Consider the following 56,996-nt stretch of genomic DNA (forward strand, 5'->3'; position numbering starts at 1 on the left):
CAGCCCAGAAACGCTGCGGCACGTCCGCGGTTCGACCAGGATCGCGCGAGCAGCAAGGTCGCGAAGCCGTGCCGGTAATTGTGCGGCGTCATCCGCAGTTCGATGGCGTGGCTGCATGATGTCAGCCACCGATAAAACAGCCTGCCGTCCAAGGGTGCTGCGGATTTCTCGGAGACAAAAAGATAAGGGGACATCGCGCATTTCTTCTGCTTACAAAAATCGGCGTTGCCATAATCGAATAGCGGTCGGATCGATTTCAGGTACCAGTCCAGCACAGCGAAACCCTCGTACTTGTCATCGCGGATCGGAATGGATGGCAATTGGACGTACTCGCCCTTCATGTCCTTGCGGGCGACGAGCAATTCGTACCAGCGTTTTTGTCCATTGTTGCGCAGGCGCAGGTTGGGGCTCACACCATGACTCTGCACGGCAAGCACGCTGCCTTTGCGAAGGCCCGCGCCCCGGATTTCCACCGCGGCGATAGCGGCACAGGTCCCGAATCTACGGGCTTTTCTTTTTTGACGTTGCGTCAACTGTTTGTCGGTAGAAAGGATGTTCTGTGCACGCTCTTGATAGAGGACGTGCTGACGCAGGAACGTTTGGACGTTTTTGGGGTTTGCAATCAGGTTCTGACAGAACTCCTGCACCTTGGGCGCCATGGTCTTGCCTGCGGTGCGGCCTTCCTCCAGTTGCGCGTTGTTATCGAGGTTGCCTTGCCATTCTTCGATATCCAATCCGTTGGCCTTGCCGATTTGCACAATGATGCGTGTGTAATCTCGCGCAGTACGGAGGGAGAAGGGCGGCTTGGTTTCTGTCTTGCCGGTCCACAGCTGTAGCACTGGAAGTCGTGTCTCACAGGTGAACAGACGGTCGAGGCAGTTCAACGTGTCCAACTGCACACAGCCCAGATCCTCAGCTGACCGGGCAAGGGCAATCAACGCGCTCTGGTAAGTTTCGGCGGCTTCGTCCCCGAAGTTTTCCTTGCTTGACTGGGACACGTCGTCATAGGTGCTTTCGTCATAGCGGGCATTGTTCACCAATTCAGCGATCATCGCCCGCACGGTTTGCGGGACCAACGTACGGTCTGCCGGAATCAGGTATGAAGGATCGTATCCAGTGGGCAGATGGTCGGCGACCTCGTCGATGACCTTTACCCGCGCCAGAGCACGCAGGGCCTTCGCGGCCTTTTCCCGCTCCATCGGCGGCAGGCCTTTGAGAAAAGCGGGTACAACCTCTGGCGTGAGGTCGGCGGGGTCATGGCCAGCCGCCCGCGCCGTGTCGGAAAACGCCATGATGGCGCCGACGCTTGCGGGGTGCACCGGCCCGGGACCTTTTTTCAGGTCATTGAGCAGGGCGAGAAGCGGCGTCCAGCCGTCGGTACGCGCGCGCAGCGCGGCCTTTGCGTCGATCTCGCCAGTGGTATGGCGGATCCTGCGGCGAACGACCTCACGCCATTTTTGATATGTGTCATGGGTGCTCCAGAACGCGCGCTCATGGCCGGGCAGTGGGGCCGCGCCAAGCTTTTTGACGGGCGGGAAATTTGCATCGAACCAGGCAAGCAGATCGCCGCCGAAGGTCGAGAGCGGCGCGTCGAAGAACTCCGCGACCCTGGCGACACGATTGCGTTCGGTCGGGTCCTGGGTCTCGTCGAAGACCGTCTGCATCGTGTCGATGCGTTTTGCCTTGCCCTGGATCGCAGCGGCAACGGCGTTGGAAAAAGAGATCATGGAGTGTCCTTTCATATTCATGTGTTGAGAAGGAAGTTGGCTGGTTTGTGTGCGCCCGAAGCGATTTTGTGCGTCGGAGGCGGAAAAAATGGTGACTTAACGGTGCCTTATGTGTCCGAGAGTTTCGCCTCGGCGCAGACCGTGTGCGCGCGATCGCCTCTGTGTGCATCAGGGCCGGACTGCGTGCGGTCGGGCGCCGCCTGAGCATGGCCCGTGGACCGCTGGATGGCGCGTTTGAACAGCGGCGCGCCGGCCACAGCCGGACCTGCCGTCGCGGGTCTCGCGGCGGTCAGCGGGGCAGGGGCCTCGGGCGTTTGGGTTGCCGGGGCAGGGCGGCTGTTGAGCTGTTCGGACAGGCGCGCTTTCACATCGGCGATGACAAAGTGAATGCTGCCCCGAACGATGACATGCGCGGGGAGGTTGGACTTGTCGGCGAGCACGGCTGAAATCTTCGCCTCCGACACTCCGAGGTGCCGAGCGAGGCGCGAGGCAGGCACGGCATGGTCAGATGCAATCTCGATCGGATGCCAGTCGTTTCTCGGGCTCGAGAGCATCTGGTGCACCTGCGCGCGCAGCAGCATGTGTCGTTTCGGTCCGAAGACGAACATAGGCGGGTAGGGGTTGGATGTCCGGCGCAGCTCGGCATGCAGCACGTCCACACTGGTCCCGATCATGTTCGCGACGCGACTTGTCCGGATCAGACCGGCACCCAGCGTGTCCTCGTCCTCTTGATCATCCGGGGTCATGCCGAGCAGACCCGCATAGATCCGGATCATTGGATAGCGTTTGCCGAGCGGCATCACGCCGAGGCGCGTCAGGACGGGACCAATTGTGTTGCGCGAGAAGGTCGACCAGCGTGCCAACTCATCTTTGGTAGCCGGGTGGAATTTCTTGAAGGGTGTGAAGTCTGACATTTCGCATCTCCTGTTGAAGCGGAGATGGGTGCAGGCCTGTCAGCTCGGAAAACTTTTCTTGTGGGCGCATCGCAAACCCGGCAATGCAGCCTGCGCCGTCAAGTCTCGGCCCAGGGCAACCTGATAGTCAGGTCGCCGTTTGCGGCGATGAAACAGACATGGGCTCCCGGAAAGCAAAGCCAAGCGGAGCCGCCTGGTTCAACATCCCGGCCGGCCGCCAAGGCCAGACAGAATCCAACACTCCCCGTCGCATCGCGACATTTTCAAAAGGTTCTCTTCTTTCTCTTTTTTCAGATAGGCGTTCATCTATTAATATCAGATAGTTAAACGTTCTCGGTCGCTTTTGTTCGGGTGCAGGTCGCTCTGGTTCGGACCTCGGTCGCTTTCGTTCGGAGCCGGGTCGCCTTGCTTCGGATACCGGTCGCTTTGCCCCGGAGGAGTCGCGCCGCATGGACCGCCGAGACTTTTTTCCAGGCGTCTTTCCTGTGAAAGGGGGGATGGTGTTCAGGCGCGTGCAATTGCGATTGTTCAAATGCGGTTTTGTTTTCCTCGGACCGGTCATCATCTGTTTGCTTCTGGCCGCGAAAACGTGCGGATCAACCGTCCGACCACCCAGCCGACCATCCGGCCAGCCGAAGGGCTATGATCATGGCGTCTAACGCAAACATGGCGATAACCGAAGACGAAATCCGCGCCGCTGCGCAGACTTTGAAGACACAAAATTCAACAGGGGACTGGCCGTCTGCGCGTGCCGTGCGCAGTCATCTGGGCGCTGGCGATCGGACGCGCATCAGCCGTGTCCTGAGTGAGTTGCAAGAGCAGGAGTCCGCCATGCGATCGGCGCGATCACGGGATTTTGCGTTGCCAGAAAGTGTGATGGACGCAGTGTTTGGGGCGGTGTCGCGCGCGGTCGATGACTTGACTGCCGCTTCGCGGGCCGAAACACGCGATCTACGGGATGAACTTGCGCGGCTCTCAGCCCAGCAGCGCAAACTGGAGGCTGATGCGTCGTCTGACATGGAGGAGGTCGAGTCAGAACTCGCAGCAGCGGAGGTGCGCGTTTTGGACGCCGAGCGCAAGGCCGGGCAGGCGCTGGCGGAACGTGACGCGGCCCTGGAAAGGGCCCGGACGGCCGAGATCCGCCTCGAAGCTTACCTGGAATGCATGCATGTTCTTAGGCGAGAACCGCGCCGAACCTCTGACAATGGCGGTGACTGGATTGCCGATGAGGACAGCGCGGACACCGGTTCTGGGCCGGCCACCGTCGCGTGACGCGACGACGGGGTGCGCCACGCCAACGATACTGGCGGAAACGTCAATGAGCCGCACGGCGCGGTCACGCATGCGGCTCACTCCTTTCGGTCTGTCTGTCAGTCGTTAACCGGTCGCGAGTTGGTCCCGACGGCGGCTCAGCGCGGCTTCGGTTTCCAGCGCATGGTTCACCCACGCCGCGTTTGCGATGTAGCGGTCGAGACTGCGCTCGATGTCGGAATATTCTCGGCTAAGCTCGGTCCCGCCCAGCCAGATCAGATCGCCTTCGTCGCTGCGGGCGGGCAGGGGTGCCCCGCCAACGCTGTCGATGTCCCGTAACAGGCGGTCCTGGATCTCGTTTGCATGCTGGAGCGTCGCCGGCGCAAACAGACCGTGCTCGCGGGTTTCGCGGAACAGCCGGTCGAAGCTATTGCGGGTCGAGAAGGTCAGGCGGTCGCGCGCATGGCGCAGCAGCTCCTGCAAGTGCCCAAGCTCGAGGCTGGCTTGCAGGGCGATGTCGTCGAGGTCGTGTCGCAAGGTCATTTCGCTCTCCTGTCGTTGCGAAGGGTAGGGGGCACGCTGCGTCCGAACCGCAGCGTGCCGTTTGCGCTCAGCCAACGGTGGCTTTTGCCCGAGCGTCGCGCAGGCCGTCGAGCAAAGCGCAGATGTCCGCGACCGCGGGGGAGGCCGGATCGATCATCGCGAAGTGCATGGCTTCTACACGCGTGTCATCATGGACGTGGCGCAGACCCAGCAGGTCCTCGAGCGCATCGAGTTCACGGTTCAGGCGGCGCGACAGTTCGGGTGCGGAGAGTGCATCGTCGATGAGACGTCGGAACCGCTTCTGTGCGGCTTGGCCGCCGAGCAGGGCGGTTGCACACTCGAACGCAGCGTAGTTCGACAGGAGGTATTCGACGGTGGGTATGGAAGAGAACATGTCTCTGGGCATGGCGGCAGGCTCCTTGTTTGCCGGGTTGTGGTGCCGGGATGTCTCTGTCCGGCTTCAAATGCCTGGCGCGGTGCCCGTCCGCGTCTTGCAACAAGGATGTTGGCCAGTTGGTTCTGGGCCGAAGCGATTTGTGAAAAAACTTTTGGGTCACGATTGGCGCGACCGCGCCGTCATCAACGTGGTCGCCCCGTAACAAGACAACCAAGTCCTATTTTCGATCCGGAATGCACCCGACCACTGATCCTGGCGCTTGCGTACTTCTATCGGGTGAGGTCCTGGCTCAGCCGCCAATCGCGGATCCGGTCGATATGCAAGGCTGCGTTCTGGCGTCCGATGAGTGTTTGCAGCTCTCGCACGCGACCGAGGGATGCGTCCGAGAAAAGCTCAGCGCAAGTCGGGTTGTCGCCGCGGGCGTAGAGACCCAGGTGGCGCAGAGCCCGCCAGACGAAGTGCGCGGCTTCCAGGATTTGCTTGTCGACGCCGCACAGGGCGGCGTCGATGCCCCTCGGCAACGGAAATTCCGCTTGTTTGAGCCGCTCGCCGATGACCGGCATAGGCCCGAGTCGGCCAGGCGGCAGCAGACCTGATGCAGCGATCTCTGGTATGTCGTTCAGAGCGTCGAACAACGCGACAGCGCGAGACCAGGCGCGGCGTAGGTCTGGACGCAGGCCGCGCTCATGGACCCACGCCCACTCGCGATCAAGGTGCCACGGCTCAAGTCCGTCAGCTACGGCAACCCGGGCAAGTCGGTCTACGGGATTCTGTTCGCGCGCGACGCCGGTCTGAACAACGAGTGCCTCGAGCGTGGTCCAGCCTGCTGTCTTGTTTTGACCCACACGGGTCGCGAGACGGGCAATCGCGGTGCGATAGATCTCCATCTGCGCGGGATATCGCGCCATCGCTTCGTTCAAAAGATGCTGCCAGGGGATACACGTCAATTCCGCATCGAAGACTGCCCGGTTCGGCGCAAGCGTGTAGAGTTTGCGGACCGCCACGAGCAGCGCTTTGACACTGTGGGTCGTGTAGCCGCCGGATTTTGCAAATTCTCGCAGCGCGGCCTCGAGTGCGTCCGGAAGATCAAGATTTTCGCCTTTCCGGGCGTCGGGCAAGGCACCAATGGCCGGGCTTGGTAGAATGTCCGGCATGTGATCGCGCAGGATATCGAGAGCTTCGAGACCAAGGCGGCCGCGTGTGCTTTGACCGCGTTGTCGTGCGGCAGCATGTAGGGCAGGAGCATTCGCTTGGGTGATCTCGCCCGGCGCCAGCGCGGGTTCCTGCGAAAGCGCGATGGTTTTAATGAGTGCAAGCCCCTTGCGATCGACATGTCGCAAGGAAAGGTCGCGTTCGCGTTTCAGTAGCAGGGACCAAGGGCAGGGGGCATGTAGATGCTGCTGGAAGGCCGCGATCATCGCATGGTCGGACGCGCGCTGCTCTTCGTTCAGATCCGGATTTGCCGCATCGAACAGGGCGCGGATATCATCCGGCAGCGCTTCACCGCGCAAGCCTGCTTTGTCCCACGTGTTCGCCAGGCGGTTGCGCAGCTGCCTGATCCGTTGCTGGCCGACACGATGCGCGGCAGCAAATTCCGCGAGAGCCGTTGACAGTGCTTTAGGCAGGGATGGAAGTTTGCGCGGTGCAGGTTTGGGTCGCTTTAGAGATTTTGGGGCGCGTGGTTTGCATGTGATGTCGGGGGCTTCGAAGCCAACGGGTATGCCGGAAGGATTTGCGGCCCGGATCAACGCGACCACGGTGTGCAGATACTTGCTGGCAATGCCCTGGGAGTACTGTTTGGCGAGGTGAGTGTGAAAGGCCCGCGCTTGCGCTTCGGTGATCGCGAGTTGATTGGCAGGCATCCCGAGGTCGACGAGTCCGAAGTCGACGGCCAACTCGTAAGCTCGTCGCGCGCAACGGGCATGGCTCGCGCTCAAGGTGTTGGCGGAGGTGGCCAGATCTTCAGGCAAGTCCAAGTGAAGCATGGAGCCATTGCGATACGTTGGGAACGCACCGATCGGCGTCCAATCAAGGAAGCCCGCGGCGATGACGCGTTCGTCCCGTCTGATCTGGTCGAAAAGGGCGAAGACACGGCGAAACTGAGAGCGCTCAAGGCCTTGCAGGTGGCGATCGACCGCAAGCGCATCCGCGCGTGTAATGTCCCGCGGCAGCTTTTCCGGGAAATGGGCTTCAAGAATTCGGCGATTGATCCCCGGCGCGTTCAGGGATTTGGCCACAGCGTTCAGCAATGGGTAGGGATCGGACCATAAACCCGCGAGCCTGCACTGCCGGAACAGGGCTTTGCGACAGCGCTTGTATAACTCGAGGTCCCCGAAAACGGACAGATGGTGGGCGTCAGGCTGTTCGGGAAATTCCGCGGCGAAATTGGCCTCGCAACGGATGATCTCGGGGTAGTGCATACGCATCGCACCGACAGCTTTGGCCGCCAAGTCGAGGATGGCGAGGGTCGGTCTGGGCGCGGTACACATGACCGTGCCGTTGGCAATTCCGCTTCTGAGGTCTGCGAGCGTTCTGGGAATCAACTGCTTTGACATGGGAAATCGGTTCGCTGGATTGGTTAGTGGTGCATTGCGGCGCGCGTCACCGGCGGTTGCACGCTGCGCAGCCGGGAGCTGACGAGGACATTGGCCGCTTCATGCGAAAGCGAAATTTTCTGGGGCCGCTGAGGTCGAACCTGAAAGGGTAGGGTGCCAACTTGCTTGCATGCAGAACATGCCGCGATACTCTCTGGTTGAAAGCTATTGTTGTCGCGAGGTAATTTTGATGTCGGATTTGATTATTGCTGAGGGCGCGGCCGACCACGCGCCCACTTCTCCTGAACCGATCATCAATGTTGAGCTCGCGGGAAAGGTGACCTTCGCATCCCATCAGAATGATGTGCCGGTGCTGCTGGAATTGACGGTAGAAAACCCCTCTGAAAACGATCTTGAAGATCTCAGGCTGTCCATTTCAGCTGACCCGGCGGTCTTTGGCGCGCGAGAATGGACCATCGATCGTCTCGATGCCGGGGCGAAGCTGCGGATCACCGATCGTCGCCTACCGCTTGCAGGTGGCATGCTCGACAAGCTCACGGATCGTCTGCGCGCGGATGTCCGTCTGACGGTGCATCAAGGCGATGATGTCCTTGCCGAGACAACAGAGACCGTCGAGGCTTTGGCCCGCAACGAATGGGGTGGCTCGCGCTACATGCCGGAGCTGTTGGCGGCGTTTGTAACCCCCAATGACGGCTTTGTTCAGAAAGTCCTGAAAGATGCGTCGCGGATCCTCGTCGAAGGGGGCCGGGACGGATCGATTAATGGCTACCAGACGAAATCCACCCAAAGATCATGGGAGCTGATGTCGGCGATCTGGGCTGCGGTCAGCGCTCAGGGCCTGACCTACGCCGTGCCACCGGCCAGTTTCGAGACGACGGGCCAGAAGATTCGTCTGCCATCCGATATCCGTCATACAGGACTGTCGACCTGTCTCGACACCGCGCTGCTGTTTGCTGCGGCTTTTGAGCAGGCCGGCCTGCATCCGGTTGTGGTGTTCACCGAGGGACACGCTTTTGCCGGAGCCTGGTTGCAGCCTGCATGGTTCCCGACATTGACGGTCGATGATCCGCTGGTCGTGCGCAAAGCCAAAGATCTGCGCGAGCTGGTGCTTTTCGAGACGACGATGGCGACAGCGGGGCACCCGCTGCCCTTCACAAAGGCGATCAACGAGGCCAACCGCCAGATCGCCGAGGAACATGACCCGAAGTTCATTTATGCACTCGACGTCCACCAAGCGCGCAAACGTGGCATCCAGCCATTGTCGTCATTGGCCGAGGCGAGTGGAGATGGCGACGCAACCGAACCAACCTGCGCGCCGCCGCTCGATATCCCGCCGGATGACTTGCCGCCATTTGAGCAGCAGGACGATACGGATCTCTCCGAAAAAACCCCGGAGGAAAGGCTGGCGACTTGGAAGCGCAGCCTTCTGGACCTGTCGCGCCGCAACCGGCTGCTGAACGTCAAGCCCTCATCGACGGCACTGCCAATCTTCTGTCCTGACCCCGGGCGGCTTGAAGACCTGCTTGCCAGCGGAGCAAAGCTGCGTCTGACCCCGCCGCCGGAGAAAGGTGCCAAGGGAAGCGAAAGCGACCGCGCGCAGTTCACTCTGCGGACCGGAGATGACTGGGCGCGCAACCATGCGCTTGAGGCCTTGGAGCGCAAGGAGGTCATCGCGAATACCGATCCAAAGACCTTGGAGAAGGCCGGGATCAATCTGTACCGCAAGGCGCGCGCGGATATAGAAGAGGGTGGTAGCAACACGTTGTTCCTTGCGCTGGGAATGTTGCGCTGGACGCCGACTGGAACCAGCAGCGACAGCCGGGCGCCGATGATCCTTGTGCCGGTGCGGCTGGAACGCGCGAGCGCGCGGTCAAAACCGGTTCTCGTCCGACATGACGACGACACGGTCTTCAACCTGACCCTGCTGCAAATGTTGAAACAGGATTTTGGCATCGACATCGCCGAGCTTGTTGGCGATCTGCCACGCGATGACAGTGGCGTCGACGTGGCGCGCATCTGGGATATCGTACGGCACCGTGTGCGCGACGTGCCCGGGTTCGAGGTGACCGAAGACGTGATCCTCGGTACATTCTCCTTTGCCAAGTATCTGATGTGGAAAGACCTCGCGGACAGAACTGAGCGGCTGAAAGAAGCCCCGCTTGTCCGCCACCTGATCGACACGCCACGCGAGCCGTTCGCCACGCCATCGTCCTTTATCGAGCCACGCGAGATTGATCGCCGCATCTCACCATCGGACGTGTTCGCGCCGCTGAACGCGGACAGTAGCCAGTTGGTCGCGGTACACGCATCCGGTCATGAGGGTGATTTCGTTCTCGAAGGCCCGCCGGGCACCGGCAAGTCCGAAACCATCGGCAACATCATCGCGCACAACCTTGCACTGGGTAAGCGTGTCTTGTTCGTGTCCGAGAAGATGGCTGCGCTGGATGTTGTGTATCGGCGGCTGAAAGAGGTCGGCCTCGGCGATTTCTGTCTCGAATTGCATTCCAACAAGGCCAGCAAAAAGGCGGTTCTGGATCAGCTCGATTCCGCATGGTCCAGCCACGACACTCTGGATCAGGCCGAGTGGACCCGCGAGGCAAATCGACTGGCGGAGTTACGGGATCGGCTGAACGGGTTGGTGGACGCGCTTCATGCACCTGGTCCGGCGGGGATCAGCGCGCGAGATGCCATGGGCCGGACGTTGCGCCATGGCGATCTGCATCGCGTGGAGCTTGATTGGCCCAAGCGACAGGGGCCTGTTGGACACGCGCCGACCCCTGAAACCTTCGACGAGCTTTGCACCGCGGCGCGTAGGCTGGGTCAACGGTTCAGTGAAACCGAAAGCGACGATTTTGAAACCTTTGCCGGGATCAGCACCGAGGAATGGAATTTCGCGTGGCAGGGGCAGGTTGTGGACGCAGCGCGGCGGCTTGGGCAGGCGGCGCAATCCCTGTTGTCGGCGCGCAGCGCGCTGGCGCAACGTCTCGATCTTCCAACTGTCGCAGATCAGCGCACGGAGGCAGAAGCTCTGGCGGACCTCACGAAGTGCTTCCCGCACTGCCTCGCGACGGACCTCAGTTTTGCGATGACCTCCGATGGGCGGTCTGCCCTGGAGAGCCTGTCATCGCTTTTGCCCTTGCTGGAAAAGTGGCAGGCGGTTCGCACGGATTTGTCACAGGGATACCGTGACGACGCCATCGCAGCAGCTCCGATCAGGGCTTGGCTTTCTGAGCGCACTGAGGCGCAGGGGCGCAGTTTCCTGACCCGCGGCGGTGCCTTGAAAAAGCTGCGCGCGACCATCATCGGCCAGATCGGCACCGGCTCCGATACCCCCGAAAACGACCTCGAAAAGCTGGCGGACATGGCGGACCTGCAACAGCAGATGAGCAAGATTGCGGATACCTTGCCGGAAGGAACGCCGTGGAAGGGGCTGGCGACTTCGGCGCAGTCCCTGCGCGCAGCCGTGACGGGCGGAGAAGCTCTGCGCGCGGCTATGCTGCGCCTGGGTGATGCAGGGCATGACATCGTTGGCTTGCGCGCGACGTTGCGTTTGCGGTTGTGCGACGGGCGAGATCTTCTGGAACAAGGTGGCGCGACCGACAGGGCAGGGGCTGAACTACGGGATGCGTTGGAGGCCTTTGCCGCCGTCGAAGCTGAGTGGCAGGGGCTGACAGTCCCGGCAGGTCAATTGCCAGAGCGGCAATCTTTGGATCGGCTCATCGAGACTTCTGGCGCGGTGGCCGACCGTGAGCGACGGTTGAATGCATGGTGCGGTTGGGTCTCGGCCCGCCGCGAGGCCGAAGAGAAAGGACTCGGCGCCCTCGCTGCCGCGCTTGAAAACGGTTCTCTGGATCACGAGCAAACGGTCGAGGCGTTTCGCACGGCCTATTGTCGTTGGGCTGCGCCGGAACTGATAGACGCCAACCCGCTCCTGCGGCGTTTCTCGGCCACGACCCACAGCGCGGACATCGCGGATTTCCGCAAACTCGATGCAGCCTTTGCTGGTTTGACAGCGGCCTATGTGCGCGCGCGGCTTTCCGGTGAAATCCCAGACCGCCAGACAACCGCCGATCCGGGGCTTGGCGTATTGGCGCGACAACTTCAGCGTGGGGCGCGTGCGGCCCCGGTCAGGCAATTGGTCAAGGATATGGGGACGTCGCTGACACGCCTCACGCCTTGCTTGATGATGAGCCCCCTGTCCGTGGCCCAGTTCTTGCCCGCAGACTCCGAGCTGTTCGACCTTGTCGTGTTCGACGAAGCCAGTCAGATCACCGTTCCCGACGCCATCGGCGCAATTGCCCGTGGTCGGCGCAGTATCATCGTCGGTGACCCCAAGCAGATGCCGCCGACCAACTTCTTCTCGCGGGATGCGGGGGATGATGATGGCGACGGCATGATCATGGCTGATCTCGAGAGTATCCTCGATGAGGCTTTGGCGGCTCGCGTGCCCCTGCACAGGCTGACGGGCCATTACCGCAGTCGACATGAAAGCCTGATCGCATTCTCGAACCATGCCTACTACGAGGGTCAACTGGTCACGTATCCGTCGGCAGATACACGCGAAACTGCAGTGCGGCTGGAGCGGATAGCCGGCGTCTATGCGCGCGGCAAAGGGCGAAACAACCCGCAAGAGGCGCAGGCCGTCGTTGCAGAAGTTGTTGCACACCTAAAAGACCCGGCGCGCCGGCATCTCTCCATCGGTGTTGTGACGCTGAACACGGAGCAGCAACGCCTCGTCGAGAATTTGCTGGACGAAGCCCGCCGCGCCGATCCCGCTCTCGAAAAGTTCTTCGGCCCGAATGTACAGGAACCGGTTTTCGTAAAGAACCTGGAAACGGTGCAGGGTGACCAGCGTGACGTCATCCTGATCTCCATTTGCTATGGGCCGACCGAACCTGGGGCGCAGACCATCTCGATGAACTTCGGTCCCCTGAACCAAAAGGGGGGTGAGCGGCGACTGAATGTGGCCATCACCCGTGCGACCAGCGAAGTGGTGATCTTCTGCAGCTTCGATCCGGCAATGATCGACCTGACGCGCACCAATTCGGACGCGGTGCGCGATCTGAAGCACTACCTCGAGTTTGCGGCTCAGGGGCCCATAGCACTTGGCCGTGCCGTTCAATCCCACGGTTTCAGTGACTACGATTCCGATTTCGAGATGGCCGTTGCCGAGCGCCTGCGCGCAAAGGGCTGGACAATTCGCACGCAGATTGGTGTCTCGAAGTTCCGCATCGACTTGGGCGTCGTGCATCCTGACAAACCCGGTGAATTCCTTGCGGGGATCGAATGCGATGGGGCCGCCTATCATTCGTCGGCTTCGGCTCGTGACCGTGACCGGGTGCGCCATATCATTCTCGAACGTCTGGGGTGGCGGCTTTTGCGGGTCTGGTCGACAGACTGGTTCATCGATCCGGGTTCACGTTTGGACCAGCTTCACCAGGACCTCGAGGCTCTGCTTGAAACGGTTCGAGAGGAAGACCGGCTTGCCGCGGAAGCCGCCGAAGCAAAGGAAGAGTCTGACATTGAGGACGCAGAACCCGCGCCGGAGAACGCCCCATCACCTGACCCCGATGACGCCGCTGAGGACGGCTTGCAGGCCGAGACGGAACAACCGACGGCTGAGCCGCCGTCTTCTGAACCGGCGCTGTCGCTCACCGAAAGGGAAACGCCTCTCGCAGCGCGCATGCTGGATACGGGTGAGACAGATGCGCCGGAGCTCGATCTGGGAATTGTTGCTCAGCCTGAAATCGACCTGAATCCAGAGTCGTTCCATGCGCCGAGTTACAAACCTATTCTGCAAAAGTTGGCGCGGTCTTACGTAGAGCAGGAAGCACCGATCACCTTCAAACGCTTGAGCGATCTGATCGCCCGGGATCATGGCTTCCAACGCACCGGAGGCAAGATTTCTTCGACGATCTGGCATGCGGTCGAGCGCGTCGCACCCCGGACCCGGTCGGCAGATGAGCACTGGATATTCTGGCCAGATGATGCTGACCCTGCCGAAGTGCTGCCCTTCCGAGGACTCGAAATCAATGGCCGCCCACGTAAGTGGAAAGAGGTTCCGCTTCCTGAAAAGCTGGGCCTTATCCGAAAGACACTGGACAAGGATCCTGCGGACCTTGCCGAGGAAGTCGCTGGCCTGCTCGGGTATGGGCGGGTCACAAAGTCATTCCGCGCTGACATTGCAAAACTGGCAGAGCAGCTGGGGCAGGGCGGCCCTGATCTGGAAGATGACCGCGAGGGGCAGGAATAGGGCGGAAGGGGCTTTTAGGACGACTGCGCAAGGTCAACGTCGCCGTCGTCGATCCAAGCCTATTGGATGGGTGAAAGGTAAGGAAATGACGAGGATCGATTTCATGACACGCACAGCTCCTTGGGTTCTCGCGGCTTCTGTTCTTGTCGCGTTTCCGGCGGCGGGCCAGGAAGCAGATTTTTCTGCTGACATTGCAGACGTCACGCAGCGCATCGAGGATGCAGAGAAGACGGTGTCGCAGTTCGAGGGTGGCGTCATCAAAGCGCTCGCGCAGTACCGTCTGGAAGTGTTGAAGATGAACCGCGTCTTGCTCGAAAACAGGCAGCTGAGTGCTGATGCCGGGATCAGCCCCGACTTGGTCATTCCGACTGTCGAACCCGACCTGGCGAGGGCTGCCGAAATCCTGACGGACATACAGACACAAACCGAGGTTGTGGCGGCTGCTGAGGCGGAAGCCAAGAACAGCGGCGGCCTTGTACAGGCCATGGCGCTGACCCGCGTTGAAACTGAAAAGCTGACGCTCGCGCAGCTCAAATTGGCTTGGTATCAGGCGCAATATGGCATTTCTACACCGCAGTTGGCCGCCGCGGCGCCGCCACCGGTTTCGGACGAAATTGTGGAAGATGATCTTCCGCCTGCTGAATCGAATGCTCCGGCTTGGGCAGATCCTGATTACCCGGATATCGACTACACTTCTGGGGTATTTAGTGGCCTCGCAAAGGAGGGGTTCGTCATGGCTGGTTGGTACGGAATTCTTGAAACCCGTGCCGAAATAGATGACTCCCCCAAGGTCCTTGCCATCAATTTTTCCGATTACGACCCCGAAGCATTTCAGGACAAGCGGCGCCTGCTTCTTCAGTGCAATGAGGGGACGCCGTCTATCGTCTATGATGTCGACAGCTTCATGTCCTACAACTATCGAAGCGACGTGGTCCGCGTGACCTATCGGATTGATGGTGCCGACGCTGTGAATGCGTCCTGGAGCAAGCTGACATCCAACCAAGGCACGGGCATCTTCGGCGCAACCAGCGTCGACCTGATGCTGAAACTCATGAAGAGTGAGAAGCTGTTCCTCCGGACGTTTGACAACAACGGCAAGACTTACGACGGGTCTTTCGACATGCGGGGATCGGCAAAAGCGGTCGAGGCGGTGGCCGCCGCATGTGGATTCTCCACGTTGGACTTGTCCAAGGACGATCTGAAAGCCATCCAATCGCTTCTGAACAATGCCGGGTTCGATGCCGGTGCTCCGGACGGCGCCTGGGGCAATGGCAGCAAACGAGCCATGCGTGCTTTCCAAGAATCTAAAGGCCTGAGGATCACCGGCGCGCCGGACGCTGCATCGCTGCGGGCGCTTGGCATAGAATTCTGAGGCGGATTATCGTTGCAGTGTCCCAGAGTCCTCTTCCGTCGCAGCGTGGTCGGTAAACAATTTCACTCAGATTGGACCGCCCAGCCATGAAAAATGGCGGCCGACTCGAACAGGTCGAACAGGCGAAGTGCTTCGGTGGTGTCATCCGCGAGCCGTCGGAGATAGTCGCGGCCTGCTGAGGTCGCTGTAGCACTCGATCTGATGTGAATTTTGGAATCGCCGCCCCGCGTGTAGGCTACGCTGAGCTGAACAAGGGAACTCGAACGCGGTAGCCGGATCTCCGAAATCACATCACACACAGCAACAAAGTTTTCCGGGCTGGTGGCCGGCATTGCAGGGAAGAAAAGGCCATATTTCAGAGAATTGCCGAATTGCTCGTGGGATACATCGGCCTCTGTGAGAAGATGCTGAAAGGTGACAAGCACTTTCAGCCGGAAATGGTTAGAAAGAGGCTGCAATCTTCGTGTCCTTCGGTTTGCGTGCGACAACGGGCGGTTGGTTTTGCCCGCGCCTGTGAAGGAGTTCGGGTTGTCTTTCACAGGCCGGAAAAATTTTGGGTAAGTGATGACAGTCAGACCGCCAGCATTGTTCACACTCAGCTCGGTGACCAAAGCATCAAGTGCGGCCACTGAGGTGACCGCAGGTCTTGCTTAATGTTAATTTTTTCGCCATCATATGAGGCGTTAAAAATTAACATGAGAGACAGAATGGCCTCTATCGCTACAGTGATCCTGAAAGAGCAGGACCATATCGAAACACGCCTTTGCCAACTGACCCTGGAGCGGCAACGCCTCATATCGGCGGGGGCATCCGGCATGTCTGGTCGTGGTATGGCCGGTGCCATGCATGGCAAGACCTCTGCCGGGCAGTACACCTTCCATGAATGCCTCGCTGGACTGCGTGCCGAGTACATCGGCGTAAACGGCTGGGAACTCTATTACGACGGAGGATTGGAAGGAATCGTCAACAATGACCTGAACGTCATTGTTCTCGTCAAGACAGCAGATCGATGCTGTTCGGACTCCCGTCGGCCCAAGACAGGCGATTTCGGCGCAAAATCTGAAAAAGTATGCGAGGGTGCAAGCCTGTTCGATCATGCCGGGGTGGATCTTCCTGCGGTCGTCACGCTGCCGTCGCCGAAAAGCTCCAATCTGAGGACCAACCGATTCTCGGTGTTCTACCTTCTGCTCGACCCTGAAGGCCGCATGGAATTGAGCATGCCCGTGATCGAGGACAGCAAAATCAGGGGATTCATCGAAAGGATCTACCTTGTTCAAGACAGCGATCTTGACCCGATCTCGGTATTGCCAGAAGACGCGCCGAATGATGATGATCTTATCATCGACGTAAAGCGCAAGAATGGGAAGTGATGCACAACGGAAAGAGGCTGGCCGCGGCGCGTAAGCGGCGCAAGATGACCGCCAAGGGTCTTGCCGGACTATGTGGGCTCAGCCCGGTTACCATCACGCGGCTGGAAACGGAGCAAAATGACGCGGATCCCGCCACGATCGAAAAGATCGCCGGGGTCCTCGACTATCCGATCGCCTACTTCACCTTGCCCGATCCGCCCGCCTTGTCTACGGAACAGGTCAGTTTCCGAAGCCTAACCAACATGTCGGCGAAAGTGCGTGATGCCGCCTTTGCCGCTGGTGGTGCGGGTGTAGAGATGTTCCGTTGGGCAGAGGAGGTGTTTAACCTGCCAGGGCTCGACCTGCCGAATTTGCGTGCGGACGCGGAGTATTCGCCGGAAAGCGCCGCCGAGGCGCTGCGTGCCCACTGGCAGCTTGGAGATCGCCCGATCCCGGCGGTCCTGAAGCTTTTCGAAGCCAAGGGTGTTCGCATCCTCGGACTATCTGAGGATACGAAGAACGTTGATGCGTTCTCCTTCTGGATGGATGACGTCCCGTACATGTTCCTGAACTCCTTCAAGTCAGCAGAGCGCAATCTCTTTGACGCCTGCCACGAGCTCGGGCATCTTGCCATGCATCGTCATGGAACAATGGGCGGTGGCAGGGAAGCCGAGAACGAGGCAAACGCCTTTGCCTCGGCCTTTCTCATGCCAAGGTCCGACGTCATAGCGCATGTCCCGCGGTTCATCGACGTGAAGGTCATCCTGCGGTTAAAGCGGCGCTGGAAAGTCTCCGCCATGGCGCTGGCCTATCGTCTGCGCCAACTTGGTTTGCTGACGGAATGGCAGCACCGCACGATCTGCATCCAGCTGGGCAAGCTGGGCTATCGAAGTGGCGAGCCCGAGGGCATCGAGAGGGAAACCTCGGTTGTCTGGTCGCAGATCCTGGCGGACCTCTGGTCCAAGCGCGATACCAAGGAAACCATTGCCAAAGCGATTGAATTACCACTTGATGAGGTTGATGGCCTTCTCAAAGGCCTGCTTGCGCCAAATAAACATACCGACGCCCAACTCGCCGCCGCGGAAACTAAGCCTGCGTTGAGGCTGGTTAAATAGAGACGCTAAATGACCGGAGGCTCACGAAACAATGACCGCGGCGCATCCTGCGGCTTATTGCTACCGTGATTCCGCAGGCCACAACATAACCGGATCCTTTCGATTTCGGTCCATTCCGAACATTCACTTTTGGTTGCAAGGAATGCCTGATTATGGACCCCAATCGTCTTTCTGGGGCTGCACTGTGAACGACTTGCCCTCAAATTAGTGCCTGCAGTTGCCGATCCGTATCATCTTTAGAATTCATCAAAGCGTCACCAACTCCGCAAGCTTTGCCGCCACATTTGTCATGGTATCTTCAGCAGTGCTTAAGCCGCTTCGTGAACCAAGCAAGGGACTCACTTCGCGTAGCTCTTCGTAAGTCGTCTCATGGACAATTGGGACAAGAAGATCGCGCGCCAGTAATGCCGAAAGTTCTTTATCGGCAATTCCTTCGGCCTGAAGGCGGCGCAAGAGTGCTGGGGTGACCAAAACGATGCCAACGCGCGATTTCACAAGCCCTTTGTCGATTTCACGAAGAAGGTTCGAACCAAGCAATACATCTTTCTCACTGAACCAAACCGAAACGCCAGCTGCTTCCAGGAAATCGTGTAGCTCTTTCGCCGCGCCTCCTCGGTCGTCCCATGCATGACAGAGAAAAACGTCACGAATGTCGGGGATAGATGCTCGCCTCTCGACGTTTTCTCGCACTGGAGTGAGTGTTCGTACTTCGACTGGAGTGTAAATCACCGTCGAGCCAGACTTTGACCAACGCGGTTTTGTGCTTCCGCCAGATTTGGAGCCGCTACCGCTGCGCGAACTGCTGCTACCTCCCAACGAGGAATAGGATGGGCCGCGATACGGTGAATACGAAAAAGAGGACCTGTAACCACGAGCACCACCTCGACAAGCAGGGCAATTTGCGGCCCCACTTGCCGTGCGATGACCATTCACGGGTGCTGTACATTGTGCCATCGAATTTGCTCCTTTGTTCGGGGGCGCTGGAAAGGCGGAATATATCGCGACGCGGTTCAGCCTTTCGGAGGATAGGGATCGTTGCCGTAGCTCCAGGCTTCGCGGAACTGTCCGTTCCGCCCCTGAATACGGAGCTCGGAGCCTTGGTTGCGGGCGATATCACGCCCATGGTCGATAGCTTCGCGCTGAGTTTCGAAGCTACGTGTAAGACGTTCGTTGCCTTCACCTCGGACGCCCCATTTGCCGCCATTGCGGACGACATATTGGTTCTTAGACATTGCTGTCTCCATTTAACACAGCCCCACCATTGGCGACCGATAACGTATCATATGATCTGACGACGAGAGTTGTCAAGTTGGCCGCTACGTGATAATATCATTGCATCTTACGGCGCGTCCCCTTATGGGCTGCGCCGCTTTGATTCAGGGAGAGAAACATGACATTTGCAGTCCGTCTGAACGAACTCCGGGTAAAAAAGAAAAAATCGCTGCAGGAAGTTGCAGACGCCCTCGGAGTTTCCAAGACTCATATCTGGGAGCTTGAAAAAGGCCGAACGGACAACCCATCGCTTGAGTTGTTGACCAAGATTGCGGACTACTTCAAGGTGTCGATCCGGCATCTGGTTGGCGAAGATTTCGAGAGCGACCAGAACGATGAAATGGCACGTATGTTCAGGCAGGTCGGGGATTTAGAAGAAAATGACCGGGCGATCATTGACGATATGATCCAGTCGCTTCGAAACCGCCGAAAGGGGGCAGATGGTAAAAATTGACCGCATGGAAATTGATGATGCTGGGAGCGATCCGAAGAGGCTCGCGAAGGCAATTCTGGATCAACTTCCAGACGATACGGTAATGGTGCCGGTCAGAGATATCGCGAAAGCCATAGATATCTATGAGATCCGGGAGGAACAGTTGAGCGGTCTTGAGGGAGCGCTCATTGTTCCCAAAGAAAAATCTGAAGGGGCGATCTTGATCAACAAAGATCGCCACGAAAGCCGAAAACGCTACACGATTGCCCATGAGCTTGGGCACTACGTACATCCGTTCCATCGAGCCAACAGCCCAGATGGCTTCCGCTGTAAGAAGAACGATCTGGCAATCACGAAGGCTAAGCCAAACGATCCACACTCGCGGATGGAACAGCAGGCCAACGAATTCGCTGCTGAACTGCTCATGCCAGCTCGAGTTGTCGCGTCCTTCGTTCGAGACACTGGCGAGGCTGATCTGACCCACATTCTGGAACTGGCTCGACGCCACGACGTGAGCAGGGAGGCAGCAGCGAGACGCTATATTCCCCGGATTGGTGATCCTGCTGCCATAGTTTTTTCGAAGGGAGGCGTTATTCGGTATGCGCGGAGCAATGAGTTCTTTCCCAAATTATCCGTTTGCAGAGGTGGCCAGGTTCCGCACCAAAGTGTCTCCGCTCTTTCAAGCGCCGAAATTGGAGAGATAACGGGTTGTGTTGAGGTTGCAGCGCATACGTGGTTGCAAAAAACAGCCGGAGTAACCTTGTTCGAGCAAACGCTGGCACAGCAAAACGGTTTCCGAATGACATTGCTCACGGCTGAGATCGAAGAGGTCGAGGATGGATGGGGGGCTCCATCGTTCTGACATAGTGCCGCAACCTATCCAAATGCGTCATTGCAATCATTGGTGCCGTCTGCAGCGAACTTCCGGAGTCCGCCCTCTTTGCCGAAAGGTCAAAAGCCTCAAACGCTTGGAATTTGAGGCGGGGCAGGGACGTGCGGCTCGGCATCTGTGAATAGGTTGGGAAAAAGCCGCTCTCGGTAGTCCAGGGGGAAACCCACGCGCACGGGGCTTTTTGCGGTCGCGGATTTCAAGAAGCCTGCTTCGGTCAGCACCTTGAGGTCGTCTCGTGCGCTGCGCTCGGATACGCCCAGAACCATGCGTGCCTCGCCGCGCGGCATCTCGCCGTGGGTCAGGCAATGCACCAGCAGGCGTGGCAGACGGTCGCGATCGGGATACAGATCACGGAGTAGGGCGGTGTAGCGGCGCGACAGCGCGTCCAGATCGAACATCGCTTCGGTGAAGCGCAACTGGTCCAGCATCACGGTCAGGAACCACGCCGAAAAGCTGGTCAGCGCCTTGAGCGAGAGATTTCCGCGCCCGTCGCGCTCGCCCATCCGGGCGCGGTCGGCACCATCCATCTGCTCCTTGTATTCCGGCGGGTCCTTCAGTCCGCGCGCAAGGCCCCGACTGATCGACCAAAGCCCATGTCCGCCGATCCCCGCCGCCTGACACATGGCATGCGACATCAACCGACTGACCCGTCCGTTGCCATCAAGAAACGGGTGGATGTAGTTCAGCCGGTGATGCGCCGCCGGGATCGACAGGATCCGGCCCGTCGCGCCCCGGGTCAGGCCATGATACCGACTGGCGAAATGATCAAGGAAGGCGGGCAGGCGGTGCGCCGAGGGCGGTTGGTGACGCCCGACCGAGACCTCTTGTCCTTCGGCGCGCAGGGCACCGGGTATGATTTCCAACCGTACGCCATCGTGCTCCGCAAAGCGGTACTCCTCTGGCATCGCCTCATAAAACCTGCGGTGGATTTCGCGGATGAACGCCACGGAGGTCGGCTCTGGCAGTGTCCCGGCCGAGTTTTGCTCGTCGATCCATGCTTGCACCCGCACATGCGCTGCGGCTTCTTCGGCGAGCGGGCGGTTCTCGACCTCCGCCATGCGTCCTGCCAACGCCGCTTCGATGTCGCGGGGGCGGGTGTTATGACCTTCGATCAGGTTGGAATAGTAGGCGTTCATGATGCGGGTCATGGCGCGCAGTTCGGCGGCGCTGTCAGGGTGCAGCCTGCGTGCCATGCCTTCGGCGGCGGACCGAATGTCGAGCACGAGGTCCGTCAGGGCGACGGGGATCTGTTCCTCGATCCCGCAAGGTTCGATGCGTGCCGGTGTTTCAAGTATCATTCTGCCGATTCCTCACACACTGATTATTTATATCAGATAACCAGTTATGGGAACTTAATAGCACGATTTGCCGATCTGCTCTGCCGATCCTGCGCATTTCCAAAGGGGCGCGGGCCTTGTGCCACAGATTGTTGCGCATTCTCACAGTTCCGGCCCGGCACACGGCGCGACCGGCTTGGGATTGGTGGCACCCGCGCGGGCCCGGTACACTGGATTTCAGAATCAGGTGCCAACAAGAGCACCGCCATTGAGGACCATCCCATGCATCCGCTGATTTACTCCTGCAAGCTGACCCAGACCCCTTCGAACCTGGCCCGGTTCCGGTTGCGCCCCGGTGACACCCTTTCAGTCTCGCTGGCCGATGACCACGTCGCTATGCTCGCCCGTCCAAGAGATTGGGCAAGCCGCTTGATTGGCTCTGGTCCACGTCCGATCGGACGCATCACGCCCGAGCACGAAGCGCGACTCCGGCCGTTCGTCGAAGAGGGCCACCACATGCGTATTCGCGTGGTCGACATCGAGGGCTTCATAGACAGACCTAAAGGTGTTTCCGTGTCGGTATGGGTGGACGGAATGACCTACAAATAGAGGCGCAAGCGGATGGCGCTTGTGATGAAAAAATAAATTAAATCAATGAATTGCCAAAACGCCGGTAATTCGGATTATGTAACAAAAATCTTAGAATAAGATAGTGCTGATCACACAGTGGATCGTCTGCACAATGGCGATTTAGGCAAAAAATATGCCTAAAAAAGAATGTGTTGGGTGTTTGATTCAGGTCAAAGTTGTTCTTCTGATTAATATTTAGACACTTTTGGAACTCGACACTGGCGGGGCTCCGATGATGTCACTTGAAGGCAGACGAAACTTCCTGCGCGGGCGCTTCCGGCAGAGCGATGGGTTGGCGATGTACCCACCCGGCGCACAGGATGCGTTTGCCGAGCTTTGCACAAACTGCGGCGACTGTGCCACCGCTTGCCCGGAGGGCATCATCGTCAAAACCGGTAGCGCACATCCCATTGTCGATTTCACACGTGGGGCCTGTACGTTCTGTGGCGAATGCAGTGCAGCCTGCCCCAGCGGTGCGCTTTTGGCCGAGAACATCACCCTTTGGCCCTGGCGTGCGACGATCCAGACGAATTGTCTGTCATTTCAGGGCATCACCTGCCGGGCCTGCGAAGACGCCTGCGAACCCCGCGCCATCCGCTTTCGCCTGATGACGGCCGGTCGCGCTATTCCCGAGATCGACACTGGTCAGTGCTCGGGTTGCGGCGAATGCGCATTCACTTGTCCGGCGCAGGCCGTGCGCTTTGAGCATGTCGATCATGCCGAGAAGGAGATTGTCCAATGAACATCTGTGGATGCCTGATCCATGTCGCGCAGGCACAGTTGCCCGCCGCACGCGCGCGCATGGAAAACACCGATGGCGTCGAAATCCACGCGGCGACCGACGACGGTCGCCTTGTTGTCGTGGTCGAAGACACCGATGAGGCGCGAGCCTCGGAGATCATCATGGGCCTGCACCAGATCCCGGGCGTGATCTCGTTGTCCCTCAATTACCACCATTTCGAAGACCTGTCGCAGGCGGCGCTCGCCGCTGCCCCCGCCCTTCAGCCGGAGATCTGACATGACCGTATCTGAATCCCGCCGCGCCTTTCTAAAGGCCACCGCAGCCGCGTCGACTGCCGCCGCCGCAGGTTTGACCCTGCCCGACGACGCTGTCGCCCAAGCTGCCGGCAATGCCGGCATCCGCTGGGACAAGGCGCCCTGCCGTTTCTGCGGCACCGGCTGTTCCGTGCTTGTGGGCACCAAGGAGGGGCGCGTCGTCGCCACGCAGGGCGACCCAGAAGCGCCGGTGAACCGCGGCCTGAACTGCATCAAGGGCTATTTCCTGTCCAAGATCATGTACGGCCAGGATCGCCTGACCATGCCGCTGCTGCGCAAGACCAACGGCGTCTACGACAAGAATGGCCAATTCGAACCGGTCTCGTGGGACGAGGCCTTCGACATCATGGCCGAGAAGTGGAAAGAGGCGCTGGCCAAGAAAGGCCCGACCTCGGTCGGCATGTTCGGCTCAGGCCAATGGACCGTTTGGGAGGGCTATGCGGCGGCCAAGTTCATGAAGGCGGGCCTGCGGTCCAACAACATCGACCCGAACGCGCGGCACTGCATGGCGTCTGCGGTGGTTGGTTTCATGCGCGCCTTTGGCATCGACGAACCGATGGGCTGCTATGATGACTTCGAGCACGCGGACACATTTGTCCTGTGGGGATCGAACATGGCCGAGATGCACCCGATCCTGTGGTCTCGCCTGACGGATACCCGCCTGACCAAGCCAGGCTCCGAAGTGCACGTTCTGTCGACCTACGAACACCGCAGCTTTGAACTGGCCGACAATGGCATGGTGTTCCGGCCGCAGTCCGACCTCGCGATCCTGAACTACATCGCGAATTACATCATCCAGAACGACGCGGTGAACTGGGAGTTCGTCGACAAGCACGTCAACTTCAAGCGCACCGATACCGATATCGGTTATGGCCTGCGCGACGAACATGAGTTGCAACAGGCCGCCGCGAACCCGAACTCGGGCAAGCTGGCGGACATGACCTTCAAGGAATACGCGGCCTCGGTGGCGGAATACACCATCGAGAAGGCATCCGAGATTTCCGGCGTGCCCGCCGCGCAGCTCGAACGGCTGGCGCAGCAATATGCCGACCCGAACCGCAAGGTCATGTCGCTTTGGACGATGGGCTTCAACCAGCACACCCGCGGGTCGTGGGTGAACGGGCTGATGTACAACGTGCACCTGCTGGTGGGAAAAATCTCCGAGCCGGGCAACTCGCCGTTCTCGCTGACCGGCCAGCCCTCGGCCTGTGGTACTGCGCGCGAGGTCGGCACCTTTGCCCACCGTCTGCCCGCCGACATGGTGGTGATGAACGACAAGCATCGGGAGATCTGCGAGACCGCGTGGAACATCCCTGCCGGAACCATTCCGCCAAAGCCCGGCTTCCACGCCGTGCTTCAGAACCGGATGCTGAAGGATGGCGTGCTGAACGCCTACTGGGTGCAGTGCAACAACAACATGCAAGCCGCGCCCAACATGAACGAGGAAGGCTTCCCGGGGTACCGCAATCCCGAAAACTTCATCGCCGTGTCGGACCCCTACCCGACCGTCACCGCGTTGGCCGCCGACCTGATTCTGCCCACCGCGATGTGGGTCGAAAAGGAAGGCGCCTATGGCAACGCCGAACGCCGCACCCAGTTCTGGCGCCAGCAGGTGGACGCGCCGGGCGAAGCGCGGTCTGACCTGTGGCAGGTCATGGAATTCGCCAAGCGGTTCACCGTCGAGGAAGTCTGGGGCGAGGAACTGCTGTCGCAAAAACCTGAATTGCGCGGCAAGACCCTGTACGAGGTCCTGTTCGAGAATGGCAAGGTGAACGCCTACCCGCTGTCGGAAACCGCCGAAGGCTTCGAGAACCAGGAAAGCAAGCATTTCGGCTTCTATGTTCAAAAGGGCCTGTTCGAGGAATACGCGGATTTTGGGCGTCACCACGGGCACGACCTTGCGCCGTTCGACATGTATCATCAGGCGCGCGGCCTACGCTGGCCGGTGGTCGACGGGAAAGAGACGCTTTATCGCTTCCGCGAGGGCTATGACCCCTACGTCGAAGCGGGCAGCGAGGTGCAGTTCTACGGTCGGCCCGACGGTCGCGCGAACATCATCTTTGCGCCCTTCGAAGAGGCCGCAGAGGTGCCGGACGAGGAATTCGACCTCTGGCTTTGCACCGGGCGCGTGCTGGAACATTGGCATTCCGGTTCGATGACGCGTCGCGTGCCGGAATTGCACCGCGCTTTCCCGAATGCCGTGGTCTTCATGCATCCCGACGATGCGCGGGACCGCAATCTGCGGCGTGGGCAAGAGATCATGATCTCGACCCGCCGTGGCGAAATGCTGAGCCGCGTCGAAACCCGCGGCCGCAACAAGCCGCCACGCGGTCTGGTGTTCGTCCCGTGGTTCGATGAGGGACAGTTGATCAACAAGCTGACGCTGGATGCGACCTGCCCGCTGTCCAAGGAAACCGACTTCAAGAAATGCGCCTGCAAGGTCGAGCGCGCGTAACCTGTTGAAAGTCTGAAGAATGCCCGCCACCGCCCCCATGTCACCCGCCCGACGCCGGTTCCTGACGGATACCGCGCGCATGGCTGGTGGCTGTGCGGTGGCGGGCCTTGGCCTTGCGTATCTGACGACCGATGCGCGGGCGCTACCCGCCGAGGCGCTGCGCCCGCCCGGCGCCCTGCCAGAGGATGATTTCCTGGGAGCCTGCATCCGCTGCGGGCTGTGCGTGCGCGATTGCCCCTATGACACGTTGAAGCTGGCCGAGCTGGGCTACGACGGCCCCGCCACCGGCACACCGTTCTTCACCGCGCGCGAGGTGGCCTGCGAGATGTGCGAGGACATTCCCTGTGTCGCCGCCTGTCCCACCGGGGCGCTTGATCCTTCGTTGACAGATATCGACAAGGCAAAGATGGGCACCGCCGTGCTGGTCGATCAGGAAAACTGCCTGAACTTCCTGGGCCTGCGCTGCGATGTCTGCTACCGCGTCTGCCCGGTCATCGATGAGGCCATCACACTTGAGCTTTCACACAACGATCGCTCGGGGCATCACGCCATCTTTGCGCCGACCGTCCACGCCGACCGCTGCACCGGCTGCGGTATCTGCGAGAAATCCTGTGTTCTCCCCGAGGCCGCGATCAAGGTTTTGCCCATCCGGCTGGCCCGGGCCACGAGCGCAGACCATTACCGCAAGGGCTGGGAAGAGCAGGAACAGAACGGCGCGCCTCTGGTCGACGGTTTGATAGACCTGCCCGATCGTCTTCCAGGTCCCGGCACGGACAACCTCGCCGCACCCGGCGGGTTCGAGCCGGTTTTCCAGCTTCCCGGAACGGAGGCGGGCCAATGAGCGCAAAGACACGGCTCCCCACCGGACAGGAAGCAATTGCCGTCAAAGGCTGGTTAGGTGCGCATAAATGGCTGCTGGCGCGCCGCGCATCGCAGGTGTTCTTTCTGGCGATCTTCCTTGTCGGGCCGTGGCTCGGCTGGCGTATCGTGGACGGTACGCTGGCGGGATCACGCACACTGAAAGTGCTGCCGCTGACCGATCCGTTCATCGCCCTGCAAGGCATCCTTGCAGGCCATTGGCCGGAACTGACGGCGCTGGTCGGCGCGCTGATCGTCCTGGTGGCCTATGCGCTGATCGGCGGTCGGATGTATTGTTCTTGGGTCTGTCCGATCAACCCGGTCACCGACGCAGCGCACTGGCTGCATGCAAAATTCGATATCCCGAAGGGCTGGCAACCCAAGCGGCACACCCGCCTGTGGCTGCTTGGCACCGTACTGGTCGTCTCGGGGCTGACCGGCACCGTCGCTTGGGAAATCCTCAATCCGATCACGATGGTCCATCGCGGTCTCGTCTTTGGCATGGGGGCCGCGTGGGGGATCGTCGTTGCGGTTTTCCTGTTCGACCTGTTCGTGTCCCGGCGCGGCTGGTGTGGCCACTTGTGTCCGGTTGGCGCCTTCTATGGCCTGCTGGGCCAAGGGTCTCTGCTACGCGTCAGCGCCTCGAAACGCGCGGCGTGCGACGATTGCATGGATTGCTTCGCCGTCTGCCCCGAGATGCAGGTCATCACCCCCGCCTTGCGCGGAAAGGGCGACGAAACGCCCCTGATCCTGAGCCCGGATTGTACCAATTGCGGGCGCTGCATCGACGTCTGTTCCGTCGATGTCTTTACCTTCACCCACCGGTTCGACCGCCGCATCGATGATGTGACGCAACCGGCCAAGCCTCATGTCGCGGAAAAAGCCGCCTAACCGAAAACACGGAGAGCATAGATGAAACTTCTTGCCATATTGGGGGTCTCCGCCTTCGCGTCCACCGTCGCCCTTGTGGGGCTGTCAGTGGCTCAACAGGCGGCCAACGTACAAACCCTGCGCAACACCAACATCGACGGCTTGAACATCGTCGACGACGTCTATCAGCAGCAAGAGGGTCGCGAGGCACGCAACTATCGCCAACAGCCCCCGATCGTGCCGCACTCTCTGGACCAGTATCAGATCGATCTGCGCACCAACCAGTGTCTGACATGCCACGATTGGTCCAACGCAGGCGACCGCGGTGCGCCGACCCTGTCCATGAGCCACTACCTCGATCGGGATGGCACGCAGTTGGACACCGTCGCGGGCACCCGTTGGTTCTGCAATCAGTGCCACGTCCCGCAGGCGGATGCGCCAGCTCTGGTGGGCAACACCTTTCAGCCCTCAAGTTCGCGATAAGGGAGACGACCCATGTCCGAACCGACAGAAAAGCGCCGCCTGATCCGTCGCATCTGGGATGCCATCTGGACCCCGACCGCCGTTCTTTCGACCGGCTTTCTGCTCATTGCAGGCTTTCTTGCCGGCATCCTGTTCTGGGGGGGCTTCCACTGGACGCTGGAAATGACCAATACCGAAGAGTTCTGCACCTCGTGCCACACGATGGAAACGAACCTTGGCGAGTATCGTGAAACCGTCCACTACAACAACCACTCCGGCGTGCGGGCGATCTGCTCGGATTGTCACGTTCCTCATGAATGGCAGTACAAGATGAAGGCCAAGATCATGGCCGTAAAAGATGTCTATCATGAGGTGCTCGGCACGATTTCAACGCCCGAGAAATACGAGGAACGGCGTCTCGAAATGGCGGCCGCCGTCTGGAAGAAGATGAAGGCCTCTGACTCGCGCGAGTGCCGCAACTGCCATGCCTTCGAGTACATGGACTTCACCATTCAAGAGACCCGCGCGGCGGATAACCACCAGAAGGCCATCGATACCGGCATGACCTGCATCGACTGCCACCAAGGCATCGCGCATGATCTCCCGCCGGGTTATCTCGAAGAATACAATCACGTCGTGGAAACCCTCGCCGAGGCAACGCGCGAGATCGATGACGATGTCGCGGCGATCAGGTCCTATCTTGGTTCGGGCACCGAGTGACGGTAGGGAAGGAGACTCAACATGCTTAGCTTTCTCGACCTTCTCGGCACGATCGGCGCCAGCATCCTTGGCCTGCCCGGCATTCTGGGCGTGGCCTTGGGCATGATGACGCGCAACCTGATCGTCGCCGCCGTTCTGGGCGGTGGGGTCGGCGTCGTCTCGCCGCTCTTGCTGGGCGGGTCGCATTCGACCCATGTTCCGATCACCCCTTTGGAATACGGGGTCGCACTGGTCGTCGGGGTTCTGGCCGGTTTGATCGGCTGCACAATCCGGCGTAGGGGCGCAACCGTCTGACAAAGGCATGAAACCCGGTCGATCAGGCCGGGTTTCAGTTTCAATGCGTATCAGCAGGTCTTGAGGTCCAAGTCAGGCCGGAACGGGCGCGTTCAGCCATTGGTGCAAAACGTCCTCCCGCAGGTCCAGCCGCGTGGCCAAACCTCCGGCAAACTGCAGGAACCCATCGTGGTTCAGCCGGTTGACGGCGGTCAGCACGGGAATGCCACGCGTCATTGCCAGCGCAATGGCGTCGCATAGTCCGCGCCCCTGGCATTCCTGCGCGCCGAACTTGTTGATGATCAGCGCATCCGCCCCCGACCTCAGCGCCCGACAGACCTCGGTCGAAGCAGCTTCCAGCGACGCGGGATCAAGCCGGCAGCCACGTGATCCGCTGCCAAGTTTCTGGGCAATGGCGATACGCGGTCCAGACGGCAGGACCGCAAGGTCCATATCGCACGGATGGTCGGACCCTTCGGGGGCGCGGCATTGCACAAGCCCCGCCACGACCCGGCCTTCGGATTGCAACCGCGCGACAAGAGCCGACAGCATGGTATCCGCGCCGCCGCGCGTGTCTGGCAGCACATAGCCAAGTCGCGTTTGGGCAATCTGTGACATCGGTCAAATCCCTTGGTTGAACGGCAAGAAGTCCACCATATCGCCGGGAGACAAGGCTTCCGCGTCGGCGGGGATCAGGACGCATCCATCGGCTAACACCATCGGCGTCATCCGCCCCGAATGCACAGGACCGCCAATCGTGACCGAACAGCCCGTTGCATCGAGCACCGCTGGCCGGACCTCGGAGCGGCCCGGTTGGTGTCTGACCGGGTTGAGCACGTGCACCCGATGCAAGCGTTGAGCGTTCGGCGCGCCGCAGAGCGCATCGCGCAATGGCAATCCCAGCAGCACGAAGGTCACGTAGGCCGACATCGGATTGCCAGGCAAGCCCAGCCAGCGCGCAGCGCCGATCTGTCCAACGACCACGGGTTTGCCGGGTTTGATGGTAACCGATGGAATGTCGATACGCGCGTCCAACAAGGCCGCTGCGGCCCGCATGTGATCCTCTGCCCCAACCGAGACGCCACCGGTGGTCACCACCAGATCAGCCGCGGCGCTGGCCTGCGCAAGCGCTTCGAGATGTGCGTCGAGCGTATCGGGCACGTGCCTGTGCATGACCAGGTCCGTGTCGGGCCGAGACAATAGCGCTGCCAGCATCGGCCCGTTCACATCCGGGATCTGTGCATCGGACAAGGTCGCGCCCGCTGGTCGCACCTCATCTCCCGAATTCAAAAGGGCGACCCGGACGCGGCGGCGCACCGTGACGCGCCCCACCCCACCCGACGCGGCCGCGGCAATGGCTCTGGGCGTCATTCGGCAGCCGACGGGCAGAATTTCAGCCCCGTGGGCCATTTCTTCGCCCCGCCTGCGGACATGCGCACCTTTCGCCGGGCGTTGATTGATCCGGACGCGATCGCCGACCAGCACGACATGTTCCTGCATCACAACGGTGTCCGTCCCGTTGGGCAAGGGAGCGCCGGTGAAGATGCGCACGGCGTTTCCAAAGGCGACCGGAGCGCCCGACGCGCCCGCAGCGACACGGCCTGCCAAAGGAAGCTCCCATGGCCCCGCGCCTTCCAGCGCCGAACTGGACAGCGCAAACCCGTCCATCGCGGAATTGTCAAAGCGCGGGACAGGAAAAGCCGAACACACTGTCCGCGCCAGAACCCGACCGGTGGCCTGCGACAGCGTAATCTCCTCGACCTCGGGCACCGGCGCGGCCAATCGTGCGGAAAGCGCCATCGCCTCGTTCAGGCCCAGGCTTCCCGACGCAGTGCAGCCGCAGCTGCAATCCCGTTCGGCTGTCATGTCTTTCATCCGGTCCTCCGGGCTGTCTGTGGCGGCCAATCTCGAATAGATGCTTTTCCAGAGCAGGTTTAACAGGTCCCGCAGCGCGCGACTTAATCTGGATCAAACCGCATATAGGAATTGCCGGGACAGGTCATCGAGAAGAACCGGAGACGGCCTTTTGCCCGACCTTGGGACGCAGAAGCCACGGCCCCAGCCGCCACGCCAAAATTGCAAAGGCAGCGGTCCAGGCCACGGCTGCGAGGTCGATGCCATCCAAAGCGCCAATCGTGACCTGCCCTGCCGTGACCCGGAACACCATCGCAGTCAGCACAAGCGCAAACGCGCTGGCCAAGGCGCGCCCGGCGATCAAGGCACGACCCGTGTGCCCCATCGTTGCCCGCATCATGACGGCCACGGTCATCGCAGTCACGGCGCCGATGCCCAACACATGTGCTCCGACATTCTGCGCCATCAGGTCCAGCGCCGAGGCCGACACCGCCGCCAATCCCATCGGCACCATCAGGTAGGCAAGATGCAGCATCAAAAGCAGCGGTGAACGCCATGTGTCATGGCCACGCCAGCGTGCGAGCCGAAACAGATGCAGGACGGCGGCCAGACCTGCAAGAACCGCAGAGCCCATGCCGACAGGTGCGGCAACCCAACCGACCAGGGTGGCGGCACCGATGACAAGACAAACCACATCGAACCGGTTGAACGCTGTTGGCAGGGATTTCGCGCCGCGCTGCACCAACCAGTTCCGGCTGAAGCTGGGGACAATGCGGCCGCCGATCAACATGATGAGGAAGATCAGAAGTGCCATGCCGAACCGCCGTCCATGGTCGGCGGTGCCTGCGCTCATCGCTTCGACGTGAAACAGGACATTTGCCAGCCAAAGAAGGGACACAGGCACCAGCACCTTGAGATTTCGCCAGTTTTTGCCAGCCACGACCTCGCGTGCGATCATCGCGGCCACGGCCAACAGGAAAACCTGATCCACAAGCAACACGAGTGCCGGCCCAAGCCCAATCAGCCCGGCCACCGACAAACGCCCCGCAAGCCAGAACGCCAGCAGGACAGCCAGCGGCCAGCCTCGCGTGGGTAGCCGTCCGGTCCAGTTCGGGACCGCCGTAAAAAGAAAGCCCGCGACCACGGCTGCACCGTAGCCGAAAATCATCTCATGGGCATGCCAGTCGGTCGGCGCGAATGGACCGTCAAGAACGACGCCGCCGCGCCAGACCGACCACCAAAGCGGCAAGACCAACAGTGCAAACACGGTCGCGGCCAGGAAGAAAGGCCTGAACCCGTAGGAAAACACGGCTGGTCCGACAAAAGGTGCGCGCGAAGACATGGGGCAACTCCTTCAATAAGATCGGGCGACCCTCACGTGTCGCCCGAACAAGTCTGATGACGCGGGACGATGCGTCACTCGACCTGAGCCAGAATATCCGCCATGCGGGCCTTGGCCTTGCCCTTTTGCTTGACTGCGGCGGCCGCATCGAGGTTCACGGCATCACCAACCTGGATCACCGCGACCATGCCCATGGAATAATGCGGTGTGCATTTGATGCCATAGACGCCTTCGGCATCCACGGTCAGTTCGAACGCTTCGTTGAACTTGGTCTTGAAGCTGTCGACCCCGTCGGGAAGCATGCCGTCGATGCTTTCGACATTGTGGCCCTTGTCGGTGGGCACGAACTGGATCACGTCGCCCGGCGCGGCCTTCACGAAGGCGGGTTCAAAGACCATCACGCCTGCCTCGCCCTTGTTCAGCATGTGGATTTCATGCGTTTCGGCGCTGGCCACACTGGCAATCATGGCAAAGGCGGCGGTCATCATCATGGATTTGAACATCGGAGCATCCTTTCTGCGTTTCCGTCTGTTTCGTCTGCCCTTGATTTGCCGTACAACGTCGACCCGAACGTTGCCCTTGCACAAACTCCGGATGCGAAACCGTGCCGAAACTCGATGAAAGCCTGCTGACCGGCCTGCCGCCGTTTTCCCTGCTGGACCGGGCGCAGATTCGCGAGATCCTCGATCAGGCGGTGTCGCGCCGCTATGACGAGGGCACGGCGATCTTCCGCGAAGGGCATGACGCCGACCGGTTCTACCTGTTGCTGGATGGCTATCTGCGCGTGATCCGCTCGACACCGGGGGGCGAGCAGATCATCGTGCTGCACATTTCCCCGGGGCAGTTGTTCGGCATCGCCCCGGCGTTGCAGCGCGACACATATCCGGCGACAGCCATCGCCGCGGCCGAGTCCATCGCGCTGTCATGGCCAGTCCGGGTTTGGGACGACTTCATCACGCGCTACCCCGGCTTTGCCACCGAGAGCTACAAGACACTTGGTCAGCGCCTTGGCCAGATTCAGGAAACCCTGACGGAGATGGCAACCCAAGCCGTGGAAAAGCGCGTCGCCTGCGCCCTGCTGCGGATGGTTCACCAAAGCGGGCGCAAGTCGGACAAGGGGATCGAGATCGCCTTTCCGGTCACGCGACAGAATATCTCGGACATGACGGGCACGACGTTGCACACGGTCAGCCGACTGCTGTCGGCGTGGCAAAAGGACGGCATCGTCGAATCGACCCGCAAACATATCGTGGTCACCGATCCGCATGCATTGGTGGTGCTGAGCGAAGCGTGACGCCTACGGCTTGATGCGGGCCTGCAATTCATCGCGAAACGCGTCTTCGTCCAGATCATATTCCAGACAGGCATCCGTAATGGCGTGAAACGGCGCGATCAGGCAGCCGGGGCACAGCATGCGCTTGTCCATGAAGGCTCCGGCCATGTCCGGCCAGGCGGCGAACAATTCGGCCAAGGGCAGGTCAGGGTCGTCGAAATCAGGCTGTGACATGGGCGGTCCTTTCATAGCCACATGTTGCCCGCACCTTTCGTCCGCTTCTTTGCGTTTGCACAACAAGCGGCCCGTCAGCCCCCGGTAGACAGCGGTTATCCGAAACAATTCGACAGGACCGCGACATGTCTGAATTCCTAACCAAATCGCGGGCAAGGAACGTGTTCTACGGGGGATCCATATTCTTCGTCGTCGTGTTCGTGGCCCTCACGGCGCAAAGCCACCGGCACATCGTGGACAAGGCCACCGCCGGGATGCCCCTGACCGATGAGGTCGTGCTGGGCAAACATGTGTGGGAGCGCAACTCCTGCATCAACTGCCACACGCTGCATGGCGAAGGCGCCTATTTCGCCCCCGAGGTCGGCAACGTGATGACCCGCTGGGGCGTCTTGGACGACCCCGAGATGGCCTACGAGATGCTCGACAGCTGGATGCAGGCGCAGCCCTCGGGGATCGAGGGTCGCCGCCAGATGCCGCATTTCGAGATCACCGAAGAGGAGATGCGCGGCCTCGCCGAATTCCTCCGCTGGGCCGATCAGACCGACACCCAGAACTGGCCGCCGAACGACGCGGGCTGAGGGAGACAGAACCATGAAATACCAATCGCAAAAAGTGGCCTACGCCTATTTCCTCGCGGCGATGGCGCTGTTCGGCATTCAGGTGCTGGGAGGGCTGCTGCTGGGCTGGATCTATGTCTCGCCCAACACCCTGTCCGAAGTCCTGCCGTTCAACATCGTGCGCATGATCCACACCAACGCGCTGATCGTCTGGTTGCTCCTGGGCTTCTTTGGCGCGGCTTACTACCTCGTCCCCGAAGAGTCCGAGCGCGAGATCTTTTCGGTCAAGCTCGCCTATATCCAGCTGGCGATCCTTGTGGTCGGAACGCTGGGGGCGGTGGGGTCCTACCTCGTCGGCATCCATGGCGGGCGCGAGTTCTTGGAACAACCCTTGTGGGTCAAGTTCGGCATCCTCGTCGCGGCGGTGATCTTCCTCGTGAACGTCTCGCTGACCTTTCTGGCCGGGCGCAAGACGGCGATCACCAACATCCTGATGATGGGTCTATGGCTGCTGTGCCTGCTGTGGGTCTTTGCCTTCATCAACCCCGACAACCTGAGCCTCGACAAGATGTACTGGTGGATGGTCGTGCACCTGTGGGTCGAAGCCACATGGGAGCTGGTCATGGCCGCGATCCTTGGCTTCCTGATGTTGAAGCTGACCGGCGTCGACCGCGAGGTGATCGAGAAATGGCTCTATGTCATCGTCGCCACTGCTCTGTTTTCCGGCATCCTCGGCACCGGGCACCACTTCTACTGGATCGGCACGCCGGGTTACTGGCAGTGGATCGGCTCGATCTTCTCGACATTCGAAGTCGTGCCGTTCTTTGCGATGATGTCCTTTGCCTTCGTCATGGTCTGGAAGGGCCGTAAGAACCATCCGAACAAAGCCGCGCTGCTGTGGTCGCTGGGGTCCTCCACCGTTGCCTTTTTCGGTGCGGGTGTCTGGGGCTTTTTGCACACGCTGCACGGGGTGAACTTCTACACCCACGGCACGCAGATCACCGCCGCTCACGGCCACCTTGCCTTCTACGGCGCCTACGTGGCCCTGAACCTCGCGATGTTCACCTATGCGATGCCGATCCTGCGAGGCCGTGATCCCTATAACCAGGTGCTGAACATGGCGGCGTTCTGGCTGATGACCGGCGGCATGGCCTTCATGACCTTCACGCTGACCTTTGCTGGGACGATCCAGACGCATATGCAGCGCATCGTCGGCGACTACTTCATGGACGTGCAGGACCAGCTGGGGCTGTTCTACCTGATGCGCTTCGGTTCTGGCATCGCGGTGGTGCTTGGTGCCCTGCTGTTCATCTACTCGATGCTCGTGGTGCGCCGCGAGGTTGTGAAACCCGGCCCCGTGGCCGTTCCGGGAGAATAAGCCATGAAAGACCTGAGCACACCCGACCTGCCCTTTTACCACGCACAATCCGACGAATGCGCGGTGTTCCAGACGGCCTATGAGAACTGCCTGCCCCTTCTTCTGAAGGGGCCGACAGGCTGCGGCAAGACCCGCTTTGTCGAACACATGGCCGCGCGCCTTGGCCTGCCGTTGCACACCGTCGCCTGCCATGACGACCTGAGTGCATCGGACCTGATCGGGCGCTACCTGTTGAAGGGTGGCGAAACCGTCTGGGTCGACGGGCCGCTGACCCGCGCCGTGCGCGAGGGGGGCATCTGTTATCTCGACGAGGTAGTCGAGGCCCGCAAGGACGTGACCGTCGTCCTGCACCCGTTGACCGATGACCGGCGCCGTCTGGTCATCGACCGCACGGGCGAGGAATTACAGGCGCCAAAACCCTTCATGCTGGTGGCCAGCTATAACCCCGGATATCAGAACGTGTTGAAAAAGCTGAAGCCGTCGACGCGCCAGCGCTTCGTCTCCATCGGCTTCGATTTCCCGACACCCGAGGTCGAAACCCCGGTTGTCATGCGTGAAAGCGGGCTGGATGAGGGGCGCGCCAGCGCCTTGGTGCGGCTGGCGGGCAAGATCCGCGCGCTATCCGGCATGGATCTGGAAGAAGGCGTGTCCACCCGCCTGCTGATCTATGCCGCGACGATGATCGCGCGCGGCATGGCGGTGGACCGCGCCATCGAAGCCGCCATCATCGAACCGCTTTCCGACGAGCCGGACGTGCAGCAGGCGCTGCGCGATCTGGCGGCCGTGATCTACGGGTGACGCCATGATCCATGTCCTCGACCTGATGGAGCCCGAAGAGACCGTCGGCAACCTCTGGCACGACATGGCGTCGCGCTGGGGGGCCGCAGACACGGACGCAAAGCGCGCGGTGACGTTCGAGGCCATGCGGCCCTCGGTACTGGCGCTGTTTCGGGCGCTTGGCGGCGCGGCGGGGGTGGAAATCACCCCGGCCCCGCTGGCCACATCGGATCACCGCCCCGACCGGCTGCGGCGCATCGGCACCTCGCGCGAAAAGCTGCACGTGGCGGATTTCGACGGCGACCGCCTGCGCCTGCCGCCGGTGATCGACGCCTTTGCCACGCGCGATCTGAACCGGGCGTGCTATCTGTGGCTGACGGCGCTGGCCGCCTGTGTCGACCTGCCCGCACCGCTCGCTGATCCGCTCGCCGCCGACCGGGCCGAGATCGACGCGCTGGCGCAGGCGTCTGACCGGGCCTATGTCGCCTGTCCGGGCCTCCGGCTGCCGCATGCCCATTTCTGCACCCATATCACCCTGAACCGCCACCGCACCGGCCTGCCACGCTGCGAAGCGGGGATCGAGCGGATGCTGCTGGACCAGCTCTGTGGCCACGCGCCCCAGTGTGAGTGCCTGGACTGCCCTGCCCCGCGCGGCTATCGCAGCTTTGCGCCGCTGCCGATCTGGCCGCGCCTGCTGCACCGCACCCGCACCGACCAGCCCGCCGCCGCCAGTGACGAGGCCTCCGCCCCCGCGATGGCCCTGCCCACCCGCAAGGAGGCGCGCCGCGAAGACCGCGATCAGGCCAACCGCAACGACAGCTTCATCGTCCACCGGTTTGAATCGATCATGTCCTGGGCCGAAAGCCTGAACATCAACCGCATGGTCGATGACGACGATCAGGATAACGCCGCCAAGGCTGCCGAGGATCAGGACCACCTGACCCTGTCGCAGAACATCAAACGCGCCGCCACCCGCCTGCGCCTGTCGCTTGACCTGTCGCCGCAGGATGCCGATCACGAACGGCTTGCGGGCAAGTTCACCTATCCCGAATGGAACCGCCGCACCGGCGCCTACATGCCGGATCATACCCGCGTGCTGGATGCAGAGGCGGTGCCCCGCGCCGACTACGCCCCCGATCCGCGGCTTGTTGCCCGCGTGCGGCGTCAATTCGCGCCCCTGCATCCCCGTCGCGTGATCCTGCCCCGGCAGCTGGACGGTGATGATCTGGACCTTGACGCCGTTGTGACGTCGCAGACCGACATGGCCTGCGGACACGAAGGATCTGACCGGGTCTGGCAATCCGGCCGCCCGATGGCGCGTGACCTCAGCGTAGCGATCCTGATGGATTGCTCACGCTCGACCGAGGCCGCGCTTGGGCAGACCTCGGTGATCGAAACCGCGCGCGAAGCGCTGGCCGCGCTGGCCTGCGGCATCGACACTGCGGGCGACCGGCTGGGCATCTGGGGGTTCTCGTCGTTGAAACGGGACCGCGTGTTCCTGCACCGGGCCAAGACCTTTGCCGAACCCATGTCCCACGCCGTCACCACCCGCATCGGCGGTTTTCGCCCCGGCCATTACACCCGGTTGGGGGCCGCGATCCGGCATGTCTCGGCGCAGCTGGCCGACGAGGGCGCAACCCGGCGTCTTTTGCTGGTGCTGACCGATGGCAAGCCCAACGACCTCGACCACTACGAAGGCCCGCATGGCATCGAGGACAGCCGCATGGCCGTGCGCGAGGCCCGTGCCCTTGGGCAGGCCGTGCATGGCGTGATCGTCGATCAGGACGGGCAAGACTGGTTCGCCCGCATCTTTGGCCGTGCCGGATTCACCCTTCTGCCCGATCCCCAGCGCCTGCCGCGCGCCCTGCCTGACATCTACCAGACCCTGACCATGGAGAGCTGACATGAAACGCTTTTTCACCCTTGCCGCCCTGATTCCTGCCCCCGCATTGGCCGGGTTCGACAGGCCCATCCCACAGCCGCAAACCGACGTTGCCGAGTTCTGGTTCTTCGTCGGCTCCGTCGCCCTGATCGCGGCGCTGGTCGCCGTGCAGATGCTGGTCAGCCGGCGATGAGACCGCCGTGGAAACTGCTGGCCGGGCTCTATCCGTTCGGCGCAGGCGCGATGGGGGTGAATCTGTTCTTTGCCTCGCTGATCGGGTCTTGGCTGGGCTGGCCGGTGCTGACGCCCTGGCAGTCTGCCGCCGGGGGGCTGGTGATCGGCCTACCCGCGACCTATGCCTTTGCCTGTCACATCACGCGGTTGATGAAGGAGGTCGATGAGGCATGACCGGCTGGACGGAATACACCCTTGCTCTGGCACTGTTCGCCGCCAGCCATTTCGTACCCCGCCTTTGGGGGCTGCGCGAGCGGCTGATCGGCGCGGTCGGACGGCGGGTCTATTTCTCGGTCTACGGGTTGATCTCACTGGCGCTGCTGGTCTGGGTGATCTCGGCCGCCGGGCGCGCGCCCTATGTCGAGCTTTGGCCGCAATGGCCGTGGACGCGCTGGGTGCCGAACGTGGCGATGCCCTTGGCGCTGGTGCTGTTCGTCTGCGGGATCGGGATGGCGCAGCCCTTTACCTTGGGTGGACGCAAAAGCTTTGACCCCGCGCGGCCCGGCTTTGCCGCCATATCCCGCCATCCGCTGTTCCTGGCACTGGCGCTCTGGGCCGGGGCGCATCTGGTCCCGAATGGTGATCTGGCCCATGTCATCCTGTTCGGCAGCTTCACCGCCATGGCGCTGGCCGCAATTCCCGTCTTCGATGCTAAGGCACGGCGCGCATCCGACCTGCTCAGCCATACGGCGCTGTTTTCTCTGCGCCCGCTCGCCGATCCGCATTGGCGCCGCGCCAACCTGCGCAGCCTGCTGATCCGCACCGCCATCGGCCTAACCCTGTGGATGGGCACCCTGCATCTGCACGCGCTGGTGATCGGCGTCTCGCCCTTTCCGGTTTGAAGTTTGATCCCGCGCAAAGTCGCGCCCCGCGAAAAGGCGCATATCGGGCGCATGAAACACATTGACCGCCTCAGATCCCTTGGCCTGTTCGACCAACGGGTGCCCCGCTACACCTCTTACCCCACCGCGCCGGTCTTTTCGCCTGAGGTCGGCGCGACCGAGCAAACCCGCGCGCTGGCCGCGCTGGACCCGGGCCAGCCGGTCTCGGTCTACCTGCACATCCCGTTTTGCGAACGCCTGTGCTGGTTCTGCGCCTGCCGCACGCAGGGGACAAAGACGCTCTCGCCGGTGGAAAGCTACCTTGGCACGCTGGAACAGGAACTGGCGCTGCTGAAGGATATCCTGCCCAAGGGTCTGCGCATGGGGCGGATGCATTGGGGCGGCGGCACGCCGACGATCCTGCCGCCCGAGATGATCCACCGTCTGGCACAGGCCGTCCGCGACGTCATCCCGCCCACCGAGGATTGCGAATTCTCGGTCGAGATCGACCCGACCATGGTCGACCGCGCCAAGATCGCGGCGCTGGCTGCCGAGGGCATGAACCGTGCCAGCATCGGTATTCAGGACTTCGACCCGCTGGTGCAGCAATCCATCGGACGCCTGCAACCCTTTGACATCACGCGGGCCTGCGTCGACGACCTGCGCGCGGCGGGTATCCGGTCGCTGAACGCCGACCTCGTCTATGGCCTGCCCCATCAGACCGCCGAACGGCTGGACGATACCGTGTCAAAGGTGCTGGACCTGAATCCCGACCGTGTCGCGCTGTTCGGCTATGCCCATGTGCCCTGGGTGTCGAAGCGCCAAAAGCTGATCCCCGAGGACGCGCTGCCCGCCGAAGAGGCCCGGCACGCGCTGGCCAACCTTGCCGCCGCACGGTTTACCGGTGCGGGCATGACAGCCATCGGCATCGACCATTTCGCCCGTCCCGGCGACGGTCTGGCCCGGGCCGCCGAAACAGGCCACCTGCGGCGTAACTTCCAAGGCTATGTCGACGACACCTGCCCGACGCTGATCGGGTTGGGGGCCTCGTCGATCTCTCGCCTGCCCGATGGCTACGTGCAGAACGCACCCGCCACCGCCGCCTATATCCAGAGGATCGAGGCCGGACAGCTGGCCGGCGCACGGGGCCACGTGATGACCGGCGACGACCTGCTCCGGGCCCGCGCGATCGAAATGCTGATGTGTGACTTCCGGCTGGACCGCAGCGCGCTGCGCGCCGCCTTTGGCGCGCAGGCCGCGACGCTGGATGCGCAGATTGCGCTGGTGGGTGAGCGGTTCGGCGATCTTGTCGCCGTGACGGATGAGTCGCTGACCATCGCACCCGAGGGCCGCGCGCTGACGCGGATCATCGCCAGCGCTTTTGACGCACATGTGCCCGAGGGCATCCGATACAGTCAGGCCTCGTAGCCGGGTTATGCGGGGGTCAACTCCCCCGCACTAACCGGAACCCAAGGTGATCCGGCGGCAGCCCCACGGCACAGCCGCCGACACTGGCATCGCGGACAAAGTCGATCACCGCGGCACGATGCACGCCCCCGGCAATGCGCACACCGCAATAGGCCGCGGTCTCGGCCACCGTGCCATCTGCCGCAAGGGTCCCGTTCTGCATACAGCCATCCGTCCATTCCCACACGTTGCCGGACACGTCCGCCAACCCGTTGGAATTCAAACCGAACGCCCCGGCCCGGTAGAGGGCGGGATCGGCCTTACGGCGCAGGGTGATGCCGTTTTCATAGCTGGCCAGCATCTGCGCACCGGGATCGGCGGCGTCGTAGTCGGGTCCGCTGTCGCCATGGCGCTCGGCTGCGGCCAGTTGCCATTCCGCTTCGGTTGGCAGGCGCCACGGCTCTCCTGTCTGGTCCGCATACCATGCGGCAAAGGCGCTGGCGTCGTTCCAGTTCACCCCGGTCTGAGGCGCGTCCGACTGCACAATCCGAGCCGGTTCACAGGCTCCGTCGGCCACGCAGGCCGCGTATTGCCCGCCCGTCACCTGATATTTCATGATCTCGAAACCCGGCACGGTCATCGAGGCCCGCCGAGGCGTACGCGTCTTGCCGTTTTGCGAAAAATTCCCGAACGGGCGAAAGGCGATCTCTCCGCTGGCGATGCGCACCATGTCGGGCGGGTCAAAAGGCGGCGCGTCGGGGCGCGGTTCCAGCATGGCCATCACGCCCGCCACTCCAAGCAGCGGCAAGAGCAATAAGAGTTTCATCGGTCTCTCCTCGAAAACGCAAGGGGCGCCCGCATCGTGCGACCGCCCCTGCCCTTTCCTTTTGTGCCCAACTCAGAAGGCGGCCAGATCGGTCGGCGCAAGGACCTGTTCCATCAGGTCGTTGTTCCAATCGCCCTCGACCTTCACATGCGCGGTCGCCCCAAGGTTCACCGCCTCGATCAGGTTGTGGTTCACATAGGCGTAGACCCCCGGTTGCAGGAAGGTATACAGCGCCGCCCCGGCCGAGCCGCCGCGGATGAACCATGTCTCCATGTCGCGGTCGGGCACGTTGTTGAACTTGCCGTGCTCCCATACGAGGTCACCATGCCCGCCGATCAGGTGAGGGCGTGTATCGCGGTTGGCTTGGCTGTGGACGAACAACACCCGCTCGCCGACATTGGCGGTCATGGCGTTGTCGCCGGTCAGCGCACCGACCTTGCCGTTGAACACCACATGCGACGGGATCAGCCCGTTCATGACTTCGAGCGTGTCGGGATAGCTTTCGCCCGCATCGGCGTAGCGCTTGTAGTTACCGCTTTCATCCTTCGGAATGTAGAATTCGTTCTCGCCGATATAGTAGACGCGATCATATCCGACCGGGTTGCCCTCGTGGTCCTTCAGCCCCTCGCGCGGCAGCACCATGATCGTGCCCACCATGCCAGAGGCCACGTGCCACGGGATCATGGGGCCGCCGGGCGCGCAGTGATAGACGAAGGTGCCCGGACGTGTCGCCTTGAACCGCAGGATGGTCTTTTCGCCCGGGTTCACATGGGTCAGTGCACCCCCGCCCAACGCCCCTGTCGCGGCGTGGAAATCGATGTTGTGCTGCATCAGGTTGTCTTCGGGGTTGATCAGGGTCAGCTCGACATAGTCGCCCTCATGCACGACCATCATCGGCCCGGGGATCGACCCGTCAAAGGTCATGCCTTGCAGGTAGGCCCCGTCATCGACCTCGATCTCCTTTTCGACGATGGTCATCTCGAATTCGACGATGCGCGGCGCGCCCGGCGCGACCTGTTCGTGGTCGTGCACGAAGGGCGGCGCGACCAGTTCGCGCTTGATGCGGGTGAGACTCGACAGGTCCGTAGGGGCCGCAAGGGGGGCCGCCACCGTCTCGGCACTGACAGCCTTGGCAAGGATCGGAAGCGACGCAACACCGGCTGCGCCCATCAGTGCGGCTCTTCTCGTAAGCATGTTCTCATTCCTTCTCGGTATGTCTGCGCGTTGAATCAAGGTTACCCAGAGGCCCGGCGCGGAACGTTGCGAAAAGGCAAACTCCGTCCAACTTGGCACGCGTTTGACCCGTACAAGCAGGGGCTTGCCGACCCGGTGACATACAAAAAGCAACGCCCCCGCAAATTTCGCGGGGGCGTCAGCTGAGGAATTGAGGTCTTTTCAGGCGCGCACGAGGTCGACCCCGACCTTTTCGAGCAGGTTAAGCCGATCATCGGGCAGGACGACGGCAGCCGTCGACGCGGCATCCGCCACGGCAGCGCTGTCGTGCAAGGCACTGATCGGACCGGACCGGAGCACGGCCCCGCCATTCGGCGCGAAAATGTGGCCAACCGCGAGAGAGGCCGAGATCAAGGTCCCGGCAGCGTCCGACGTCGCGACAGCCCGGTCCGTCACGATCAAGCTGCGCCCCGAAGGCAACCGAACCGGCCAGCCGTGCCCATGCAAATGCCCCATTGCGCGGATCTCGCCCGCGTTCACCATCACATCGCGTAAGCCTTGTCGGCGCATGAGCCGCGACAGGCGGTCCGTGGCATATCCTTGCGCAATTCCGTTCAGCGTCAGGGCCATCCCAGCCCGCCCGAGGCGCACGGAACTTTCATCCATCGACACACGGTGAAATCCGACCAGACCTTGTGCCGCAGCGATTTCGTCAGGCCACGCCGCCCGGCCAACCGCGGCCGCCTTGGCATGGACGTCGAACAGCGGCTGCACGGTCGGATCGAATGCGCCCTCGGTTGCACGATACATCTCGCGTGCCAGCGATAGCAGGGCCAGCATGTCGGGATCAGGCGCGCGCAACATGCCGTCGCGATTCAGGCGCAACAGGGCGCTGTCAGAGCGATAGAGCGAGAACAGCCCTTCGATACGGGACATCTCGGCCTCGATCGCGCGAAAGATGGGTTTGGCCTCATCCTCGGACAGACCAGACAGGACGACCTGCGCCCCGGCGCCAAGCGCGGTTCCGCGCCAGACGGCCACCGGCGTTCCAGCTGTCAATCGGGTCGCGGCACAGGCCGCGCCAGCCAGTGTCAGAAATCGTCTGCGGGTCAGCGTCATTGGCCTGCTCCCGCATGCGCCTGATGGCCGGACATCTGCGCCATGTCCGGCCTGACATAGGCTTCGGGCACCGCGTCCCACGCGACGACCCGTCCGCCATGGTCCGCCACAAATGCCGCCGCCGCATCGGTGGAGCCAAAGGGAATGGCCTCGGGCACCCCCATCCCGCCAAGCCGGTCGCTTTCGATCACGAAGGCCGCGCTGCCAGACGCCAGCCAGTTGTCGAGACCGGGCAAAGCCCAGCTTTCGGCACGAGACATGTCGGACACGAAGACACCCATGACTTCAGCATCGCGTTCCGGGTCGTGCATATAAGCCACCGCGTCAGAGACCTGACTGAACCAAAGCGGCGCAGACTGGCCCTTCAGGTGGACCTGCGCCTTGGGGCCGGGATGGTCGGCGACGAACATCTGGCAATAATGGCCAAGCGCCTCATCGGTCATCTCAACCGGGGCAATGGTGGCGATGTCCTCCTTGCAGGCGGCAAGGCCAAGGACGAGGATGGCAAGGGCAACAGGTTTCATGGCACGATCCTTTTCGTACGGCGAATGCCAAGTGCCAGCACCGCCGAAAGCCATAGTCCCAGCACAGCAAGAGCTACTGTCGGCGGGAACGGCAGGGTTGAGGCAAGCCCGTCGATTCCGGCCACCGGCGCGGTCTCGATCAGAGCGAGATTAAACAGGCGAAACGCGTCCGCTGGATTGGCGACCACCAGCCAGGGGAAAACCTGTGACGCGAAGATGCCATCGCTTGCGGCCATCACACTGCCGAGCAACGCAAGATCATAGATCACCACCAGGACCAGCCAGAGCCCCACAGCCGAAGCTGCTGCAGTCGCCGTGCGCCCGGCCATGGCAGACAGCATCAGGCCAAAGCCGACAAAGACCGACCCCAGGACAAAGGCCGTGGCCATCAGGCGCATCCATGCGGCAATGCCTTCCGACCCGGTGCCAAAGGACAGCGCAAGAAACGCGCCCGCAGCACCGAAGGCCAGCAGGATCGCCACCCCGACAGCCAGCGACTGGGCCGCGAACTTTCCGACAAAGATCTCCCACCGACGGACGGGGCTGGCCAGTGTCAGGGCCAAGGCACCGCGCTCAATTTCGCCGGCGAAGGAATCGTAAGACATCAGTAAAGCGATCAACGGGATCAGGTAGACCGACAGCGTCGCGAGGCTCGCCGCCGTCAGGGTCAGGGCATCGGCGTCCAGCGCGGCCCCCTGCCCTGCCCCGAAAACACCCAGCACCACGGCAAACAGGCCCAGAATGCCGGTTGCCAATCCGACCCACAGGTTGCGCCGGGCCAGCCTGAATTCCTGGGCAAAGATCGTGCCGATACGCGTGTTCATGCCTGATCCCCCTCGTGATCCGAGAAATGGCGGTAGATGTCGTTCAGCCCGGGGGCAAAGACGTCGATCTCGTGCAAAACATCCCGGTGGTGGCCGAGTTGAAGCAACAGCCCAAGTTTGGCGTCGGGCGCGCAGTCGATATCGAGCCGGCATCCGTTCACCCGGCGACCGCCCAGATCGGCCTGAAGTCGGTCCGCATGCCCCTGCTTTGCGGTCACGCGAATGGTCGTCCGCAGCGCGGCGGCCGCGGCAAGCTCTGCCAATGTCCCGGAGGCGCGCAGGCGCCCCCGCGACAGGATCGCAACACGGTCGGTCTGCCCCTGCACTTCTTCCAACCCGTGCGAAGACAGCAAGACGGCACAGCCGCGCGCTGCGGCCTCGGCGATGACGGTGTAGAAATCGTGGCGCGATACAGGGTCGAGCCCGCTTGTCGGCTCGTCCAGCAGCAGCAGGCGGGGCGCGCCGATAAGGGCCTGTGCAAGGCCAAGCCGCTGCCGCATGCCTTTGGAATAGGTACGGACCCGGCGCTCGGCGGCGTCGGCCAGTCCGACCCTGTCCAGCAGCCCGTTGATCTCGGACCGGGACGCCCCGCGCAGACCCGAGAAATAGGCCAAGACTTCGCGTCCGGTCAGGCTTTGCGGAAAGGACACGACTTCGGGCAGATAGGACATGGCAATCCGGGCCGCGTCCGAGCCGGGCCGGTGTCCTGCCACGGTGATGGTTCCTTCACCCGGCGCAAGAAACCCGAGGATCGCCTTGAACAGCGTGGATTTCCCCGCGCCGTTATGGCCCAGAAGGGCCAGACGTTCGCCCGGCGACACGGCCAGCGTCACGCCGTCCAGTGCCTTGAGCGGGCCAAAGGACAGGCTGACATTGCGGATGTCGAGAATGGATTGTGTCATGAGGGATCTCCCTGCGGCAGGCCTGCACCCTCGGGCGAGACCAGCGGATGACTGTCGATCACGCCCCCGGGCAGCAGGCCCGGAAACCGCGATTGCGACCAGCGGATGAGCTGTACGGCCGGAGTGCCCATCAGGAGCCGCGCCGCCGGTTGCGACCAGACCAACTGGTCGATGCTGTCATTGGGGCGATACGGGCTGTCGACCAATCCGTCGCCGTTGACATCAAAGCCCGCCTGATCGGACCAGTAGTTGCCGCGCGCGCCGTCTGACCATTCCAGCCAGCGGGTTCCGACATATTTCACCTGTGTCCGGTTGCCGACGAAAGCATTGCCCGTCAACACGTTACCCTGACTTCCGGCAGTGAAGTGCACGCCGATTCCACAGTCGGCAAATCGGTTTCCGTCAAACAGGTTGTGGTTGGAGTTGTAGACGAACAGGCACTTCTCGCCGCCATTGCGGACTTCGTTCTGCCGCAGCTCGGCCTTGTTGGCGAAATTCATGAAAAAGCCGTGGTTGGCGTCGCCTTCGGATAGATTGCGTTCCACGATCAGCCGGGTCGAATACATGAAGGCAAAGCCCATGTCGTTGCCGTGGCTGATATTGTCCGTCACCTCGATCCGATTGGCATACATCGAATGAAAGGCAAATCGCAGGTCGCTGAAGCGGTTGCCCCGATACACAGCCTCGTTCGAGGTTGTGATGAACACACCATCGCGGCCCTTGGAAATCTGGTTATGCTCGACCAGCAGGCGCGGCGCGTTCCAGACGTAAATGCCCGGACCCCGTTCAGGCACCCGAAGGTCGTTGCGGCCTTCGATCCGGTTGCCCCGGATCGTGACACCCGTTGCACCATGCACGTCGATGCCGATCAGGTTGCCGATCAGGGTCACGCCCTCGACCCGCGCGCCCTGCGCCCCCTTCAGCAGGCGAATGCCGCTGTCGAACTCGCTGAGCCGCGCGCCCGCGCCGGTGATCGTGACGCCGGAAATCGTCACGTTCGGGGCCGTCACCGTGATGACCGATCCCTCGCCCGGACCAGCGATCCGGGCGAGAGGCCCCGTGAGTGTGAGTGGCTTGTCGATCTGCACCGGCCCGGCATAGGTGCCTTCCCCAAGCACCAGGTCATCGCCGGGCCGGGCGGTCGCGATGGCCCGTGCCAGCGCCCCCTGCCCTGGCCGCACCTCGACCCTTTCCGCCAGACAGGCGAGCGGGGTGAGGATCAACACAAGGACCGGGATCAGGAAACGCATGCGCGGCCCTCCTCTTACGCGACCGGCTTGACCAGCATCCGGCCGCGCATCTCCATGTGGAGCGCGTGGCAGAACCATTGGCAGTAGAACCAATGCACACCGGGCCGATCGGCGGTGAAGGTGACAGACGCCGTTGCCTGCGGCCCGACCTCGAAGGCTATGCCATGATTGCCCAGCGTGAAGCCGTGGGTCAGGTCGTCGACCTCGTCCATGTTCGAGACATAGATCGTCACCTCGTCGCCCTGGTTGACCTCGAACTTGTCAAGGCTGAAGGCCGGCGCGACCGAGTGCATGTAGACCCGGACCTTGTTGCCGTCGCGGATCACGTCGGCGCCCCAGTCCAGATCGACACCGTCCTTTCCGGCCTGAACCCGTGCCTCTTCCCACAGCGGATCGGCCCGGTCATAGACCGACGCCGGGTTGACCTTATCGGCGCGCACCAGAATGCAGTCATGCGGCTCGGCAAAGGTCGGGCCGTCGTGCACCAGCTCCATCCCACCGCCGGAAATGTCGATCAGCTGATCGTTCTCGGGTTTCAGCGGGCCGACATTCAGGAAGCGGTCCTTCGAGAACTTGTTGAGCGAGATCAGGAATTGCCCATCCGCCTCCAGCGTCTCGCCCATGGTGGTGTGGTTGTGGCCGGGCTGGTAATGTACGTCGATCTTTTTCAGGATCGGGTCGACATCGGCGCCGTCATAGGCGCGCACCGCGTCTTCGATGTTCCACATCACCATCTGGCTGTCGAGGAACAGCGTCGTATACGCGTTGCCCTTGCCGTCGAAGGCGGTGTGAAGCGGGCCAAGACCCAGTTGCGGCTCGGCCACCACGGCAGAGCGCGGCTCTGCCCCGTCAAATACCGCCTGAAGCCTGGTCACGTCGATCACGGTGACGGTGGGCGACAGCTTGCCGTTGATGCACAGGTGCACCTTGTCGGGGGCCATGTTGCAGCCATGCGGGCTGTTGGAAACGGGAATATACGCGGTGTATTTCGACCCGTGTCGACCATCCAACACCTTGACGCCGTTATATTCCTTGCAATCCCCGGCCTGGACACCCGCCTCGATGGCGGCGATGTTGAAGGCGACGACCCAGTCCTGTTCGTTCTCGGTCATCTCGGCCAGCGTCACGCCCTCTTCGGAGTTGTACGAGGTCGAGAACGCCCATTTGCCCTCGTAATCCGCGTCGCAGTTGTCGAGGTTGCCGTCGACGATCACCTGCCAGGCGATCTCCATCGTGTCGCCGTCGATGGCGGTGAAGATCGAATGGTATTGCGTCGGATCGTCGAGGATCGCCCCGTCATTCGGCAGCGGGATGCGGTGTTCGCCATTGGCAAAGACATAGCCCGTGCGCGGGTATTTCTGCGGACGCAGACCGTGGATGTCCGAGGTGTTCGGAATCTCGATGATCTTGTCGGTCTTCATGATGTCGCAACGGATGCGCGCGACGCGGGTGTTCGCCTTGTCGTTGGCGAACAGGTAGCGCCCGTCATAGGTGCCCTCGGTAAAGGACATGTGCGGGTGGTGCAGGTCGCCGTTGTCATAGGTGACGCGGCCCCGCTTGGCGAGGAAGTCCTTGGTTTCCGGCAGCAGGCCGTCGGTCAGGATCTTGAGGCTTTCGTTGGTCGAGCCCCAGCCGGTTGCCGAACAGCGGTTGAAAACCGGGATGCGCATCAGCTCGCGCATGGACGGAACACCGATGATGCGCACCTCGCCCGACTGACCCGAGGACCAGAAGCCGTAATAGCTGTCCAACTGGCCGGGGGCGATTTCGAGCGCGCCGGTCGCCGCATGCGCGCTGCGCGCCGAGGCCAGCAGGCCAAGCCCGCCCGTGCCCGCAACGGTGGCCAGCGCCGCTGCGCCTGCCGTGCCCTTGAACAAGCCGCGGCGGGAAACGCCTTTGGTTTCGTCTGCCATGGTCTTCTCTCCTTCATTTCGTGTGTGAAAGCTGGTTGGGATGGCCGAGGTTCGGCCGTTCGGCATGGGCGGCCAGGGCCGCTGTCGATGCCGCATCCTTGGCGCGTCGCTTGTCCGTCTTGATGACGACCGGGCAGCGCGCGTGGTCCTGGTAAAGCACCTGGCAATTCAGGCACGAGATGCACTCGTTCGGGTTGATCTCGCCGGTCGGGTGGATCGCATCGACCGGGCAATCGGTGGCGCAAAGCTGGCAGGGGTTGCCGCACTCCTTGTAGCGCTTGAGCCAGCGGAACATGTGCATCCGCGCCGGGATCGCCAGCCCGCCGCCCAAGGGGCAGACATAGCGGCAGTAGAAGCGTTCGATGAACAGACCCGGCAGCAGAAAGGCCACCGCGATCAGCACATAGGGCAGCGGGCGCGCGAATTTCAGGATGATCGCCGTCTTGAAGGGCTCGACCTCGGCAAAGCGTTCCGCCAGTTCCAGCGAATAGAGCGACATCCCGAAGAGCCCGAGGAAGATGATGTATTTCACCGCCCAGAGCCGCTCGTGCAGCCCCCACGGCAGTGTCACCTGCGGCACCCGGAATCGCCGTGCGACCTTGTTCGACAGTTCCTGCAAGGCACCGAACGGGCAAAGCCAGCCGCAATAGGCCCCACGCGCCCAGAACAGCAGTGCGGCGGCGACGGAAAACCACAGGATGAAGATCAGCGGATCCATCAGGAAGGTGTTCCAGTCGAAATCGCTGAACAGCGCGTTCACCACTGCGAGGATGTTGACGACCGACAGCTGCGCGTTGGCGATCCAGCCGACGAAGACCAGCGTGAACACCAGGTAGGCATTGCGCAGGATGGCAAAATGGCGTGCATTCCGCGTGGCAAAACCTTGAAAGAAGAAGATCCCCGACAGCAGCGCGAGCGCGGTGGCCAGCACGATGACCTGAAGGCGCTTGGTCTGCCAGATGCGTTGCCACAGGGCATCGCGGGCATCGGCGTCGGTCACGTCGGGTTGCGTCTCGGCGGCCGGCGCCGGGGCAATCGTCCGGGTATACGCTTCGGGCAGTTCGTATCCGAGATCGTAGGTCAGAAAGACCTTCTCGATCGGGCCAACCGCCCGGCTGACGAGGAACTGCAACCGGAACGGCGCGGCAGGATCGAACCCTGCGTCGGCCGGAACGACAAAGAGGTCCATCTCGGTCAGATCGGGCGCACCATTGGCGGTGACCTGTACGATCCGGCTTTGGTTGCGGTCGTGGAACCGCACTGACATGTCGCCCTGGATCAGCTGAAAGCGGTCGAAAATCCCGCCGCGCACATAGCCCGATCCCTTGAAGGACCAGCGCCCGGCCCCAAACACGGCGATGGCTTCGTCGCCCGGTTCCAGCCGCGCCGAAAGGTTCTGCCACCCGGCATCGCCCAGCAGAGACCGCCCGATCGCGGGCTGACTGACCACCGCCGTCCAGATATCGACATAGGGATCTGTTTCTGGCCCCGGCTCGGCATTCTTCGCAGTCCGGGGGTCGCCAAGCGCCGCGAAATCCGAATTGATCGTGGCCACGTCCAGCGTCAGTCGACGCAAGGCGCCATTGCCCGCCAACGTTTGCCAATCCGCGACCTGACCGGCGTCGCGATCAATCTCGCGCATAGGCCCGCGCGCCTCGAGTGCGGCAAAACCATCCAGACCAAGGGCCCGCGCCGCCTTGACCCCGGCGCGCAGGATCGAGTCGTCGATCACCATGATGGTGACCGTGGCACCCGAAACGATCTCCAGCTCTTCAGGGTCACGCGGACCGGAAACGCCGCGCAGGTTGAACCCGGTATAGTGTTGGATCACGGCGCGTATCTCAGCCTCGGGGATGCCGACCAGAACGATCGGCTCCGAGTGTTTCAGCAATTGCGCCCCGGTCAGGACAGCATCCGCGGAAATTCCGACGGCGACATGGATCGGTTTGCCGGAATACCCCGTGGTCGGGACGAAGTCGGACGTCAGAAAAATCCAGCCGACCGTGTCATCGCCCTTCAGCGCGGGCACAAGACCGTCATCACGCAGTGGCCCGAGGCTGGATGCACCGGGCACAAGGGTGCCGATCTCCAGATTGCCCAGAAACTTGCCGATCAGCGGATCGGCTACCGCCGAAAACGCACCGCCCCACAGCAAAGCCAGCGCAAACAGCATCCGGATCATCAAGTGTCGCATCGGGTCTCGCATCGCCTCGCATCAGGGTCGTCCTGTCAGGCAAGACGTAGCGACGATCGGCTGACCGAAGTTTGCGTTTCCGCAATGTCGTGGACGATTGCGCAGGCCGGAAATGCGAAACGGGGCCTGATCGGCCCCGCTCACTCATTTGCTTTTTCGTGTCGGCCAGTCAGGCGTCTGAGGTTTCATCCCCATGCTTGCCTTCGCGGATACCGCTCCGGAAGGCCGTCAGACCTTGCCCGACCTCACCCATGATCGACGAGATCTTCCCCCGTCCGAAGAGCACCACAACAACCAGAAGGATAAGGGCCAGCCCCGGCAAACCGATAGTATTCAACATGATGATATCCTTTTGAGCAGCTCGATCGCGCAAGGCACCGAACATTGAACCATGCCCCGTAGACGGAGCCAGTCCGATCATTGCAAAAGGAGTCCCGTGCGGTCGTTGCGATGCAACAACATTTTGGGCGTTGCTCAACCCAGTCTAATCGCGGACGGCGCACAATGGTCGAATATGTTACCTCTGCACGCGAGAAAATAGATATGGTGCGAGCGGCATTGCTGTTCCCACCGATGCCGAGTATTGGGCGCGCATGCAGTATTGTCGATGGAGGTCGCAAGCTGGCCGACGTTGAGCAAACACTCCCTTGATGCCGAGAAGCCCGAAATTCTGCGGTTAGATGACTACATGTACTTGTTTTTTTTGGAAAATTCTCCCTATTGCCACTTGGCAACCAGCTAAGTCGATCTCGCGACAATGAACTCTTCAACGGCCTGTCTCAACGCATCGTCGGAAAGGTCGCGGGCAAATTCCAGGGTCACACGCTTTCCTTTGCGCCTGACCTGAACCCCCTGCCCTGCTTTGCCTACAACTTCATCCGCGGCACGGCGTGCCTTTGGCGGGGTCGCCGCACTCTTCAGACGAGACATGACCTTCGCTGCAGGAATCGATTGGCCCTCTTTGCGTTCAGCAGAAATACGTTGGGCTTCAGCAAGGATTGCCTCAGCCCCAGCCGAGGCTTTCATAAGTGGTTTCAACTGACGAGCATGCACTTCCCGGATGTCTCTGACGGACGGAAAAGCAGCGATGATTATGGGATCGAGACGTCCCAGATTGAGGTAACGCGACAACCATTCCTCGCGAACCTGCAGCCGCTCGGCCATGACTTTTTGCAGACCGCCATAGTAGTGGTTGAGGGCGGCGGCATAGTCGCGTGCCCGCTCGTAATCCGAAATGTCCTCTCGGTCGCGGTTCTCGATGTCCGCGAGGCGGAATGCCTCTTCGTCAGTTAGCTCCCGTTCCTCGATCAGGTACAGGAAGCGGGGATAGTTATTTGCCCTAAGCCAGCTAACCGCGAAATGGCGCCGAGCTCCGCAGATCACCTCGAACTCAGGCCCCTGCCCTTCGTGCGCGGGACGCAAGCGACGTACGATCGCAGGAAACTCTTGTTGGCCCTGGCTCAAGAGCCCGTCGATAAGGTCCCGCGTGTTGTCCTCGTTGAGCTCCGCATAGGCACGATTGTGCCGATCCCACATTGTGCAAGTTGCCGGATCCACCAAACGCAAGGTCTTTTCTTGCCTTTGTCCCGAAGCTTGCTCAGCCAGCGTAGTCGAGCGTTTGAGAAACCGCGCGCCAGCTCTGTCCTTCTGCGGAGCAGTTTCATCGAAATCCTTCAGGACGTCGTCAAAAATAGCATCGTGTCGCTTGCTCATAGAATGCCCTCCTTCCTGAGTGCCGGATGATGGCTGGGCCAGGTCTTGCGGATCAGGGTTTCGATTTCGCGCCCAACCGCATCAAGATAAACACGACATCGTTTGTGTGTGTCCGTGCGCGTTGCTGCCCCTGTGATCTCGTAAACAGACATCAGGTTTGCCGTAGCGTTATCGATCTCCGCACTGTCTTTCAAAGTTGCTTGCAGCAAGTCGTGGGGAAAAACGGCCTCCATGACGCGGCGGATCGCAACATGTGCACTTTTTTGGTCGTTCATCTTGGTCGCAAGTATCTTGACGAAGTTGTAACCGCGTTCGCCGCCATGCTCCGCCAACTCGTTCAGAGTTGCGCCCATCATCTTGAGGAAATGCGCGGTCGAACCGAAGTCGATGTTGTTCGGTGGTGCCGGCACGATCAGCGCATTGGCGGCACGCAAAACTGACAGAGAGATCATTCCCAACGCTGGTGGCGGATCCAGCAGGACAACGTCAAACTGGTCAGCGATGGTGGCAATGCCCGTGCGCAGGCGGTCAAGAACAAAGCTTTGCTCGCGCATCATCCGAGCAGCAAACTCATACTCGGCATCGTAAAGCCCGAGGTTTGCGGGGATCAGCGCAATGCCTGGCCAATAAGTCGCGCGAAGGGCATAATGCAACGATGATGGCCCACCATGACGAAAGAACGGGTAAAGCGTGTCCTCATCCTCATCGACATCTACATCGGGGTTCAAACCGAAGATTGAGGTTGTCGACCCTTGGCTGTCGCAGTCAATAACACAAACACGATAGCCTTTTAGCGCAAGGTATTGTGCCAGGTGTACGACCACTGTCGATTTTCCAACGCCACCCTTGAAATTCTGCACGGCGAGGACTGTTGCAGGGTCGTCAGGTGCTCTGTGAGGTAGTGTACCGAAAACCTCGCGCATCCTGTTGATGTCAGAGAGGCTGTATCCTGTACGGCGTCCGGTCTTGGGATCTTTTTCTGGCTCCGGCAGGCGTCCGTCAGTTTCGGCGTCGCGGATCGCCTTTTCAGTTCGTCCGACCATTTCCCCTGCTGTGCGGACGTTAAAATTCAGTTCCAACGTTTTTTGTGTGCCGGGAGCAAACACACGTTCACGCAGTCGGTTGATGACAGTGTCAGCTCGCCGGGACAGGCTGTCGATCTCAGATAATGTTATAGGGTAAGGTTCGGACATGTCTGCCATCGTGACCACTCGGTATTTTTCTTTGCAGAATGCCCTCCCAAGGATTTCGTCACAAGTGCGAATTTTGGCAATGATACCCCAAAAAACCGAACTTTTTGTGGTTCATACTGGACGACCGTAAGTGATCGTGCTGGGTAGCGTTTTTCCGAACCTTTTCTCTGACTTTTAGCCTGCTCTGCCCGTTTTGTTGCTCTTGTTTGGATCAGGAATGACTTTGCTTGCGGAGTGTCAGGGTGGCTTCTCGACCCGTTTGGGTTTGTTCTGGATTCTTAGATTCTTATGTTCAAACGATATAACGCATTGACCAAAAACTAAAAAAGCGGCTGAACCTTACATCTTGGGGTGGTTACGCTTACAGATAGGGAGGACTAACCTTACAGATGGGGATGCTTGGCGATACGAGTCGGGTGCCCTTAAACTTACTTTTTGGGTGAGCTGAAAATAGCGAATCAGCGCTTCAAAAATTTCCTTTATATTAAGGGGTATGCGATTCGCAGAGCCTCCGTGTCTGGCCTGAAAAGCTTACGTTTTGGGTGGGGTGATAATCATCGAGATCCTTGTCACCTTACGTCTATTGCGTTACAAATGTAAGAAAATCAGGTAGGCGGCGAAAGCCGCGACGAGGCAGCATGAAACCGAAGTCACCGCCAAAAGCAGCTTACAGGACAGTCGATGCGCGACCAAGCCGCGAGACGATGATCAAGCCAGGCGAACTTGTCGATCTGATAGAGGTGACTCCTCTGACTCTGGCCGACAGGCGTATCTACAACCAGTTGCTCGAGAACGCTTGGGAAGCGATCGAAAAACCTGTCCTTCATGTCATTGCCAAGTCTGACCTGCGGGGGTCACACAACTCCAACGATCGCATAGGCGAGTCGATTGAGCGGTTGATGGCAGCCATCGTTAAGGTTGAAACCGTCTGGGATGGCAAGCCGGCTGTCGAGCGTGTGCAATTGCTCGGCGGAAACATTGAAGCAGCCCGTGCAGACGGCCTCTTCGAATACGAGATTCCGCCACGTTTGCGGAAGGTCATTTCGAATTCCACTGTTTTTGCCCGTCTCCAACGGGAGATCATGTTTGCGCTTAGTTCCAAGTATGCGCTTACTCTCTACGAGATGGTGCAGAAACGCGGCAATTTGCGTTGGCGGTCGTCAGAAAAATTCACGCTCGAAGCCATGCGCGGAGTTCTCGGGGTGCCGAAAGGCAAGCTGACGTCGTGGTCAAATCTGCGCTTACGCGCGATCGATCCGGCGGTTAGTGAAGTCAGTGCTTTGTCAGACTACATGGTTGAAGTTCATCCGATCAAAACTGGACGCAGCGTAACGCATGTGGAATTGCGATGGTGGCGGAAGGATGGCGAAGCAACAGGGCAGGTGGAGCGCGCGCTACAATACGCTTCAACCGGCAGACGAGCTCGTGCTGAAGGTTTGGTCGAGACGCCGGTCAACGCGAAGCCACGTCCTGCTTGGCTCGACCGGACTGGCGAACCGCTGAAACAGGAGACCTATGAAACAGCACGCCTGAGACATCCAGGGTTCGACATCTATTTCGTAGAGGGCGAGTGGCGCACTTGGATGCAAGGGAAGGATGCGCCGCGAGACCCGGATCGGGCGTTCCTCGCATTCTTCAAGACGTACGCTGAAGCAAACCCGATTTAACGCCATGAAAATAAGAGGAAGTTTAGGAAATTGCCAGTTGGCAATTTCCTTTGACCTGCGAGCCAACTACGCGCAGCTGACCAGGAATCCTCGCTGAAGTGCTTTGGGAAGCTGGGACGCAGAGCGGGAGTTCAAAGGTCGAAAGCATCGAAAATATCCTCGACCTCCTTGCTTGCTGCCGAAAGAGCTGCTGCTTTGGCTTGTTTACTCGTGTAGCTCTCACGGGCCTGCTTCGATGTGTGGTCATTGAGCACTGTACCGGCCAGTGTCGCATTCTCGCTGATTGCAAAGACGATGTCGTAGACAATCGTGCGGCAAATGTTTGCCCCGGTTTCGAACTCGGACGACCAGACCTGCGAGACATAATTCGCCGAAACCTCACCGCCATCCGGATGCTGAAACAACGCCCATTGATCTGCCTCGGCCGTGGCGCGAAACGTATCGAGATACTTGGGGTCATCGTCCTGAAGCAAGCGTGCATCGACGAAACGCTGGACGCTCGGATGGACGGACCCCGGATAGGTCTCCCGTCCAGCGAGGTGCCGGGTCTTGCGCAGCTTGTAGTCCCTGAAACGGTATCGTCCGTCGGACCAGACAATGTCGCGACCGAAGCGCAACTCATGCCATTCGCGACGAAGAGGTGTCATCGGCGGAAGCGCGAGCGCCAAGGCCCGATTGCGCTGAATGATCCGCTTGGCTGGGTTTGCATGAGTGCGCACCTCGCTCGCGATTTCCTCGGCACGCGGCAAAATCCGGGTCGCATCCAACTTCGCCAAGGCGGCGAACTTCTGAGACAGGACTGTGTCGGCTCTTTCGCGAAGCTTGACCAAGAGCTTGTCGATCTCGGCTGGCAGTTCGGCGGGATAAGCCTGAGACATGGTCAAAAAGTCGCGCAGATCGGAAAACGTCGCAGTGATCGTGGCGGGGGCCAGCGGCTTGCCGCGTTGCGAGATGCGCGTCGTCTCGTAGGTATAGAAAGCCTGCAGCGCTGGGATGTCGATCACGAGGGGCATCTCACTATCGTGCAGAAACCAGCCCAATTGGCAAAGTTTCCGGGTCATCCGGTCGAAGAGGTCAGGCGTTTTGCGGACCTTGCCATCAAACATCCGGCCACGAATTCGCGTCAGCTGCTCTTGCCAGGCTCGCGGAAGATCGCTTTGCGCAAGCGAGATTTTCCGCTCGTAGACCCGTGTTGTCTGACGCGCGATCCCGCCAAACGCAGTACAGGCCGCCAGTACGGCCTCGGCGGCAGACAAGTTGGCCAA

Annotated in this window: 53 protein-coding genes (1 of these 53 running past the window's edge); 26 read left to right on the forward strand and 27 right to left on the reverse strand. The window is 61.1% G+C overall.

Going from position 1 to position 56,996, the window contains the following annotated elements; translation table 11 throughout:
• Positions 1 to 1,727, reverse strand: a 1,727-nt coding sequence (locus E4Z66_RS18940; RefSeq protein WP_136464660.1) for a hypothetical protein, incomplete at its 3' end; no start/stop codon positions are given.
• Between the two features lie 107 nt (positions 1,728 to 1,834).
• Positions 1,835 to 2,641, reverse strand: a complete 807-nt coding sequence (locus tag E4Z66_RS18945) for a hypothetical protein (RefSeq protein WP_136464661.1) — start codon at positions 2,639 to 2,641, stop codon at positions 1,835 to 1,837.
• Positions 2,642 to 3,289: 648 nt separating this feature from the next.
• Between E4Z66_RS18945 and E4Z66_RS18950 the strand changes: the two genes are divergently transcribed.
• Entirely contained in the window at positions 3,290 to 3,913 is a 624-nt protein-coding gene (locus E4Z66_RS18950) for a DNA-binding protein (RefSeq protein ID WP_211097195.1), read from the forward strand.
• A gap of 105 nt (positions 3,914 to 4,018) precedes the next feature.
• Here the strand turns inward: E4Z66_RS18950 and E4Z66_RS18955 are convergent, their stop codons facing one another.
• The 3 genes from E4Z66_RS18955 to E4Z66_RS18965 form a co-directional block, all read right to left on the reverse strand.
• Positions 4,019 to 4,435 carry a hypothetical protein gene (locus E4Z66_RS18955; RefSeq protein WP_136464663.1) on the reverse strand — a complete coding sequence of 139 codons (417 nt, stop codon included), beginning with the start codon at positions 4,433 to 4,435 and terminating at the stop codon, positions 4,019 to 4,021.
• A gap of 67 nt (positions 4,436 to 4,502) precedes the next feature.
• Entirely contained in the window at positions 4,503 to 4,841 is a 339-nt protein-coding gene (locus tag E4Z66_RS18960; RefSeq protein ID WP_136464664.1) for a hypothetical protein, read from the reverse strand.
• A gap of 260 nt (positions 4,842 to 5,101) precedes the next feature.
• Entirely contained in the window at positions 5,102 to 7,387 is a 2,286-nt protein-coding gene (locus E4Z66_RS18965) for a hypothetical protein (protein WP_136464665.1), read from the reverse strand.
• A 229-nt stretch (positions 7,388 to 7,616) separates the two neighbouring features.
• On the opposite strand from E4Z66_RS18965, the gene E4Z66_RS18970 reads away from it, so the two are divergent.
• Positions 7,617 to 13,640, forward strand: a complete 6,024-nt coding sequence (locus E4Z66_RS18970) for a DUF3320 domain-containing protein (protein ID WP_168797837.1) — start codon at positions 7,617 to 7,619, stop codon at positions 13,638 to 13,640.
• Between the two features lie 103 nt (positions 13,641 to 13,743).
• The gene (locus E4Z66_RS18975) at positions 13,744 to 15,012 is read left to right on the forward strand and encodes a peptidoglycan-binding domain-containing protein (RefSeq protein ID WP_168797838.1); all 1,269 of its coding nucleotides are present in this window, start codon (positions 13,744 to 13,746) and stop codon (positions 15,010 to 15,012) included.
• 62 nt (positions 15,013 to 15,074) lie between these two features.
• On the opposite strand, the gene E4Z66_RS18980 is transcribed toward E4Z66_RS18975, so the two are convergent.
• A complete protein-coding gene (locus tag E4Z66_RS18980; RefSeq protein ID WP_136464668.1) occupies positions 15,075 to 15,641 on the reverse strand; it encodes a hypothetical protein in 567 nt (188 codons plus the stop codon).
• Positions 15,642 to 15,719: 78 nt separating this feature from the next.
• Between E4Z66_RS18980 and E4Z66_RS18985 the strand changes: the two genes are divergently transcribed.
• Together E4Z66_RS18985 and E4Z66_RS18990 are read left to right on the forward strand one after the other, a co-directional pair.
• Positions 15,720 to 16,382, forward strand: coding sequence for a hypothetical protein (locus E4Z66_RS18985; protein ID WP_136464669.1), 663 nt, complete (start codon positions 15,720 to 15,722; stop codon positions 16,380 to 16,382).
• Complete coding sequence (locus tag E4Z66_RS18990) at positions 16,382 to 17,476, forward strand: helix-turn-helix domain-containing protein (RefSeq protein WP_136464670.1); 1,095 nt, start codon at positions 16,382 to 16,384, stop codon at positions 17,474 to 17,476. Before E4Z66_RS18985 ends, E4Z66_RS18990 begins: the two co-directional genes overlap by 1 nt.
• 246 nt (positions 17,477 to 17,722) lie before the next feature.
• Here the strand turns inward: E4Z66_RS18990 and E4Z66_RS19905 are convergent, their stop codons facing one another.
• Together E4Z66_RS19905 and E4Z66_RS19000 are read right to left on the reverse strand one after the other, a co-directional pair.
• On the reverse strand, positions 17,723 to 18,166 hold the full coding sequence (locus tag E4Z66_RS19905; protein WP_246036090.1) for a toll/interleukin-1 receptor domain-containing protein: 444 nt from the start codon (positions 18,164 to 18,166) through the stop codon (positions 17,723 to 17,725).
• A gap of 320 nt (positions 18,167 to 18,486) precedes the next feature.
• Positions 18,487 to 18,708: a DUF2188 domain-containing protein gene (locus E4Z66_RS19000; RefSeq protein WP_136464672.1), complete on the reverse strand. Its 222-nt coding sequence runs from the start codon at positions 18,706 to 18,708 to the stop codon at positions 18,487 to 18,489.
• A 158-nt stretch (positions 18,709 to 18,866) separates the two neighbouring features.
• Between E4Z66_RS19000 and E4Z66_RS19005 the strand changes: the two genes are divergently transcribed.
• Together E4Z66_RS19005 and E4Z66_RS19010 are read left to right on the forward strand one after the other, a co-directional pair.
• Positions 18,867 to 19,202: a helix-turn-helix domain-containing protein gene (locus tag E4Z66_RS19005; RefSeq protein ID WP_136464673.1), complete on the forward strand. Its 336-nt coding sequence runs from the start codon at positions 18,867 to 18,869 to the stop codon at positions 19,200 to 19,202.
• A complete protein-coding gene (locus E4Z66_RS19010; RefSeq protein ID WP_136464674.1) occupies positions 19,189 to 20,043 on the forward strand; it encodes an ImmA/IrrE family metallo-endopeptidase in 855 nt (284 codons plus the stop codon). Before E4Z66_RS19005 ends, E4Z66_RS19010 begins: the two co-directional genes overlap by 14 nt.
• Before the next feature lie 98 nt (positions 20,044 to 20,141).
• On the opposite strand, the gene E4Z66_RS19015 is transcribed toward E4Z66_RS19010, so the two are convergent.
• Positions 20,142 to 21,371: a Fic family protein gene (locus E4Z66_RS19015; protein ID WP_342773468.1), complete on the reverse strand. Its 1,230-nt coding sequence runs from the start codon at positions 21,369 to 21,371 to the stop codon at positions 20,142 to 20,144.
• A gap of 261 nt (positions 21,372 to 21,632) precedes the next feature.
• On the opposite strand from E4Z66_RS19015, the gene E4Z66_RS19020 reads away from it, so the two are divergent.
• The 9 genes from E4Z66_RS19020 to E4Z66_RS19060 all read left to right on the forward strand — a co-directional run bounded on the left by E4Z66_RS19020 (position 21,633) and on the right by E4Z66_RS19060 (position 28,695).
• On the forward strand, positions 21,633 to 21,959 hold the full coding sequence (locus tag E4Z66_RS19020; RefSeq protein ID WP_136464675.1) for a hypothetical protein: 327 nt from the start codon (positions 21,633 to 21,635) through the stop codon (positions 21,957 to 21,959).
• A gap of 226 nt (positions 21,960 to 22,185) precedes the next feature.
• Positions 22,186 to 22,722 carry a ferredoxin-type protein NapF gene (gene napF / locus E4Z66_RS19025; protein ID WP_246036091.1) on the forward strand — a complete coding sequence of 179 codons (537 nt, stop codon included), beginning with the start codon at positions 22,186 to 22,188 and terminating at the stop codon, positions 22,720 to 22,722.
• A complete protein-coding gene (locus E4Z66_RS19030) occupies positions 22,719 to 22,997 on the forward strand; it encodes a chaperone NapD (protein ID WP_136464676.1) in 279 nt (92 codons plus the stop codon). The genes napF and E4Z66_RS19030 overlap by 4 nt, the downstream gene beginning before the upstream one ends.
• Position 22,998: 1 nt before the next feature.
• Complete coding sequence (gene napA / locus E4Z66_RS19035; protein WP_136464677.1) at positions 22,999 to 25,491, forward strand: nitrate reductase catalytic subunit NapA; 2,493 nt, start codon at positions 22,999 to 23,001, stop codon at positions 25,489 to 25,491.
• Positions 25,492 to 25,528: 37 nt separating this feature from the next.
• Positions 25,529 to 26,332, forward strand: a complete 804-nt coding sequence (napG, locus tag E4Z66_RS19040; RefSeq protein WP_246036092.1) for a ferredoxin-type protein NapG — start codon at positions 25,529 to 25,531, stop codon at positions 26,330 to 26,332.
• Positions 26,329 to 27,240 carry a quinol dehydrogenase ferredoxin subunit NapH gene (napH, locus tag E4Z66_RS19045; RefSeq protein ID WP_136464679.1) on the forward strand — a complete coding sequence of 304 codons (912 nt, stop codon included), beginning with the start codon at positions 26,329 to 26,331 and terminating at the stop codon, positions 27,238 to 27,240. The genes napG and napH overlap by 4 nt, the downstream gene beginning before the upstream one ends.
• A 21-nt stretch (positions 27,241 to 27,261) precedes the next feature.
• Positions 27,262 to 27,702 (forward strand): nitrate reductase cytochrome c-type subunit, encoded by a 441-nt coding sequence (locus tag E4Z66_RS19050; RefSeq protein WP_136464680.1) that lies wholly within the window; start codon positions 27,262 to 27,264, stop codon positions 27,700 to 27,702.
• Between the two features lie 12 nt (positions 27,703 to 27,714).
• Positions 27,715 to 28,401, forward strand: a complete 687-nt coding sequence (locus E4Z66_RS19055) for a NapC/NirT family cytochrome c (RefSeq protein WP_136464681.1) — start codon at positions 27,715 to 27,717, stop codon at positions 28,399 to 28,401.
• Between the two features lie 21 nt (positions 28,402 to 28,422).
• Positions 28,423 to 28,695, forward strand: coding sequence for a hypothetical protein (locus E4Z66_RS19060; RefSeq protein ID WP_136464682.1), 273 nt, complete (start codon positions 28,423 to 28,425; stop codon positions 28,693 to 28,695).
• A gap of 72 nt (positions 28,696 to 28,767) precedes the next feature.
• On the opposite strand, the gene E4Z66_RS19065 is transcribed toward E4Z66_RS19060, so the two are convergent.
• From E4Z66_RS19065 to E4Z66_RS19080, 4 genes are all read right to left on the reverse strand, one after another.
• The gene (locus tag E4Z66_RS19065; RefSeq protein WP_136464683.1) at positions 28,768 to 29,292 is read right to left on the reverse strand and encodes a DUF2478 domain-containing protein; all 525 of its coding nucleotides are present in this window, start codon (positions 29,290 to 29,292) and stop codon (positions 28,768 to 28,770) included.
• 3 nt (positions 29,293 to 29,295) lie between these two features.
• Entirely contained in the window at positions 29,296 to 30,549 is a 1,254-nt protein-coding gene (locus tag E4Z66_RS19070) for a molybdopterin molybdotransferase MoeA (protein ID WP_136464684.1), read from the reverse strand.
• A gap of 124 nt (positions 30,550 to 30,673) precedes the next feature.
• Positions 30,674 to 31,870 carry an NnrS family protein gene (locus E4Z66_RS19075; RefSeq protein WP_136464685.1) on the reverse strand — a complete coding sequence of 399 codons (1,197 nt, stop codon included), beginning with the start codon at positions 31,868 to 31,870 and terminating at the stop codon, positions 30,674 to 30,676.
• Between the two features lie 74 nt (positions 31,871 to 31,944).
• Positions 31,945 to 32,373, reverse strand: a complete 429-nt coding sequence (locus E4Z66_RS19080) for a pseudoazurin (RefSeq protein WP_136464686.1) — start codon at positions 32,371 to 32,373, stop codon at positions 31,945 to 31,947.
• Between the two features lie 101 nt (positions 32,374 to 32,474).
• Between E4Z66_RS19080 and E4Z66_RS19085 the strand changes: the two genes are divergently transcribed.
• Positions 32,475 to 33,164: a Crp/Fnr family transcriptional regulator gene (locus E4Z66_RS19085; RefSeq protein ID WP_136464687.1), complete on the forward strand. Its 690-nt coding sequence runs from the start codon at positions 32,475 to 32,477 to the stop codon at positions 33,162 to 33,164.
• 3 nt (positions 33,165 to 33,167) lie between these two features.
• Here E4Z66_RS19085 and E4Z66_RS19090 read toward each other — a convergent pair whose 3' ends face one another.
• Positions 33,168 to 33,377, reverse strand: coding sequence for a DUF1858 domain-containing protein (locus E4Z66_RS19090; RefSeq protein WP_136464688.1), 210 nt, complete (start codon positions 33,375 to 33,377; stop codon positions 33,168 to 33,170).
• A 125-nt stretch (positions 33,378 to 33,502) separates the two neighbouring features.
• Here E4Z66_RS19090 and E4Z66_RS19095 point away from each other — a divergent pair, with 125 nt between their 5' ends.
• The 8 genes from E4Z66_RS19095 to hemN are packed head-to-tail and all read left to right on the forward strand — an operon-like array spanning position 33,503 to position 40,454.
• Positions 33,503 to 33,955: a c-type cytochrome gene (locus E4Z66_RS19095; protein WP_136464689.1), complete on the forward strand. Its 453-nt coding sequence runs from the start codon at positions 33,503 to 33,505 to the stop codon at positions 33,953 to 33,955.
• Between the two features lie 13 nt (positions 33,956 to 33,968).
• Complete coding sequence (locus tag E4Z66_RS19100; RefSeq protein WP_136464690.1) at positions 33,969 to 35,312, forward strand: cbb3-type cytochrome c oxidase subunit I; 1,344 nt, start codon at positions 33,969 to 33,971, stop codon at positions 35,310 to 35,312.
• 3 nt (positions 35,313 to 35,315) lie between these two features.
• Positions 35,316 to 36,110, forward strand: coding sequence for a CbbQ/NirQ/NorQ/GpvN family protein (locus E4Z66_RS19105; protein WP_136464691.1), 795 nt, complete (start codon positions 35,316 to 35,318; stop codon positions 36,108 to 36,110).
• A 4-nt stretch (positions 36,111 to 36,114) separates the two neighbouring features.
• Positions 36,115 to 37,992: a nitric oxide reductase activation protein NorD gene (locus E4Z66_RS19110; RefSeq protein ID WP_136464692.1), complete on the forward strand. Its 1,878-nt coding sequence runs from the start codon at positions 36,115 to 36,117 to the stop codon at positions 37,990 to 37,992.
• Between the two features lies 1 nt (position 37,993).
• On the forward strand, positions 37,994 to 38,164 hold the full coding sequence (locus E4Z66_RS19700; RefSeq protein WP_168797839.1) for a hypothetical protein: 171 nt from the start codon (positions 37,994 to 37,996) through the stop codon (positions 38,162 to 38,164).
• A complete protein-coding gene (locus tag E4Z66_RS19115) occupies positions 38,161 to 38,379 on the forward strand; it encodes an NnrT protein (protein WP_136464693.1) in 219 nt (72 codons plus the stop codon). Before E4Z66_RS19700 ends, E4Z66_RS19115 begins: the two co-directional genes overlap by 4 nt.
• Complete coding sequence (locus tag E4Z66_RS19120; protein WP_136464694.1) at positions 38,376 to 39,047, forward strand: NnrU family protein; 672 nt, start codon at positions 38,376 to 38,378, stop codon at positions 39,045 to 39,047. The genes E4Z66_RS19115 and E4Z66_RS19120 overlap by 4 nt, the downstream gene beginning before the upstream one ends.
• Positions 39,048 to 39,098: 51 nt before the next feature.
• Complete coding sequence (gene hemN / locus E4Z66_RS19125; protein ID WP_136464695.1) at positions 39,099 to 40,454, forward strand: oxygen-independent coproporphyrinogen III oxidase; 1,356 nt, start codon at positions 39,099 to 39,101, stop codon at positions 40,452 to 40,454.
• Positions 40,455 to 40,470: 16 nt separating this feature from the next.
• Here the strand turns inward: hemN and E4Z66_RS19130 are convergent, their stop codons facing one another.
• The 12 genes from E4Z66_RS19130 to E4Z66_RS19185 all read right to left on the reverse strand — a co-directional run bounded on the left by E4Z66_RS19130 (position 40,471) and on the right by E4Z66_RS19185 (position 54,064).
• Positions 40,471 to 41,259: a formylglycine-generating enzyme family protein gene (locus tag E4Z66_RS19130; RefSeq protein ID WP_136464696.1), complete on the reverse strand. Its 789-nt coding sequence runs from the start codon at positions 41,257 to 41,259 to the stop codon at positions 40,471 to 40,473.
• 72 nt (positions 41,260 to 41,331) lie between these two features.
• Positions 41,332 to 42,453, reverse strand: coding sequence for a copper-containing nitrite reductase (gene nirK, locus E4Z66_RS19135; protein ID WP_136464697.1), 1,122 nt, complete (start codon positions 42,451 to 42,453; stop codon positions 41,332 to 41,334).
• A gap of 201 nt (positions 42,454 to 42,654) precedes the next feature.
• Entirely contained in the window at positions 42,655 to 43,551 is an 897-nt protein-coding gene (locus tag E4Z66_RS19140) for an FAD:protein FMN transferase (protein ID WP_136464698.1), read from the reverse strand.
• Complete coding sequence (locus tag E4Z66_RS19145; RefSeq protein WP_136464699.1) at positions 43,548 to 44,075, reverse strand: nitrous oxide reductase accessory protein NosL; 528 nt, start codon at positions 44,073 to 44,075, stop codon at positions 43,548 to 43,550. The genes E4Z66_RS19140 and E4Z66_RS19145 overlap by 4 nt, the downstream gene beginning before the upstream one ends.
• A complete protein-coding gene (locus E4Z66_RS19150) occupies positions 44,072 to 44,899 on the reverse strand; it encodes an ABC transporter permease (RefSeq protein ID WP_136464700.1) in 828 nt (275 codons plus the stop codon). The genes E4Z66_RS19145 and E4Z66_RS19150 overlap by 4 nt, the downstream gene beginning before the upstream one ends.
• Complete coding sequence (locus tag E4Z66_RS19155) at positions 44,896 to 45,801, reverse strand: ABC transporter ATP-binding protein (RefSeq protein ID WP_136464701.1); 906 nt, start codon at positions 45,799 to 45,801, stop codon at positions 44,896 to 44,898. Before E4Z66_RS19155 ends, E4Z66_RS19150 begins: the two co-directional genes overlap by 4 nt.
• On the reverse strand, positions 45,798 to 47,051 hold the full coding sequence (locus tag E4Z66_RS19160; protein ID WP_136464702.1) for a nitrous oxide reductase family maturation protein NosD: 1,254 nt from the start codon (positions 47,049 to 47,051) through the stop codon (positions 45,798 to 45,800). Before E4Z66_RS19160 ends, E4Z66_RS19155 begins: the two co-directional genes overlap by 4 nt.
• A 14-nt stretch (positions 47,052 to 47,065) precedes the next feature.
• On the reverse strand, positions 47,066 to 48,964 hold the full coding sequence (gene nosZ / locus E4Z66_RS19165; protein ID WP_136464703.1) for a TAT-dependent nitrous-oxide reductase: 1,899 nt from the start codon (positions 48,962 to 48,964) through the stop codon (positions 47,066 to 47,068).
• 13 nt (positions 48,965 to 48,977) lie between these two features.
• Complete coding sequence (locus tag E4Z66_RS19170; RefSeq protein ID WP_246036093.1) at positions 48,978 to 51,170, reverse strand: NosR/NirI family protein; 2,193 nt, start codon at positions 51,168 to 51,170, stop codon at positions 48,978 to 48,980.
• Positions 51,171 to 51,327: 157 nt separating this feature from the next.
• The gene (locus E4Z66_RS19175) at positions 51,328 to 51,498 is read right to left on the reverse strand and encodes a twin-arginine translocase TatA/TatE family subunit (protein ID WP_136464705.1); all 171 of its coding nucleotides are present in this window, start codon (positions 51,496 to 51,498) and stop codon (positions 51,328 to 51,330) included.
• 398 nt (positions 51,499 to 51,896) lie between these two features.
• Positions 51,897 to 52,871 carry a ParB/RepB/Spo0J family partition protein gene (locus tag E4Z66_RS19180; RefSeq protein ID WP_136464706.1) on the reverse strand — a complete coding sequence of 325 codons (975 nt, stop codon included), beginning with the start codon at positions 52,869 to 52,871 and terminating at the stop codon, positions 51,897 to 51,899.
• Positions 52,868 to 54,064, reverse strand: coding sequence for an AAA family ATPase (locus E4Z66_RS19185; RefSeq protein ID WP_246036094.1), 1,197 nt, complete (start codon positions 54,062 to 54,064; stop codon positions 52,868 to 52,870). The genes E4Z66_RS19180 and E4Z66_RS19185 overlap by 4 nt, the downstream gene beginning before the upstream one ends.
• A 638-nt stretch (positions 54,065 to 54,702) precedes the next feature.
• Here E4Z66_RS19185 and E4Z66_RS19190 point away from each other — a divergent pair.
• Positions 54,703 to 55,731 carry a replication initiation protein gene (locus tag E4Z66_RS19190; protein WP_136464708.1) on the forward strand — a complete coding sequence of 343 codons (1,029 nt, stop codon included), beginning with the start codon at positions 54,703 to 54,705 and terminating at the stop codon, positions 55,729 to 55,731.
• A 131-nt stretch (positions 55,732 to 55,862) separates the two neighbouring features.
• Here the strand turns inward: E4Z66_RS19190 and E4Z66_RS19195 are convergent, their stop codons facing one another.
• A protein-coding gene (locus E4Z66_RS19195) for a hypothetical protein (RefSeq protein WP_136464709.1) crosses the window boundary here: on the reverse strand, positions 55,863 to 56,996 show its 3' portion. 246 nt of this gene lie beyond the right edge of the window; 1,134 of the gene's 1,380 nt are visible here — the last part of the coding sequence; its start codon lies off the right edge, out of view; it ends in the stop codon at positions 55,863 to 55,865.

The sequence above is a fragment of the Aliishimia ponticola genome (genome assembly GCF_004803475.1).
GTDB classification, from domain to species: domain Bacteria; phylum Pseudomonadota; class Alphaproteobacteria; order Rhodobacterales; family Rhodobacteraceae; genus Aliishimia; species Aliishimia ponticola.

Coding starts and splice junctions, on each gene's coding strand:
- E4Z66_RS18945 (WP_136464661.1), bottom strand. CDS start 2,641: ATGTCAGACTTCACACCCTTCAAGAAATTCCACCCGGCTACCAAAGAT.
- E4Z66_RS18950 (WP_211097195.1), top strand. CDS start 3,290: ATGGCGTCTAACGCAAACATGGCGATAACCGAAGACGAAATCCGCGCC.
- E4Z66_RS18955 (WP_136464663.1), bottom strand. CDS start 4,435: ATGACCTTGCGACACGACCTCGACGACATCGCCCTGCAAGCCAGCCTC.
- E4Z66_RS18960 (WP_136464664.1), bottom strand. CDS start 4,841: ATGCCCAGAGACATGTTCTCTTCCATACCCACCGTCGAATACCTCCTG.
- E4Z66_RS18965 (WP_136464665.1), bottom strand. CDS start 7,387: ATGTCAAAGCAGTTGATTCCCAGAACGCTCGCAGACCTCAGAAGCGGA.
- E4Z66_RS18970 (WP_168797837.1), top strand. CDS start 7,617: ATGTCGGATTTGATTATTGCTGAGGGCGCGGCCGACCACGCGCCCACT.
- E4Z66_RS18975 (WP_168797838.1), top strand. CDS start 13,744: ATGACACGCACAGCTCCTTGGGTTCTCGCGGCTTCTGTTCTTGTCGCG.
- E4Z66_RS18985 (WP_136464669.1), top strand. CDS start 15,720: ATGGCCTCTATCGCTACAGTGATCCTGAAAGAGCAGGACCATATCGAA.
- E4Z66_RS18990 (WP_136464670.1), top strand. CDS start 16,382: ATGCACAACGGAAAGAGGCTGGCCGCGGCGCGTAAGCGGCGCAAGATG.
- E4Z66_RS19000 (WP_136464672.1), bottom strand. CDS start 18,708: ATGTCTAAGAACCAATATGTCGTCCGCAATGGCGGCAAATGGGGCGTC.
- E4Z66_RS19005 (WP_136464673.1), top strand. CDS start 18,867: ATGACATTTGCAGTCCGTCTGAACGAACTCCGGGTAAAAAAGAAAAAA.
- E4Z66_RS19010 (WP_136464674.1), top strand. CDS start 19,189: ATGGTAAAAATTGACCGCATGGAAATTGATGATGCTGGGAGCGATCCG.
- E4Z66_RS19015 (WP_342773468.1), bottom strand. CDS start 21,371: ATGATACTTGAAACACCGGCACGCATCGAACCTTGCGGGATCGAGGAA.
- E4Z66_RS19020 (WP_136464675.1), top strand. CDS start 21,633: ATGCATCCGCTGATTTACTCCTGCAAGCTGACCCAGACCCCTTCGAAC.
- E4Z66_RS19030 (WP_136464676.1), top strand. CDS start 22,719: ATGAACATCTGTGGATGCCTGATCCATGTCGCGCAGGCACAGTTGCCC.
- napA (WP_136464677.1), top strand. CDS start 22,999: ATGACCGTATCTGAATCCCGCCGCGCCTTTCTAAAGGCCACCGCAGCC.
- napG (WP_246036092.1), top strand. CDS start 25,529: ATGTCACCCGCCCGACGCCGGTTCCTGACGGATACCGCGCGCATGGCT.
- napH (WP_136464679.1), top strand. CDS start 26,329: ATGAGCGCAAAGACACGGCTCCCCACCGGACAGGAAGCAATTGCCGTC.
- E4Z66_RS19050 (WP_136464680.1), top strand. CDS start 27,262: ATGAAACTTCTTGCCATATTGGGGGTCTCCGCCTTCGCGTCCACCGTC.
- E4Z66_RS19055 (WP_136464681.1), top strand. CDS start 27,715: ATGTCCGAACCGACAGAAAAGCGCCGCCTGATCCGTCGCATCTGGGAT.
- E4Z66_RS19060 (WP_136464682.1), top strand. CDS start 28,423: ATGCTTAGCTTTCTCGACCTTCTCGGCACGATCGGCGCCAGCATCCTT.
- E4Z66_RS19065 (WP_136464683.1), bottom strand. CDS start 29,292: ATGTCACAGATTGCCCAAACGCGACTTGGCTATGTGCTGCCAGACACG.
- E4Z66_RS19070 (WP_136464684.1), bottom strand. CDS start 30,549: ATGAAAGACATGACAGCCGAACGGGATTGCAGCTGCGGCTGCACTGCG.
- E4Z66_RS19075 (WP_136464685.1), bottom strand. CDS start 31,870: ATGTCTTCGCGCGCACCTTTTGTCGGACCAGCCGTGTTTTCCTACGGG.
- E4Z66_RS19080 (WP_136464686.1), bottom strand. CDS start 32,373: ATGTTCAAATCCATGATGATGACCGCCGCCTTTGCCATGATTGCCAGT.
- E4Z66_RS19090 (WP_136464688.1), bottom strand. CDS start 33,377: ATGTCACAGCCTGATTTCGACGACCCTGACCTGCCCTTGGCCGAATTG.
- E4Z66_RS19095 (WP_136464689.1), top strand. CDS start 33,503: ATGTCTGAATTCCTAACCAAATCGCGGGCAAGGAACGTGTTCTACGGG.
- E4Z66_RS19100 (WP_136464690.1), top strand. CDS start 33,969: ATGAAATACCAATCGCAAAAAGTGGCCTACGCCTATTTCCTCGCGGCG.
- E4Z66_RS19105 (WP_136464691.1), top strand. CDS start 35,316: ATGAAAGACCTGAGCACACCCGACCTGCCCTTTTACCACGCACAATCC.
- E4Z66_RS19110 (WP_136464692.1), top strand. CDS start 36,115: ATGATCCATGTCCTCGACCTGATGGAGCCCGAAGAGACCGTCGGCAAC.
- E4Z66_RS19700 (WP_168797839.1), top strand. CDS start 37,994: ATGAAACGCTTTTTCACCCTTGCCGCCCTGATTCCTGCCCCCGCATTG.
- E4Z66_RS19115 (WP_136464693.1), top strand. CDS start 38,161: ATGAGACCGCCGTGGAAACTGCTGGCCGGGCTCTATCCGTTCGGCGCA.
- E4Z66_RS19120 (WP_136464694.1), top strand. CDS start 38,376: ATGACCGGCTGGACGGAATACACCCTTGCTCTGGCACTGTTCGCCGCC.
- hemN (WP_136464695.1), top strand. CDS start 39,099: ATGAAACACATTGACCGCCTCAGATCCCTTGGCCTGTTCGACCAACGG.
- E4Z66_RS19130 (WP_136464696.1), bottom strand. CDS start 41,259: ATGAAACTCTTATTGCTCTTGCCGCTGCTTGGAGTGGCGGGCGTGATG.
- nirK (WP_136464697.1), bottom strand. CDS start 42,453: ATGCTTACGAGAAGAGCCGCACTGATGGGCGCAGCCGGTGTTGCGTCG.
- E4Z66_RS19140 (WP_136464698.1), bottom strand. CDS start 43,551: ATGACGCTGACCCGCAGACGATTTCTGACACTGGCTGGCGCGGCCTGT.
- E4Z66_RS19145 (WP_136464699.1), bottom strand. CDS start 44,075: ATGAAACCTGTTGCCCTTGCCATCCTCGTCCTTGGCCTTGCCGCCTGC.
- E4Z66_RS19150 (WP_136464700.1), bottom strand. CDS start 44,899: ATGAACACGCGTATCGGCACGATCTTTGCCCAGGAATTCAGGCTGGCC.
- E4Z66_RS19155 (WP_136464701.1), bottom strand. CDS start 45,801: ATGACACAATCCATTCTCGACATCCGCAATGTCAGCCTGTCCTTTGGC.
- E4Z66_RS19160 (WP_136464702.1), bottom strand. CDS start 47,051: ATGCGTTTCCTGATCCCGGTCCTTGTGTTGATCCTCACCCCGCTCGCC.
- nosZ (WP_136464703.1), bottom strand. CDS start 48,964: ATGGCAGACGAAACCAAAGGCGTTTCCCGCCGCGGCTTGTTCAAGGGC.
- E4Z66_RS19170 (WP_246036093.1), bottom strand. CDS start 51,170: ATGCGAGACCCGATGCGACACTTGATGATCCGGATGCTGTTTGCGCTG.
- E4Z66_RS19175 (WP_136464705.1), bottom strand. CDS start 51,498: ATGTTGAATACTATCGGTTTGCCGGGGCTGGCCCTTATCCTTCTGGTT.
- E4Z66_RS19180 (WP_136464706.1), bottom strand. CDS start 52,871: ATGAGCAAGCGACACGATGCTATTTTTGACGACGTCCTGAAGGATTTC.
- E4Z66_RS19185 (WP_246036094.1), bottom strand. CDS start 54,064: ATGTCCGAACCTTACCCTATAACATTATCTGAGATCGACAGCCTGTCC.
- E4Z66_RS19190 (WP_136464708.1), top strand. CDS start 54,703: ATGAAACCGAAGTCACCGCCAAAAGCAGCTTACAGGACAGTCGATGCG.